Annotated in this window: 44 protein-coding genes and 2 rRNA genes (2 of these 46 only partly in view); 33 read left to right on the top strand and 13 right to left on the bottom strand. The window is 44.9% G+C overall.

Features of this window, described 5'->3' with window-relative positions:
- Together M3I01_RS15985 and rrf are read left to right on the top strand one after the other, a co-directional pair.
- Window positions 1-227, top strand: a 23S ribosomal RNA gene (locus M3I01_RS15985) (it extends 2,670 nt beyond the left edge of the window).
- Between the two features lie 217 nt (window positions 228-444).
- Window positions 445-559: ribosomal RNA gene (rrf, locus tag M3I01_RS15980) — 5S ribosomal RNA — on the top strand.
- A 329-nt stretch (window positions 560-888) separates the two neighbouring features.
- Here the strand turns inward: rrf and M3I01_RS15975 are convergent.
- Entirely contained in the window at window positions 889-1,848 is a 960-nt protein-coding gene (locus M3I01_RS15975; protein WP_255896925.1) for a class 1 fructose-bisphosphatase, read from the bottom strand.
- Between the two features lie 146 nt (window positions 1,849-1,994).
- Here M3I01_RS15975 and M3I01_RS15970 point away from each other — a divergent pair, with 146 nt between their 5' ends.
- Window positions 1,995-2,963, top strand: coding sequence for a zinc transporter ZntB (locus M3I01_RS15970; protein ID WP_275565187.1), 969 nt, complete (start codon window positions 1,995-1,997; stop codon window positions 2,961-2,963).
- Between the two features lie 56 nt (window positions 2,964-3,019).
- Here the strand turns inward: M3I01_RS15970 and rpiA are convergent, their stop codons facing one another.
- A complete protein-coding gene (rpiA, locus tag M3I01_RS15965; protein ID WP_255896922.1) occupies window positions 3,020-3,691 on the bottom strand; it encodes a ribose-5-phosphate isomerase RpiA in 672 nt (223 codons plus the stop codon).
- Between the two features lie 298 nt (window positions 3,692-3,989).
- Here rpiA and ilvA point away from each other — a divergent pair, with 298 nt between their 5' ends.
- The 4 genes from ilvA to M3I01_RS15945 all read left to right on the top strand — a co-directional run bounded on the left by ilvA (window position 3,990) and on the right by M3I01_RS15945 (window position 9,373).
- Window positions 3,990-5,495 (top strand): threonine ammonia-lyase, biosynthetic, encoded by a 1,506-nt coding sequence (gene ilvA, locus M3I01_RS15960; protein ID WP_255896920.1) that lies wholly within the window; start codon window positions 3,990-3,992, stop codon window positions 5,493-5,495.
- Between the two features lie 135 nt (window positions 5,496-5,630).
- Complete coding sequence (argS, locus tag M3I01_RS15955; RefSeq protein ID WP_255896919.1) at window positions 5,631-7,364, top strand: arginine--tRNA ligase; 1,734 nt, start codon at window positions 5,631-5,633, stop codon at window positions 7,362-7,364.
- Window positions 7,365-7,469: 105 nt separating this feature from the next.
- Window positions 7,470-8,450 carry an asparaginase gene (locus M3I01_RS15950; protein WP_255896918.1) on the top strand — a complete coding sequence of 327 codons (981 nt, stop codon included), beginning with the start codon at window positions 7,470-7,472 and terminating at the stop codon, window positions 8,448-8,450.
- Between the two features lie 53 nt (window positions 8,451-8,503).
- Window positions 8,504-9,373 (top strand): DMT family transporter, encoded by an 870-nt coding sequence (locus M3I01_RS15945; protein ID WP_255896917.1) that lies wholly within the window; start codon window positions 8,504-8,506, stop codon window positions 9,371-9,373.
- Between the two features lie 43 nt (window positions 9,374-9,416).
- On the opposite strand, the gene M3I01_RS15940 is transcribed toward M3I01_RS15945, so the two are convergent.
- The 6 genes from M3I01_RS15940 to M3I01_RS15915 form a co-directional block, all read right to left on the bottom strand.
- A complete protein-coding gene (locus M3I01_RS15940) occupies window positions 9,417-10,034 on the bottom strand; it encodes a ubiquinone biosynthesis accessory factor UbiJ (protein ID WP_255896916.1) in 618 nt (205 codons plus the stop codon).
- Between the two features lie 30 nt (window positions 10,035-10,064).
- Window positions 10,065-10,448: a gamma-butyrobetaine hydroxylase-like domain-containing protein gene (locus tag M3I01_RS15935; protein WP_255896914.1), complete on the bottom strand. Its 384-nt coding sequence runs from the start codon at window positions 10,446-10,448 to the stop codon at window positions 10,065-10,067.
- A gap of 59 nt (window positions 10,449-10,507) precedes the next feature.
- Window positions 10,508-11,830, bottom strand: a complete 1,323-nt coding sequence (hslU, locus tag M3I01_RS15930; protein ID WP_112135061.1) for an ATP-dependent protease ATPase subunit HslU — start codon at window positions 11,828-11,830, stop codon at window positions 10,508-10,510.
- 54 nt (window positions 11,831-11,884) lie between these two features.
- A complete protein-coding gene (gene hslV, locus M3I01_RS15925) occupies window positions 11,885-12,436 on the bottom strand; it encodes an ATP-dependent protease subunit HslV (RefSeq protein ID WP_255896913.1) in 552 nt (183 codons plus the stop codon).
- 119 nt (window positions 12,437-12,555) lie between these two features.
- The gene (locus tag M3I01_RS15920; protein WP_255896912.1) at window positions 12,556-13,173 is read right to left on the bottom strand and encodes an SPOR domain-containing protein; all 618 of its coding nucleotides are present in this window, start codon (window positions 13,171-13,173) and stop codon (window positions 12,556-12,558) included.
- Between the two features lie 66 nt (window positions 13,174-13,239).
- Entirely contained in the window at window positions 13,240-15,471 is a 2,232-nt protein-coding gene (locus M3I01_RS15915) for a primosomal protein N' (protein ID WP_255896911.1), read from the bottom strand.
- A 267-nt stretch (window positions 15,472-15,738) separates the two neighbouring features.
- On the opposite strand from M3I01_RS15915, the gene rpmE reads away from it, so the two are divergent.
- The 4 genes from rpmE (at window position 15,739) to M3I01_RS15895 (ending at window position 18,843) form a co-directional block, all read left to right on the top strand.
- A complete protein-coding gene (rpmE, locus tag M3I01_RS15910) occupies window positions 15,739-15,954 on the top strand; it encodes a 50S ribosomal protein L31 (protein ID WP_112135053.1) in 216 nt (71 codons plus the stop codon).
- An 8-nt stretch (window positions 15,955-15,962) separates the two neighbouring features.
- Window positions 15,963-16,745 (top strand): thermonuclease family protein, encoded by a 783-nt coding sequence (locus tag M3I01_RS15905; RefSeq protein WP_255896909.1) that lies wholly within the window; start codon window positions 15,963-15,965, stop codon window positions 16,743-16,745.
- A gap of 175 nt (window positions 16,746-16,920) precedes the next feature.
- Entirely contained in the window at window positions 16,921-18,189 is a 1,269-nt protein-coding gene (locus tag M3I01_RS15900) for a malic enzyme-like NAD(P)-binding protein (protein ID WP_255896908.1), read from the top strand.
- A gap of 93 nt (window positions 18,190-18,282) precedes the next feature.
- Window positions 18,283-18,843, top strand: a complete 561-nt coding sequence (locus M3I01_RS15895; protein ID WP_255896907.1) for an LOG family protein — start codon at window positions 18,283-18,285, stop codon at window positions 18,841-18,843.
- 58 nt (window positions 18,844-18,901) lie between these two features.
- Here M3I01_RS15895 and M3I01_RS15890 read toward each other — a convergent pair whose 3' ends face one another.
- Entirely contained in the window at window positions 18,902-21,346 is a 2,445-nt protein-coding gene (locus tag M3I01_RS15890) for a penicillin-binding protein 1A (RefSeq protein ID WP_275565186.1), read from the bottom strand.
- A gap of 156 nt (window positions 21,347-21,502) precedes the next feature.
- On the opposite strand from M3I01_RS15890, the gene M3I01_RS15885 reads away from it, so the two are divergent.
- From M3I01_RS15885 to M3I01_RS15845, 9 genes are all read left to right on the top strand, one after another.
- Window positions 21,503-22,480, top strand: coding sequence for a hypothetical protein (locus tag M3I01_RS15885; RefSeq protein ID WP_275565185.1), 978 nt, complete (start codon window positions 21,503-21,505; stop codon window positions 22,478-22,480).
- Complete coding sequence (locus M3I01_RS15880) at window positions 22,452-23,162, top strand: hypothetical protein (protein ID WP_255896902.1); 711 nt, start codon at window positions 22,452-22,454, stop codon at window positions 23,160-23,162. The genes M3I01_RS15885 and M3I01_RS15880 overlap by 29 nt, the downstream gene beginning before the upstream one ends.
- The gene (locus M3I01_RS15875) at window positions 23,155-24,333 is read left to right on the top strand and encodes a type II and III secretion system protein (RefSeq protein WP_255896901.1); all 1,179 of its coding nucleotides are present in this window, start codon (window positions 23,155-23,157) and stop codon (window positions 24,331-24,333) included. Before M3I01_RS15880 ends, M3I01_RS15875 begins: the two co-directional genes overlap by 8 nt.
- A 42-nt stretch (window positions 24,334-24,375) precedes the next feature.
- Window positions 24,376-24,924 carry a shikimate kinase gene (locus M3I01_RS15870; protein ID WP_255896900.1) on the top strand — a complete coding sequence of 183 codons (549 nt, stop codon included), beginning with the start codon at window positions 24,376-24,378 and terminating at the stop codon, window positions 24,922-24,924.
- Entirely contained in the window at window positions 24,924-26,030 is a 1,107-nt protein-coding gene (gene aroB, locus M3I01_RS15865) for a 3-dehydroquinate synthase (RefSeq protein WP_255896898.1), read from the top strand. The genes M3I01_RS15870 and aroB overlap by 1 nt, the downstream gene beginning before the upstream one ends.
- Window positions 26,031-26,063: 33 nt before the next feature.
- Window positions 26,064-27,596, top strand: coding sequence for an SPOR domain-containing protein (locus tag M3I01_RS15860; protein WP_275565184.1), 1,533 nt, complete (start codon window positions 26,064-26,066; stop codon window positions 27,594-27,596).
- Between the two features lie 417 nt (window positions 27,597-28,013).
- Window positions 28,014-32,465 (top strand): glutamate synthase large subunit, encoded by a 4,452-nt coding sequence (gene gltB / locus M3I01_RS15855; RefSeq protein WP_255896896.1) that lies wholly within the window; start codon window positions 28,014-28,016, stop codon window positions 32,463-32,465.
- A gap of 113 nt (window positions 32,466-32,578) precedes the next feature.
- Window positions 32,579-34,000, top strand: coding sequence for an FAD-dependent oxidoreductase (locus M3I01_RS15850; RefSeq protein WP_255896895.1), 1,422 nt, complete (start codon window positions 32,579-32,581; stop codon window positions 33,998-34,000).
- Between the two features lie 186 nt (window positions 34,001-34,186).
- A complete protein-coding gene (locus M3I01_RS15845) occupies window positions 34,187-34,363 on the top strand; it encodes a DUF6435 family protein (RefSeq protein WP_255896894.1) in 177 nt (58 codons plus the stop codon).
- 6 nt (window positions 34,364-34,369) lie between these two features.
- On the opposite strand, the gene M3I01_RS15840 is transcribed toward M3I01_RS15845, so the two are convergent.
- Together M3I01_RS15840 and M3I01_RS15835 are read right to left on the bottom strand one after the other, a co-directional pair.
- Complete coding sequence (locus tag M3I01_RS15840; protein WP_255896893.1) at window positions 34,370-36,730, bottom strand: EAL domain-containing protein; 2,361 nt, start codon at window positions 36,728-36,730, stop codon at window positions 34,370-34,372.
- Between the two features lie 219 nt (window positions 36,731-36,949).
- A complete protein-coding gene (locus M3I01_RS15835; RefSeq protein ID WP_255896892.1) occupies window positions 36,950-38,530 on the bottom strand; it encodes a cation:proton antiporter family protein in 1,581 nt (526 codons plus the stop codon).
- A gap of 178 nt (window positions 38,531-38,708) precedes the next feature.
- Here M3I01_RS15835 and M3I01_RS15830 point away from each other — a divergent pair, with 178 nt between their 5' ends.
- Together M3I01_RS15830 and M3I01_RS15825 are read left to right on the top strand one after the other, a co-directional pair.
- Window positions 38,709-39,953, top strand: a complete 1,245-nt coding sequence (locus tag M3I01_RS15830; RefSeq protein WP_255896890.1) for a multidrug effflux MFS transporter — start codon at window positions 38,709-38,711, stop codon at window positions 39,951-39,953.
- Window positions 39,954-40,052: 99 nt separating this feature from the next.
- Window positions 40,053-41,396, top strand: a complete 1,344-nt coding sequence (locus M3I01_RS15825) for an MATE family efflux transporter (RefSeq protein WP_255896889.1) — start codon at window positions 40,053-40,055, stop codon at window positions 41,394-41,396.
- 126 nt (window positions 41,397-41,522) lie between these two features.
- Here M3I01_RS15825 and M3I01_RS15820 read toward each other — a convergent pair whose 3' ends face one another.
- Window positions 41,523-41,975 carry a hypothetical protein gene (locus M3I01_RS15820; RefSeq protein ID WP_255896887.1) on the bottom strand — a complete coding sequence of 151 codons (453 nt, stop codon included), beginning with the start codon at window positions 41,973-41,975 and terminating at the stop codon, window positions 41,523-41,525.
- Between the two features lie 19 nt (window positions 41,976-41,994).
- Window positions 41,995-44,079, bottom strand: coding sequence for a TonB-dependent receptor (locus tag M3I01_RS15815; RefSeq protein WP_255896886.1), 2,085 nt, complete (start codon window positions 44,077-44,079; stop codon window positions 41,995-41,997).
- 176 nt (window positions 44,080-44,255) lie between these two features.
- Here M3I01_RS15815 and M3I01_RS15810 point away from each other — a divergent pair, with 176 nt between their 5' ends.
- From M3I01_RS15810 to M3I01_RS15760, 11 genes are all read left to right on the top strand, one after another.
- A complete protein-coding gene (locus M3I01_RS15810; RefSeq protein ID WP_255896885.1) occupies window positions 44,256-45,173 on the top strand; it encodes a heme/hemin ABC transporter substrate-binding protein in 918 nt (305 codons plus the stop codon).
- A 3-nt stretch (window positions 45,174-45,176) separates the two neighbouring features.
- Complete coding sequence (locus M3I01_RS15805) at window positions 45,177-46,235, top strand: FecCD family ABC transporter permease (RefSeq protein WP_255896884.1); 1,059 nt, start codon at window positions 45,177-45,179, stop codon at window positions 46,233-46,235.
- Between the two features lie 24 nt (window positions 46,236-46,259).
- Window positions 46,260-47,054 (top strand): heme ABC transporter ATP-binding protein, encoded by a 795-nt coding sequence (locus M3I01_RS15800; protein WP_255896883.1) that lies wholly within the window; start codon window positions 46,260-46,262, stop codon window positions 47,052-47,054.
- Between the two features lie 193 nt (window positions 47,055-47,247).
- Window positions 47,248-48,141: a helix-turn-helix domain-containing protein gene (locus M3I01_RS15795; protein WP_255896882.1), complete on the top strand. Its 894-nt coding sequence runs from the start codon at window positions 47,248-47,250 to the stop codon at window positions 48,139-48,141.
- 73 nt (window positions 48,142-48,214) lie between these two features.
- Window positions 48,215-49,198, top strand: coding sequence for an AraC family transcriptional regulator (locus tag M3I01_RS15790; protein WP_255896881.1), 984 nt, complete (start codon window positions 48,215-48,217; stop codon window positions 49,196-49,198).
- Window positions 49,199-49,270: 72 nt separating this feature from the next.
- Complete coding sequence (locus M3I01_RS15785; RefSeq protein WP_275565183.1) at window positions 49,271-49,855, top strand: LysE family translocator; 585 nt, start codon at window positions 49,271-49,273, stop codon at window positions 49,853-49,855.
- Between the two features lie 149 nt (window positions 49,856-50,004).
- On the top strand, window positions 50,005-51,615 hold the full coding sequence (locus M3I01_RS15780; protein WP_255896879.1) for a type I restriction-modification system subunit M: 1,611 nt from the start codon (window positions 50,005-50,007) through the stop codon (window positions 51,613-51,615).
- The gene (locus M3I01_RS15775; RefSeq protein ID WP_255896877.1) at window positions 51,612-52,796 is read left to right on the top strand and encodes a restriction endonuclease subunit S; all 1,185 of its coding nucleotides are present in this window, start codon (window positions 51,612-51,614) and stop codon (window positions 52,794-52,796) included. Before M3I01_RS15780 ends, M3I01_RS15775 begins: the two co-directional genes overlap by 4 nt.
- A 41-nt stretch (window positions 52,797-52,837) precedes the next feature.
- Entirely contained in the window at window positions 52,838-53,272 is a 435-nt protein-coding gene (locus M3I01_RS15770) for a nucleotidyltransferase substrate binding protein (RefSeq protein WP_255896876.1), read from the top strand.
- 17 nt (window positions 53,273-53,289) lie between these two features.
- On the top strand, window positions 53,290-54,261 hold the full coding sequence (gene rhuM, locus M3I01_RS15765) for a virulence protein RhuM/Fic/DOC family protein (RefSeq protein ID WP_255896875.1): 972 nt from the start codon (window positions 53,290-53,292) through the stop codon (window positions 54,259-54,261).
- A gap of 29 nt (window positions 54,262-54,290) precedes the next feature.
- Window positions 54,291-57,671 carry the 5' portion of a type I restriction endonuclease subunit R gene (locus tag M3I01_RS15760; protein ID WP_255896874.1) on the top strand. It continues 504 nt past the right edge of the window, so the window shows 3,381 of its 3,885 coding nt (coding positions 1-3,381); it begins with the start codon at window positions 54,291-54,293; the stop codon falls past the right edge of the window.

The raw sequence follows: 57,671 nt of genomic DNA, 5'->3' as shown, positions 1-57,671 counted from the left end.
GAACCTCTGGTGTTCCGGTTGTCACGCCAGTGGCATTGCCGGGTAGCTACGTTCGGACGGGATAACCGCTGAAAGCATCTAAGCGGGAAGCCTCCCTCAAGATAAGATCTCACTGGGACATAAGTCCCCTAAAGAGCCGTTCGAGACTAGGACGTTGATAGGTTGGGTGTGTAAGTGCTGTGAGGCATTGAGCTAACCAATACTAATTGCTCGTGAGGCTTGACCATATAACACCAAAGTGGTTTTAAAGAATAATACTTTAAAAACACAGACACAGATTACGATACACATCAGCAATGATGAACATCGGTTTAACCTTGATTATTGTTATTTCAAAAAAGAATTGTTAAAGATCCAAGCATGTCTTCGCGTGTTTTGGTGGGAAGAAACAGAGGATAGACATTATCATCTAAAGACACCACCGGAACGAACGCAGCAGAATTGCTTGACGATCATAGAGGCGTTGAACCACCTGATCCCATCCCGAACTCAGAAGTGAAAAGCGCCATCGCCGATGGTAGTGTGGGAGATCCCATGTGAGAGTAGGTCGTCGTCAAGCTTAAATTAAGAGAGCCCTGATAGCTAACGCTGTCAGGGCTTTTTTTTGGCTGAAATAAATGGTTAAGAAAAGTGATCAGGGAAGTCATCATTTACGATCAAGGCGCCATCTTACCTTCAAGAGTCTAGCGATGGTTTTGTACGCTAAATGCATCTGTAAACACGCCTGAATGGATTCAATGCTAGGTTTTGTACTTTCATGTCGCTTATAAAGCGAAAAGCTGAAGTCACAAGCGAGGCATCAGGTAATAAAAAAGGCCGCTAGGCGACCTTCTTGTTATTAACTCGTTATGTTATGCACTCAAGGTTAAATGTACCTTATCTTGGACGTTAATAACTCAGACACTTATCCACTTCATTGGCTGCACCCAGAATGACGGCAACACGTTGATGTATTGCTTCTGGTTGTATATCGAGTATACGTTGAGTGTGTGTATGCGCTTTACCGCCAGCCTGTTCTAGTAACATTGCCATAGGATTTGCTTCGTACATAAGGCGTAATTTACCTGCTTTAGAAGGATCTTTTTTATCCCAAGGGTAAATAAAGATGCCACCACGACAAAGGATACGATGAACGTCACCTACCATGGCTGCAACCCAACGCATATTGAAGTTTTTACCGCGATCACCTTCTTTTCCCTTCACTAGGTCATTCACATAGTGCTGCATACTTGGAGACCAGAAACGTTGGTTAGACATGTTGATGGCGAACTCTTGAGTTTCTTTAGCGACCTGAATTCTCTCATTCGTCAGTGTGAATACGTGTTTTGTGGGATCATAAGTAAACATGTTGACGCCATCGCCTGTGGTCAGAACCAGCATGGTAGAAGGTCCGTAAAGGACATAACCCGCGGCAACTTGCTCTTTTCCTGGAATGAGGAAGTCTTTTTCTGTTGCTGGCTTGTCTCCAGTTTGACGATAAATTGAAAAGATGGTGCCAACCATTGCATTAATGTCGATGTTCGACGAACCATCTAACGGATCGAATGCGATGAAATACTCTCCATCGGTGTTGGCTGGTACGATGTAGTCTTCTTCTTCTGATGCGATTGCTCTAACCGCAGGACAAGCAATCAAGGCGTCTTTCAGCATATTGTTAGAAATAACATCCAGTTTCTTTTGTTCTTCTCCTTGAACATTTTCATTACCAGCCATACCTAAAATACCCGCAAGAGAACCTTGTTTTAGCGCATCCGAAATGGCGATGCAGGTGTCCGTGGTTACCGTTAAAACTGTTTGTAATGTTTGCGGTGTTGAACTGGATGCTAAAACATTGAATAGATTTTGCATGGTCTGGCATTTCCTTATTATTTGAAGTTGTAGAAATTATGCCATTCTAGGCCCTGAGTGTCAGCCAAGGTGATGTTATGAGGACAAAAAAATAGGGAAAGTCAGCGTTTTCAGATAATCTACGCAAAATATTGAGGGAAATGACTATGTCTGAGTTTGTTGTACACAATTTAGAGCTTGATGGTGAAGGTGGAGCAACGTCATTACCTTCGTCAGACTTGCCTAAGACGCTACCCATTCAAGGTTGTCGATGGGTGCATATAGATTGCCGTGAAGAAAAAGGACGAAATTGGCTGTCGAGTTTAGAAGGCATTCCTGAAACCGTGGTGGAGGCTTTGTTTGCAGAAGAGACGCGACCTCGAACCATTAAAATGGGGAAAGGTTTGTTGCTGACGTTGCGGGGAGTCAATTTAAATCCAGAGTCGAATCCGTCCGATATGGTGTCTTTACGACTTTGGGTAACACCGAATTTTATTATCTCTAGTCGCCGTCGCAGATTGTTGTCTGTGCAAGACGTGGTGAGGGATCTTGTTAACAATGAAGGCCCGACGAGTACGGCAGATATAGTGGCGACATTAACCGAAACGCTGACAGGTCGAATGGCAAAGGTTATTACCGGCCTAGAAGATGAGCTTGCAGATTTGGAAGAGAGTATCGGCGAAGGTATTGAAGTGGGGCAGCGAGATTCTTTGGTTCAGCGTCGACTTGAAACGATCCGTCTAAGGCGCTTTTTAGTCCCTCAAAAAGAGGCTATAAATAAATTGTCTCAGGAGTCTTCATCATGGATGACGGTAGATCAATCCGCCCAAGTTCAAGAAGCAGCCAATGATATTACTCGCTATGTAGAAGGTTTAGAGTCACTGCGTGAGCGTTGTCTTCTTATGCAAGAGGAATTTGCCAATTTACAGGCGGAGAAAATGAACGCTCGAATGTATGTGCTTTCTATTTTGTCGGGCATTTTTATGCCACTTGGCTTTTTAACAGGATTGTTTGGCATCAATATCGGTGGCATGCCAGGTACTGATAGCAGCGCGGCATTTTGGTTGTTTTGTACGGTATTGGTGGTTTTAGGGGGGGGGCAGTTTATTCTGATGCGGCGCAGTCGCTGGTTTTAACGTGTCTAAATGATTCAAAGCCGCCACCTTAAATGAGCGGCTTTGAATGTATTTAACTATCGCTTTAGCGTTTTAATGCCGTCTTTGGTTGCTAGCAATAAAACATCTGCAGAGCGTTTTGCGAATAATCCATTTGTTACTACACCAACGATCCCATCAATGCTTTTCTCTAAAGCGATAGGGTCAAGAATGTCTAAATTGTAGACATCAAGTATGTAGTTGCCGTTATCAGTGACGACGCCTTCGCGATAAACTGGATCTCCGCCCAGTTTTACTAGTTCACGTGCCACATGCCCGCGAGCCATAGGAATGATTTCTACTGGTAATGGAAAGTCGCCTAACACCTTTACGAGTTTTGACTCGTCAGCAATACAAACAAATTCATCGCTGCATGCCGCGACGATTTTTTCACGGGTCAATGCCGCGCCACCGCCTTTGATGAGGTGCAAGTTGTCATTGGATTCATCTGCGCCGTCCACATAAACACGAATACTATCGACGCTGTTTAAATCATAGACTGGAATGCCGTGTTTTTTTAGGCGTGTTGCAGACGCTTCAGAACTTGCGACAGTCCCGTCAAAGATGCTTTTGTGCTTTGCCAATTCATCAATAAAAAGATTCGCCGTAGAACCTGTGCCAACACCGACAATTGTATCGGCCTCTAACATAGGGAGAATATAATCAACGGCGGCTTTGGCAACCGCTTGCTTTAATTCGTCTTGAGTCATAGTGATTGTCGCCTTTTATTATGGTTTTGCTAGGGGCTGTATTATGGGACTTATTTCTAATGATAAGCCTCCTCTGATGGTGTGGATATTATAAGCACTTCAAGTCTTGATTGTTACCCTATTGGATCATGCCCATGACGGATTTTATGCGATTTTTATGTGTCGATAGAGAGCATCGGTCTTTGCGTGAAGTGGGTTGAAAGGGTATATTTCCTATTCGTTTTTTTTGACTAGCAAAGTCAGCGTAGATGTTGTTAAGAATATCGCGTTGCCGATTTATATTCGTTTAGGAAGCACTATGCCCCATACCATGATCAAAAAAATTCTACAGGCGCGCGTTTATGACGTTGCCGTAGAAACACCATTGTCTCGTGCCAATCAGTTATCGACTCGATTAGGTAATGAGATTATTTTGAAACGAGAAGATTTACAGCCTGTTTTCTCTTTCAAAATTCGTGGGGCATACAATAAAATTTGTCAGTTAACACCAGAAGAACGTGCTCGGGGCGTGATTGCTGCTTCAGCGGGAAATCATGCTCAAGGTTTGGCGTTGGCGGCAAAAAAACTTGGCATCCAAGCAACGATTGTGATGCCTGCGACTACGCCAGAAGTGAAGGTCAACGCAGTTCGTAATCATGGTGCTGAAGTGGTTTTATTTGGTGATGCCTTTGATGAAGCGTCTGCAAAATCCCTTGAAATTATGGCGAAGACAGGTCAGGTCTATGTTCATCCATTTGATGATCTGGATACGATCGCAGGACAAGGCACAATCGGCATGGAAATCCTCCATCAACATGAAGGCAATATCGATGCTATTTTTATTCCCGTTGGTGGTGGTGGTTTAATCGCCGGTGTATCTGCCTACATTAAATACCTTCGTCCAGACATTAAGATTATCGGCGTTGAGCCCGTCGATGCAGCCTGTTTAAAGGTCGCCTTGGAAAACGGCAAACCGACTCGCTTGGCGCAAGTCGGTATATTTGCTGAAGGGGTCGCTGTAGCGGAAATTGGTAAACATACCTTTGCGATCGCCAAAAATACAGTTGATGAAGTGATTACCGTTACTACCGATGAAATGTGCGCGGCGATAAAAGACATCTACGATGATACTCGTGCGATTACTGAACCAGCAGGCGCGTGTGCTTTAGCGGGTTTAAAAAAATACATTGAGCGAGAAGATGCGAAAGGCCAAACATTGATTGCCATCAATAGTGGTGCGAACGTGAACTTTGATCGCCTTCGCCATGTATCTGAGCGGGCGGAACTAGGCGAAAAGCGTGAAGCGATTATTGCCGTAAAAATTCCAGAACATCCTGGTAGTTTTAAAGATTTTTGTCAGGCGTTGGTTGGTCGAAACATTACCGAATTTAACTATCGTTATGGTGATGATCAACAAGCGGCAATTTTTGTCGGCGTGGCGTTAGGCGGTAGCCCGCACAGTCGAAAAGAGTTGTTAGAAGATCTAAAAGACTACGAAATTACGGACTTAACCGATGACGAAACCTCGAAGGTTCATGTTCGTCATATGATTGGCGGGCATTTGCGCAGCGATAAGGGCGAATTGCTTTATAGCTTTGAGTTTCCAGAACGTCCTGGTGCGTTGTTGAAATTCTTAAATACGCTGGGTGGACAATGGAATATCTCCATGTTCCATTATCGTAATCACGGCGATGCCTACGGCCGAGTCTTAGTTGGTTTGCAGGCGGTTGGTGAGGAAGCGGATGTGACGCATTTCTTAGATGAACTTGGTTATCCTTATCAGGACGAAAATAACAACGAAGCTTGCAAGCTGTTCTTTCGCTAAAAGTACGAAAGTCAGTTATCATTAGCGCAACTATTTTCTTGAATTCAGCCCTCTGATTGTTACCGATCAGAGGGCTGTGTGATTCTGACATGACGCCATCATTGGCGGCCTGTTTACTGTTTAAAGGTCTTCTTAGTGAATATTCAAACTCTTCTTAATCTACGTATTCAGGCGGCGATGGTTGCCGCTGGTGCGTCTGATACAGCGCCAGCGTTAGTGCGTCAATCGGCGAAAGCCCTCTTCGGTGATTACCAAGCCAATGGCATTATGGGCGCCGCGAAAGCGCTTAAAATGAACCCGCGTGATTTTGCTCACGCGGCGTTGGATAAATTGGACTTATCAGACCTTGCCGATAAAGTGGAAATCGCCGGTCCGGGCTTTATTAACATTTTTTTGAAAGATGTTTTTTTGAGTAAAGAATTGGTGACATTACGCACCAGCGAGCGTCTTGATGTAAACCCAGTTGAGGCACCAGAAACGGTTGTTGTGGATTATTCAGCACCAAACCTTGCTAAAGAAATGCACGTTGGTCATTTGCGCTCAACGGTTATTGGTGATGCCGTTGTCCGCACGCTGGAGTTCTTGGGTCATCATGTTGTCCGTCAAAACCACGTAGGCGATTGGGGTACTCAATTCGGTATGTTGTTGGCGTACATGGAACGTTTGCGTGCTGAGAACACCAAAATCAGCATGGCGCTTGCGGATCTTGAAACCTTCTATCGTGCGGCTAAAACTTGCTTTGATGAAGATGAGGTCTTCGCGGCTCGTGCTCGTGAATTGGTCGTTGCTTTGCAGTCTGGTGATGAAGAATGCTTGGCGCTTTGGGATGAATTTATCAATATCTCTATGACTCACTGTGAAGAAACTTACAAAATGTTAGGTGTTTCTTTAGAGCGTCAGCACGTGATGCCAGAAAGTGCCTATAACGATGATCTACAGAACGTTATCAATGAGTTAAAAGATCAAGGTTTGCTGCAAGAATCCAATGGTGCACAGTGTGTTTTCATGGAAGAGTTCGCCAACAAAGAAGGCGAGATTACACCAATTATCGTACAAAAAACGGGTGGTGGTTTCTTGTATGCCACAACGGATTTAGCGGCGGTGCGTTTTCGTCAACATACACTGAACGCAGATCGTGTGTTGTACTTTGTGGACGCGCGTCAGTCGTTGCACTTCCAACAAATTTTCACCTTGTCTCGAAAAGCAGGCTTTGTAAAACCAGAAACGCAACTGGAACACATGCCTTTTGGCACCGTGATGGGAAGTGATGGAAGACCTTTTAAAACGCGTTCCGGTGGCGTGGCGAAATTGTCAGACTTGTTGGAAGAAGCGCAAGAACGTGCTTATCAATTGGTGGCTGACAAAAATCCAGACATGAGCGAAGAGGAATTGCGTAATATTGGTCGCGTTGTCGGCATTGCATCGGTTAAGTACGCCGATTTGTCAAAAAATCGTACCAGCGATTACGTGTTCAATTGGGATACTATGCTGAGCTTTGAAGGCAACACTGCGCCTTACTTGTTATACGCTTATTCTCGCGTAGCAAGTATTGTTAAGCGTTCTGAGATCGATAGCGCAAGTTTAACGGGCAACATCGCGATTGAAGCGCCACAAGAGCGTGCTTTAGCGATGAAGCTATGTCAGTTTGAAGAAGCCATTCAACAAGTTGCTAACGACGGTATGCCGCATTTTTTATGTGCTTACTTATACGACTTGGCGGGCACTTTCATGAGTTTTTACGAGGCTTGTCCTATTTTGAATGCCGAAGATGACGTGAAAAACAGTCGTCTACAATTGGCATTGAATACGGCGTCAACCTTAAAACAAGGTTTGTCTTTGTTAGGGATTGAAACCTTAGAGCGCATGTAATGTTAGCTTGAATGTTGTTTAATTAATAAACGAAAGGCGCTTTCTTCTCGGAACAGCGCCTTTTTAATAGATAAAAAAACGCGTTAAAAGAGGCGAAAGAATGGCATGAAAATTTATATCGCTTACACCGGTGGCACGATTGGTATGGTACCGTCAGAGAATGGACTTGTGCCTGATGAAGCCTTTGCAGAGCAGCTGGCTCAACAGTTGGGTGCTTCCAACGAGATTACTCATGACTTTGTCATCCAACGTTATGAGCATTTAATTGATTCATCGAATGCGACACCGAAAGATTGGCAGACGATTGCTAGCGACATACAAAGCAAATGGCAGGCGTTTGATGCGTTCATTGTGTTACATGGAACGGACACCATGGCTTATACCGCGGCGGCCTTATTTTTGATGTTTGCCTATAGTGATAAGCCGATTATTGTCACTGGTTCGCAAGTGCCTATGTACAAAGTTCGAAGCGACGCCATGATCAATGTCATGGGCGCTATTTCTGCCTGTGAAGCATCAGCTTGTGAAAAAGCCGTGAACGGCGTGTTTCTATTCTTTGCCGGTCGATTGATAGAAGGCGATCGAGCTCACAAAGCGCACACCAGTGATTGGCAAGCCTTTAATTCGCCACACCAACCAGAGCGTGGCGTGCTAGGCATTGACTGGCGCTGGCGTAATGTTGATCTGACGCATCAAGGGATAACGATTCAAATTCCAGAGATGAAAGAAAGTGCGGTCACCATATTGCCTGTATTTCCTGGTGTGCAAGCGGAGCATTGGCAAGGATTATTAAACAAAAATGTCAAAGGCGCGGTGTTATTGAGTTATGGTGCGGGCAACGCACCAGACAAAAACACGGCGCTTCTGGCGCTTTTAAACGCCGCCACAAGCCGAGACGTAGTGATTGTGAATGTTAGCCAGTGTGGCGCAGGAAGAGTAGCTGCAGGTGCTTATGCGGCGGGTTCGGCATTGGTTCAAGCAGGCGTTATTTCAGGTGAAGACATGACCTATGAAGCGGCGTTTGTGAAATTGCATTTTCTGATTGGACTAGGGTTAAGTGCTGAGGCAATAAAAGCTATTTTTTGAGTTACTTCAGTTCGATGTGACGTTTTCTGTTCTTACTTAAAAAGGGAATTTAAATGGCGTTTTTGTATGTGCTTTTAGTGGTCATTTGGTCGACGGGATTTATTACCGGAAAGCTCATCGTCGGCCTTATTGACCCTAACGTGTACTTGGGTATTCGCTTCTTTTGCGCTGGTTTGCTTTTTCTCGCCATTGCCTTGGTGCAGCGTCGATATTTTCCTCCGTGGAAAGAACTGCCAAAACACATTATCGCTGGTATGTTGATGAATGGCTTCTATCTGGGTTTCGCTTATGTTGCCATCGCCAAAGGTCTGCCTGCAGGTATCATGGCTCTGATTGGTGCCTTACAACCGGCTTTAGTCACTTTGCTTGCCTTCTTAATAATAAAAGAAAAAACGTCGTTAAAAGGCATTGTCGGCATGCTGATTGGCATGGTCGGTTTAATGTTGGTAGTGAGCCCCGCCTTAGAGCTGGATATGAATCACGGCGGTGTGTCCTTATTTACCTTTGCTTTGGCTTGCTCAGCCATATTAGCCTTATCGCTTGGGGTGACCTATCAAAAAATGTCGATATCAACCTCGGACATTTTTAGCTCGATGGCAATACAAAACCTTGCTGCTAGCGTGGTGTCTTTTGGGTTTGTACTGATCTTAGGCGAAAGCCTCTTTAAGCTGCAGCTAGAATCTATCCTACTTATGTTCTGGGGTGTGATCGTGTTATCAGGTGGCGGCGTCTTTTTAATGGTGTGGTTGCTGAGAAAAGTCAAAGCTTCGCAAGTGTCTACCGTCTTATTGCTAGCGCCACCTTTGGCGGCGATAGAAAGCTATTTCTTATTCACAGAGTCCATGACAACGATTCAGATCGTCGGCTTTGTGGTGACGATCACTGGGGTGTATTTGAGTAGAGCGAAAACCAATAAAGGATAATTAAACCACACTGGCAGAAAATAACGATGATGTAAAATAATGGTTACTTTCTAGCAAGTAAATTCAATCTTGCTTCTACTCGGTCAATCAATGTACCAAAACGTTCGAGTTCATCGACGTGGTGATTGAATTCAATTTTACTGGGCAGAAGTTGACTGTTGGTTTGTAAGTGGTGGACCAGTTGTATTCTGGTATTGGTGGTAAATTCTTTGCTCCAAGACCATTGCATGCGTAGCAGGCGAGCCAAAGCAGAAGCCGGTAAGTCACCGATGTAATTCGCCAGTAATCCTTCCCAATCGAATTCAAAATTTTCCATGACCTTATGCAAGGTCATCAAGGCTTGTGCGTTGCCTTGTATGCGTAGGTCGCCATCAAAAAAACCATCACCTTCAAGCAATTTTCGATACGCGTTACTTGGGCCTTGAACAAGGGTATCAAGGCGTGGGTCCAACTCTATTTCGTCTAAACTTTCTGGACGATGCAGCATGACGCCTTGCTCGAGAATATGAACCTGTAATATAAACGAGAAGTCTTCTACGAAGAGAAAGACTTGTTGCCCCGCTAATTTATTCAGGCGATGTTGAGAAGGCAGATCCTGCTTAAGCGCGAGGTTGATAGCATTTTCAATAGCGCTGATGGCGGATAAGCTGAGTGAACCCATAGAAATCTTCCCGGTGATTAATAATAAAAGCTAAAGCTGATGGATTTGTATCACCGAAGTGTCACGTGTCTGGCCTTCTTTTTCAAGGCGATCTAGGTACATTTTCCAGAGTTCGTCATGATTTTGGCCAATATTATAGAGATAGTCCCAAGAGTAAAGACCGGTGTCGTGGCCATCGTCAAAGGATATTTTAAGTGCATAGTTCCCCGCGCCTTCGACGTTATTAATGGCGACGTCTTTTTTGCCAAATTGCAGAATCGGCATTTGCATACCGTGTCCGCGAACTTCGGCGGAAGGAGAGTGAATTCGTAAATACTCAGCGCTTAGACGGAACGCTTGACCATCGGCGAACGTTAGCGCCAACTCACGAGATTGCTTATGGTAGTGAATTTTTGTCGGCGCAGGCGTTGCCATGGTGCAGGTTTCCTTTTCTTAAAATTTAGTCGCCTTTAGAGAAGGCGACACGTTACTTATTATAAAATATATTGGCTCAAATCTTCATTCTTAGCGATTTCGCCCAGTTGCTCATCAACATACGCAGCGGTTATTTCGATGGTTTGATTGTCAGGCATGTCGCTGGCCGAGTAGGACACTTCTTCTAGTAAACGTTCCAGCACAGTGTGCAAGCGACGCGCACCAATGTTCTCTGTGCGTTCGTTCACCTGGAAAGCGATTTCAGCAATCCGCTGAATGCCTTCTTCAGTAAAGTTCAGATTGATATTTTCTGTCTTCGCCAGTGCAACATACTGTTTGGTGAGAGACGCGCTTGGTTCAACCAAAATGCGTTTGAAATCGTCTACCGTCAAGGCATCTAGCTCCACACGAATGGGTAAACGACCTTGCAGCTCAGGTATCAAATCCGATGGTTTGGACAGATGAAACGCACCAGAAGCAATGAATAAAATGTGATCCGTTTTGATCATGCCGTATTTTGTGCTGACGGTACAGCCTTCAATCAAAGGCAATAAATCACGTTGAACGCCTTCACGCGATACTTCACCGCCTGAGCGTTCTGAGCTTTTTGCGACCTTGTCTATTTCGTCTAAGAAAACGATGCCGTTTTGTTCTACCGCGTACACCGCGCGAGCTTTCAATTCCTCTTCATTGACCAGCTTAGCGGCTTCTTCATCACGGACTTGGCGTAAGGCTTCTTTTACTTTCAATTTGCGCTTTTTGGTTTTTTGCGACCCAAAACTAGAAAACATGTTTTGTAACTGGCTGGTCATTTCTTCCATGCCCGGTGGTGTCATAATTTCGACACCGACTGGCGAGTCAGCGACGTCGATGTCGATTTCTTTGTCGTCCAATTGACCTTCGCGTAATTTTTTACGAAAAGTTTGACGCGTGCTGCTGTCTTCTAACTCTGGGTCTGCGCCACGTGCTGGCGGTAATAAAACGTCAAGGATACGATCTTCGGCCGCATCTTCGGCTTTATGGCGCAGTTTTTCAGTTTCTTGCTCGCGAAGCATTTTGATGGCCATTTCGACCAAGTCACGAATAATGGATTCTACATCGCGACCGACATAACCCACTTCGGTGAATTTTGTGGCTTCAATTTTGATGAATGGCGCGTTGGATAGCTTGGCTAAACGGCGAGCGATTTCGGTTTTACCCACGCCCGTTGGCCCTATCATTAGGATGTTTTTAGGCGTGATTTCGGCACGCATTTCTTCAGGAAGTTGCATGCGACGCCAGCGATTACGCAGCGCAATGGCCACGGCTCGTTTTGCTTTTTGTTGGCCAATAATGTGTTTGTCTAAGGCGTTAACCGTCTCTCTTGGGGTCATGCTGCTCATTATCAATTCTCTTCTATTCTTGAGTGATGTAGTAGATCGTGTGTCGGTCTTTTGTTAGGCAGACTGGTCTTCAATTTGTTGATCAATCACGATTTCTTCAATGGTTAAACTGTGATTGGTGAAGACGCAAATATCTGCGGCAATGTTGAGACTTTTTTCAACGATTTCTTTGGCCGATAGATCTGTGTTGTCGATCAGAGCGCGAGCGGCCGCTTCTGCGAAGTTACCACCAGAGCCGATTGCAAGTGCGCCGTGTTGAGGCTCAACGACATCACCTGTACCTGTGATGATTAAGGTACTGTCTTTGTTAGCGACAATAAGCATGGCTTCTAATTTGCGTAGAGCTCGGTCGGAACGCCAGTCTTTAGCAAGGTCAACCGCGGCACGAACAAGATGTCCTTGGTGTTTTTCGAGCTGGCCTTCGAATCGCTCGAATAGGGTGAAAGCATCGGCTGTGCCGCCGGCGAAGCCCGCAATCACTTCTCCACGATATAAGCGACGCACTTTGCGAGCGTTGCCTTTCATCACGGTGTTGCCTAAAGAAACTTGTCCATCGCCGCCTACGACGACTTGGTTGCCTTTACGTACAGTAAGAATCGTTGTCATGGTCTACTCCAGTTGCGATTCTAATAAAATGGGGGCGAGCAAGAAGATTTCAAGCGAGGATTGCATACAAGAGACGCTTTCACTTTATGTATGCAATATGGACGGATATCTGAAGGGGATTATTGCTCTTTTTTGACTTTATAAGAGTAGGGCGATATTTCCATCGAAACGAGTTTGTCTTCTGCTCGGTTCATTTTGGAACGAGATTCATAAGGGCCAAGAGTGACACGGTACCAAGGTTGCTCGCCTTTGCCGATGGTCTTGCGAACATTGGCTTCGACTAAGCCCGATATGATGAGCCTCGCTCTCATACGGTCGGCGTCTTCTGGACTGCGAAAAGAAGCCGCTTGCAGCATGTAATAAAAATCTTGTTCGCCGCGAGGCGTTGACTGGTAGGCGTCGACATGACTGGTATCGACTTCGCTGTCCTGCAGTATTTGATAAAATTCAAACGTATCTTTTTTAGGCGCGGGTTTTATTTTTACTTCTTCGGGCGCGATTTTAATTTCTTTCGGCTGCGGTTTTATGATGGTTTTGATTTTTTCGACTGGCTTAGGTTTGGGTGTTGACGCGACTTGGTTGAGTTGCGTTAATCCATAAATAAAGGCCACAAGAATAGCGGGGACTAAAAGCCATAACCACCAAGCGGTTTTGCGCTTCGGCGGAGGAGGTGAACGTCGAGTCGCGCCTTTTCTTGGACGACTTCCTTTTGCTGCTATTTGTATGGGATTAAACATAATTAGGGCTTTTGGCTTTTTTAAATATTAGGCGTCAATTACGACGCGCTCATTATGCTTGCTAGATCAGTAAGTTTCCAGTGGATCGACGTCGATTGCGAAACGAATTTTATGCTGCCTTGAGGATTGCTCTAACCAATCTGTCATCATTTGGGTCGCTTGATGTAAAGGCGCACGATGAGCCGATTTGATGGAAATAAGTGCTCGGTGCTGGCCTGCTTTACGAACAATGATTGCCGCGTAAGGGCCAACCAGATAGACGTCCTTTGCAAAGAGGGGTTCAAGGTCATTGCGCATCGCAGACAAAAGCTGCATGGCTTCTTGTTCATTGCCGGATTCAGCTCGCACAATAACTTGGTGATAAAAGGGCGGTAACGAGAGTGATTTTCGCTCTGCTAATCCATCAATGGCAAAGTGTTCGTAACCCAAGTTGCACAAACATTCAATTGCAGCATGATCGGGATGATAGGTTTGCAGCAAAACATGCCCCGGTTTTTTTGCGCGACCAGCACGACCAGCGACTTGTGTTACGAGTTGAGCGGTGCGTTCCATACCTCTAAAGTCTGAGGAAAACAGCCCTGCATCGGCATCCATAATGACCACCAAGGTGACGTTTGGGAAGTGGTGGCCTTTCGCCAACATTTGTGTGCCGATCAGAATAGCTTGGTCATGCTCATGGATTTTTTGGGTCAGTTTTGCCATCGCGGACTTGCGCTGAGTGCTGTCTCGGTCAATTCGCAAAATAGGTACGTCTTTAAAAAGGGTACTGAGTTGTGTTTCAACTTGCTCGGTGCCTTCGCCCACTGTAAACAGCTCTTCTGACTGGCATTCTGGGCATGTGTGCAGCAAGGCTTTTTGCGTATCACAGTGATGGCAATGCAGTTTGTTGGCGCGTTTGTGAACGGTGAGATTGACATCACAGTGATCGCAGGCCGCAATCCAACCGCATTGATGGCACATTAACGTCGGCGCGTAACCGCGGCGGTTTAAGAATATCAATACTTGTTCTTTGCGATCTAAGCATAGCTTGATACTAGCAAGGGCGTGTTCGCTAAAGCCGTGAATTAGGGTTTTTCCTCGAAGATCCACTCGCTCCATTTCTGGAATGTGCGCATTGCCCGCTCGCTTACGAAGCTTAAGCCAAGTGAATTTCTTTTGAAGCGCATTGGTTAGGCTTTCGTAGGACGGTGTGGCCGATGCTAATAAAACAGGAATGTCTAAGCTTTGCGCGCGTTTAATCGCGAGATCCCGAGCGTGATAGCGAAAGCCTTCGTGTTGTTTGTAAGAGGTGTCGTGTTCCTCGTCTATTACGATGAGTCCAAGATTTGGTGCAGGAATAAACGCCGCAGAACGCGTGCCGATGATGATTTTTGCATGACCGCTGGCGGCCAATAACCAAGCATCTAGGCGCTCTCGATCACTCATGTTGGAGTGCATCAGTACAATGTCGGTATTGAAGCGTATTTCAAAGCGCTTCAATGTTTGAGGTGTCAGACCAATTTCTGGCACCATCACGAGAATTTGCTTTCCCTCTTCTATTAGGCGTTCCATGACCCGTAAAAACACTTCGGTTTTGCCGCTGCCCGTTACGCCATCTAATAATGCAACATTAAAATGATGACGCGAGTCTAATAACTCTTCTGTGGCAATCGCTTGTTCTGGGTTTAGCGTAGGAGGTACTTGAGTTTGGTGGGCGTGTTTTTCACCTCCTTTGTTAAAGGAGCGGGGCTCTCGTCGTAATAGGCCTTTTTCTTCTAAGCTTTTCCCGGCAGCAGGGGCAAGATCTAGAACCGATGCCGCGTGTTGGCTCAAGCCGTGGGGGTGTTGTTGAACGGCTTTAAGAAAGTCTTGCTGTCGAGGCGCTCGGCTGAGTTGGTCAAGAGGGAGTTTTTGCCCTTCTGGCGTCGTCAGCCACCAATTTTCTGTGCGGAACTCAGCGTTCTCGCCTTTTCGTAGCAGTACCGGTAAGGCATGAAAAATAACATCCCCAATAGGGTGATGATAATAACGCGCGGCCCACTCGCACAATGCCATGAGTTCTTTTGTGATGACGGGGCTTTCATCATGCAACGATGTGAGTGGTTTGACTTGCGTTGGATCCCAGTCGCTGGTTTCACTCAAGGCGACAATAACGCCAAGGCGACTGCTTTTACCGAAAGGTACTTTGATCCGCATGCCAGGCTTTAACTCGTGTCTTAATGCGATGGCTTTCGGTACTTTGTAGTCAAACAAAGTGCGCATTGGCACTGGTAAAGCGACTTTGATAAAAGGGTAAGGAGTAAGAAGCGCCTCGGACATGCGTTAGGTTAGACCTTGTTTAGTAAAGTAAAAATAGAGTATATCGACGAAGAATTAAGTGTACGCCAGAGTAGTGGTTCGGTGCGAGAGACAATTTTATAAGAAAAGCATGATAAAAGGGTTGCTGATTAGGCAATAGACACCTAAAATACGCGATTCTTGGCACCACTGTACAATGTCTGTACAACGAAACGTGCGGTGCTTGGCGCGGCAATAGCCCATCTATATCGACCAAGTGGCGGCACACCAAACTTTAAGGTAAATACGATGAAAAATGATATCCACCCAACTTACTCTGCGCTTGTTGCTACTTGTACTTGTGGTAACACTCTGAATCTTAATTCAACTGCTGGTAAAGACATGCACCTTGATGTATGCAGCAACTGCCACCCATTCTACACAGGTCAACAAAAAATGTTGGACTCTGGTGGTCGTGTTGATCGCTTTAATAAGCGTTTCGGAGCACGTCGTACCGCTAAGTAATTGGTGGAATGACAGTGATTGCATTAAAAAAGCGCCAAGTTTTCTTGGCGCTTTTTTTGTTTTTGTCGGTTACTGTTCAAGCGAGTGAACAGTGTGAAGCAACAGGCGAACTCGAAAAAGCGCGAATCAAGAGAGTGGTGGATGGCGACACCATACATCTTAGTGATGGTCGAAAAGTTCGGTTAGTTGGAATTGACACGCCAGAGCTCGACCATAAAAAGGGTCAACATGAGACCTATGCCGTGGAAGCGACAGACTTTTTACGTTCCCGTCTTGATCGCTTTGTGTACATTCAAAAAGCAAAAGATGAGCGTGATAGATACGGTCGTTATTTGTACTACCTTTTCGATAAAGATCGTATTTCATTAACGAGTCAGTTACTATCCGAAGGACTTGGTTATCGTATTGCTGTCCCTCCAAATCTGGCATATCAAGCATGTTTTGAGGCCGCTGAGAACTCAGCTCGCAATGCGCATAAGGGATTATGGCAGCAAACTTTGCAATGGCAGCCAAAAGCTGGATTTGCACTTTCTCGTGTCACCATCACTTCAATTACTCAGAACCGAGGCGGCTGGTGGCTAGAAACCAATCGTGATCTAGTGATCAATTTGCCACCCAACGTAACCGATTATTGGCCTGCCCAAAAAGTGTTTTATCTTGAAGGTAAGGAAATAGAGGTGCGAGGTTGGCAGCATCAAAGGAAAAGTCGACATTCAGAGTTTAAGTCTTGGGTTCTGTCTGTAAGGCATCCCAATGATTTGCTTGAAATTAAAGCGTCTACCAATCGTTGATTGATAAAATATTCCTATGGTTTTGCTCTTTTAAGTAATGAGTAGATCGACTATCCTGATAAAACAGCTAAAAAATATAAGGTGCTACTTTCGATGCTTTTTAAAGTTTTGGGACAAGGCACCATTTGACTACGATAAAACTAATTAATTACACCAAATAGACGGAAACATCATAATGGCAGAAGATATTAAGCAAGCTGCACTGGATTACCATGAATATCCAGTACCTGGAAAAATGAGCTCTACTATTACTAAGCCAACGGCAACGGCACGTGACCTTGCTTTAGCATACAGCCCTGGTGTGGCTGAGCCTTGTCGCGAAATCGCAAAAGATCCAGAAGCCGCTTACCGTTACACGGGGAAAGGTAACCTAGTGGCTGTTATTTCTGATGGCACGGCGATTCTTGGATTGGGTAACCTAGGCCCATTAGCAAGCAAGCCAGTAATGGAAGGTAAAGGTTTATTGTTCAAGCGCTTTGCTGGCATTAATTCTGTTGATGTGGAAGTTGAATCTGAAAGCCCACAAGCCTTCATCGATACGGTTGCCCGTATTGCAAACACCTACGGTGGTATCAACTTAGAAGACATTAAAGCGCCAGAGTGTTTTGAGATTGAGCGACAGTTGATCGAGCGTTGTTCTATCCCTGTTTTCCATGATGACCAACATGGTACTGCAATCGTAACGGCGGCTGGTCTATTGAATGCGCTTGAGCTTCAAGGTAAAGATATTGCTGACGCGAAAATTGTTTGCCTAGGTGCAGGTGCAGCGGCAACGGCTTGTATGAAGCTGATTATTGCTTGTGGCGCACAGCGTGACAACATTTTCGTTCTTGACCGTAAGGGTGTTATTCATTCTGGTCGTGATGATTTGAATCAGTTTAAAGCGATGTTTGCCATTGATACTGATAAACGTACTTTGGATGATGCGATTGATGGTGCTGATGTTTTTATCGGTGTATCAGGACCTGATCTTTTCTCTGCTGATCAGTTGGCTAAAATGGCGCCAAATCCAATCGTGTTTGCTTGTTCAAACCCTGATCCAGAAATCAATCCTGAATTGGCTCGTGCGACACGTGATGACTTGATCATGGCAACAGGCCGTTCTGATTACCCTAACCAAGTAAACAACGTACTTGGCTTTCCTTTCATCTTCCGTGGTGCTTTAGACGTTCGCGCGACTAAGATCAACGAAGAGATGAAAGTAGCAGCGGTTCATGCATTGAAAGACCTTGCAAAAGAAGAAGCGCCAGCCGATGTGGTTGAAGCGTACGGCGGTTTAGCATTAAGTTTCGGCAAAGAGTACATCTTGCCAAAACCAATGGACGCACGTTTGCTAAACGTGGTTTCAGCGGCGGTTGCTAAAGCAGCGGTTGATTCTGGCGTTGCTATGCTTCCATACCCAGATTTTTACCCGCTTGAGAGTCTTGAACACTTCGGTGCTTAAGTAACATGCGTATGGTTGAAAAAGGCGATTCCTGAATAAGGTGTCGCCTTTTTTTATGAGTATTTTTATCATTCGTTAATAGGGAGTATTAGCATGAAAGTCGCAATATATTGTGGTTCCTCAGGAGGCAATTCACCTGATTACGTGAAGGGCGTGGAAGCCTTGGGCGTATATCTTGCTAAGCAAGGCATTGATGTTGTGTATGGTGGTGGTAACGTCGGTTTAATGGGTGTTATTGCTAATGCGGCATTACAAGCTGGTGGAAGAGTGATTGGCGTCATTCCTGCTCATCTTAAGTTAAAAGAAATTGCCCACCTAGGTTTAACCGAGCTTCATGAGGTTGCTAATATGCATGAGCGCAAGGCTAAGATGGCGGAATTAGCGAATGCTTTTGTGGCACTGCCTGGCGGCGTAGGAACGTTGGAAGAAATGTTTGAAATATGGACATGGGGTCAGTTAGGTTTACATAATAAACCTTGTGCTTTTTATAATATAAATGGTTTTTACGATCCGCTGTTCGCTATGGTGGATAGCATGCATAAAGCAGGATTTGTGAAGCAGTCTTATATAGATATGATCATTAAAGCGGAGGCCCCCGAGACATTAGTATCAGCGTTTAAGACGTATAAAGCCCCGCTGCCTAAATGGTGTTAGAGACTTGAAAAGCGTCAGGATGTAGACTGACGCTTTTTACAAATCGTATGCTATAAGATCAAAAGAGGTTTTCGAGTGCGTTGTTTTCTTGTTTTTCTTCTTGAGACTCATTGCCGTTATTATTGTTTAATGATGGCAAATTAAGATCACGTTGTGGTGGCACGTGATCCTTTCTGAATATCTCAAAAATAGCATTTGATTGCCCCGGTAACGCACGTTCTCCTGTTTTAGGGTCGATTCGTACGGTAACTAAGGAAGACGGTTTTGGTATAAAATCAGGCGTTGTGTCTTTTAACGCGTCACGCATGTAATCAATCCATGGTGGTAGTGAGACTGACCCACCCCATTCGCCACGACCCAGAGGGGATGAATTATCAAAGCCACTCCAAACCGAGGTTACTAGGTTGCCATTAAAGCCAGAAAACCAAGCATCGCGGCCATCATTGGTCGTCCCAGTTTTTCCTGCAATGTCATCGCGCTGAAGTACTCTGGCACGTCGTCCAGTACCGTATTTAATAACGTCACGCATCATGTCATAGACGATATAGTTTACTTCTGGGTCCAGTACTTGCGGAGCGACAGGCAAACTACGGATGCCCTTTGGTGTATCAAATAGGCCCATTTGAGGTTCGCCATCGGTGGTTTTTTCAAGCAGGGTGCAGGTTAAGCACACTGTGATCGGGTTGGCTTGGAATAAGGTCTGATTGTTCCTGTCTATAACAGTATTTATTAGGTACGGCTGTACTTGATATCCACCATTAGAAAACACTGCGAAGCCCGTTGCTATTTGCAAAGGGGATAAGTTCGCACTGCCTAAAGACAAAGATAAGTTGTGTGGAAGTTCATTCGGATCAAATCCAAAGCGACGTAAGAAATCGAGTGTTGGGCGAACCCCTAGCTCGTCCAGTAAGCGAACAGACACAATGTTTTGTGAGCGATAAAGCGCTTGGCGCAATCGTGTAGGCCCGTAAAACTTACCGCCGTCATTGGTTGGACGCCATGCCGAAGCGAGGTTTGTATCATTAAAAACTACAGGTGCGTCATTGATAATGCTGGCTGCGGTATAGCCTCTATCCAATGCACTGGCGTAAATAAAGGGTTTAAAGTTAGACCCCGGCTGGCGCTTAGATTGAGTGATTCGGTTAAATTTATTTTCATAAAAATTAAAACCACCTACTAGCGCCTGAATCGCACCGTCTTTGCTGTTGAGTGAAATTAATGCCGTTTGTACTTCTGGTTTTTGTGCTAACAACCATTCAAGATTATTGTCTGGGCGTAAGCGCACAATATCTCCAGGGACAAGGACGTCTGCGACAGTCGTGGGCGATGGCCCCTGTGAATCTTCGCTAAGGTAGGGTCTTGCCCATTTTATTGCATCCCAGGACAAGGTGGCACGTTTGCCGTTTGCCAAGCGCACATCAGCCGTGGTCTCTTGAGTTGAGATTACAAGCGCAGTTTGCCAATCTTTGAATCCATCAATATCTTGTAAGGCTTTTTCTTGCTCTTCTAGTGGCGCGTCAATCAGGTCGACGCGCGTTTCAATAGACCCTCGGTAACCGTGACGCATGTCGTAATTTAATACACCATCGAACACGGCGGCGTTGGCGGCTTTTTGTCTGCCTGCGTTGATTGTCGTGTAGACGGTCATGCCAGTGCTATAAAGGTCATATCCAAAGGTGCTATAAAGTTCTGAGCGAACCATTTCAGCGATGTAGCCAGCTTCTATGTCAGGCATGATACCGTGGTTTTTTGCGGTAATGGGAGCTTCAACTGCCGTTTGATAAGCGTTTTTATCGATCATACCGAGTGACAGCATACGTTGTAGAATCCAGTTTCGACGGATCAGCGCGCGAGAAGGGTTCACTACAGGATTAAAGCGAGAGGGTGCTTTTGGCAGGCCGGCGATCATGGCCAGTTGAGCAAGGTCTAGCTCGTTTAGGTTTTTGCCGTAATAAACTTGTGCCGCGGCTTCGAATCCATAAGCACGATTCCCCAAATAGATTTTGTTGACATAAAGCTCAAGAATTTCGTGTTTACTGAGTTCGCGCTCCATCTTTAAGGCAATAAAAATTTCAGTAAACTTCCGAATATACGTTTGTTCGAATGACAAGAAATAGTTTCTGGCAACCTGCATGGTGATCGTACTACCACCACCTTGTTTTTGTCCGGTGGTGATCAATTGCATCACCGCTCGCCCTAAGCCGAGAATATCGACGCCTGGATGATGATAAAAATTGGTGTCTTCTGCAGCCAAAATAGCCTGTTCTAGACCTTGAGGAATTTCAGAGTAATTAATAGGGGTACGGCGTTGTTCACCAAACTCACCAATGAGTTGGTTATCCGCAGTGTAGATACGTAATGGAATGCGTAACTCAATGTCTTTTAGTTCAGCAACAGTAGGAATGCGATCTTTGACTGTATAATAAACAGCATACGTAATTCCAATTGCGCATAAGGCTCCAAAAAGCCCGAGGAAAAAGAGTATCTTGAATGTCTTAGCCATATAAGCCTAATTAATACTGGATGGAAAAATGGCATTATACCTAAGATGATCAAAGAATAGGCGGTTAACTTTGCATCAAATCGTGTTATCTTGTGAAAAATTGGCGCGCAAGCCAAACTGAAAACCATACTCTATTGCTTACTATTTCAAGGATGAATGATGAAGCTAATGCCTACCTATTTTGTGGCTGTCTATTCGGCTCAAAAATGTCTATATTTCGACTCTACCGAGGCTGTCAGGTTTGCTGACTTTATGCCTGTAAACGACGATACGATCCCTGATTCTCATCAATTAAGGTCTATTCAGCAAACCTTGTCGCTTGAGAGTGTGCCCACTACGTCACGAATTATTGTCTTAGTACCAGATAGTTGGCTGTCCGTATCGCAACATAGAATCGATCATCCTATCTCTTCTTCTCTATTGCCCTTGGCGGCGTTGAGCTACGCTGTAGAAACGACATTTTCCCCGCCTGAAAATGTGATGTTTAGTTATGTGCAAGATACTTTACCAGCCAAACATACTCAACTTACCGTGTTCGCTTGTTCAAACGAGTGGGCACAGCAACTCCTTGAGCCTTTTCAGTTGCTCGCTAAATCGTGCTATATGATTCCGCAGGGGCAGTGGGTTGATAAGAAATCACGACCTTACTCTTGGCTTCTGTGCACTCAACGTGCGCTGTCGCTTTATCAACCAGATAAAGAAAAACGAAAAAAGGCCAAACGTCTTTGGGGTTATTTACTGCTGCTGAGTTTGTTGATTCATAGCCTTGCTTCTGTCTATTTTTGGACGTTACAGAAGCACTCAGAAAAGGCGCTTATAACGTATCAAAAAACACGCTCAGCCCAGTCTGATTGGATGATGGCTCAAGAAGAGGGCAATATATTTTTTGAGTCCGTACTGGGTCTGGTTCAGGCGTTGCCTATGTCGGCTCGACTTGGACAGTTAGAGGGTAGCGCGTCATTTGCATCTTTCAAAATGGTACTGCCTAAGCAAGAGCTTGATCTATTGTTGGGTCGTTGGAAAGAGCAGCGCCCAAGTTGGCGGTGGGAGATAGAACAGAGTCCCTATTACTCGTCGTTGACTATGAATCAAGAGGAGGTGGTAGGTGTCTCTATTTCCGTATTTGAAAATTAAGCTATCTTATCTTTCTACCATCAAGGGCTCGGTTGTGTTGCTTTTGGTGATGTTGCAGCTTGCCGCATGGTACCCTTTTTTATCCCAAATACAGGACGATATGAATCGCCACATTAGACAAAAAGATCGAGCAAATCACGAGTGGGAGCGGGTTAAGCAACAGGCAATAAAGCTGCATACGATTCGTTTTATTGATGAACCTTGGGCTCGACATCATGTCGTTGCTACTCAGACAAATATTCCGACAAAATGGTCATTAGAAGGCATCGCTTCGGTGGCGGAATGGCAGGGATTACTTGAAAAAATTGAAGTACAGTTCGCTGTAGGCTTACTCTCTGTCTATTGGCAAAGAGAGGATGATGGGCAATGGCTTGGACGATTTTTGTTTAATATTAATGTGCCTAAGGCAAATCGGGAATACCATAATTGGCTGCCATTCAAGTTGCGAGCTTATCGTTTTGAGAGAAAGGATTGGCACCTTCTGTCCACGGTGCGAACGGACGAAAGTGCATCGGCTTTAGTAACATACAAAAAGAGCCGTTATTGGGTTCGTAAAGGCAGTTGGTTGCCTGAGGCCGGATTATCTGTAAATGCGGTGTCTTTCGATCACGTTATCTTGGTCGCCAAGGATGGGTCGAAACAGTCATTGATTATTCGAGAAGCGGGTGGTCAGGATGATTAAATCTCTGGTTCACTGGTTTTTAGTATTGGCTTTTTTTGTACCTCGTTCTGTATGGGCGATGGACGTGTATTTTGAATCGCGTTCTTTGCAAGAAATATTGCCATGGTTGGCGTCTCAAATGAACGAAAGTGTCGTAATTAGCCCAGAAATAAACGACATATTAACACTATCAATAAAAGACGCCAGTTGGAAAGATGTGATGGAGGCGGTAGCAAAACAACCTCATCTTCGACTTGAATGGCAAGGGCGTGTCGCAATCCTAATGCCAGCGGTTCCTGCAGCGAAAGGCACAGAGAAGGCTTCAGCTTCTTGTCAGCGATTCTACTGGATGTTAAAACACACAAAAGCAGAAACCGTTGGTGCACACTTACAGACCTTATACCCCTCACTGTCCCTCATTGTTGATAATCGAACCAACTCCATTGTTGCTTATTCTTGTGAGCCATTCGAAGGGATTCAAGAAACCTTAGCGTGGTTAGATACGCCACTTAGGCAAATTGAAATCAGTGCTCAGATAGCGCAGGTTAGCCGTACCGCACAATCACAATTTGGCGTTAACTGGCATACCAAACTGTCAGATGGAATTCGTTCATCCATAGGCGGTGCTGTTGATTTAGGTGCGTTAACGCCGACCGCGAGCTTGAATTTTTCTAATTTGAGTGGTTCCGGTTTGTTGGCATTCACTTTGGATATGATGGAAAGTGAAGGCATGGCCAATGTTGTTTCTAAGCCAAAAATAGTGACCTCTGAAGGCCAGCCTGCTCGAATTGAATCGGGTACGGAAGTACCTTATCAAACGGTGAGCGATGACAAAGTCAGTGTTGAGTTTCGTCAGGCCTCGCTGTTGTTGGAAGTAACGCCATTTGTGAAAGACGGTGAGCACATTTTGCTGTCGCTTAATATTCATCAAGACTCGGTTGGCGATTTGGTGAATGGTATTCCTAGTCTAAATACGAATCGCTTAAAAACTCAGGTGGTGGTGAAAAATCAAGAAACGCTTGTTTTAGGTGGGATTTTTCGCGAAGAACGCTTTGAAACTGAGAGCCGAGTCCCTTTCTTTAGTGACATTCCCTTGTTGGGTGAGTTGTTTAAAAGACGTTCAGAACAGCAAGAAAAGGTTGAATTACTTGTATTTATTACGCCAAAGCTGCTACAAATGTCAGATAACTAGGCCGCAGTCTAAATCTGCTTAATTCCGACGTAATTGAATACAATGATAAAAGCCCCCAATATTATTTTAGTAGGCCCAATGGGCGCAGGAAAAACGACGATAGGCCGTTTGATTTCTCAATCAATGGGCAAAGAGTTCTATGATCTAGATAAAGTCATAGAAGACAATGCTGGTGCTGATATCCCTTGGATCTTTGAAAGAGAAGGAGAAGAGGGTTTTCGTAGACGTGAAACTCAAGCATTGTCAGCTATCGTACAATCGGATACAGGTGATTGTGTGTTCGCCACCGGTGGCGGTATCGTGATGCGAGAAGAAAATAGAGATATTCTTCGAGACAACGCATTAGTCGTTTATTTATATGCATCGGTTGCTCAGCAACTGTATCGCACGTCCAAAAGCAACCATCGCCCTCTGTTACAAACGGGCGATCCCAAAGCGATTTTGAAAAAGCTATTTGAAGTACGTGACCCTCTTTACAGAGAAGTGGCGACTTTAATCATAGAAACCGATGCTCGTCATCCTAGGTCTGTCGCCAATAGGGTGTTAGATGCGATTCGGCGTCATCTTAAAATGGAGATTACTGTATCCTAATGCGCACGTTAACCGTTGATCTTGGCGACCGCAGCTATCCTATTTTTATTGGTAGTGGTATTCGTCAGCAGAAAGCTCTTTTTGATGATGCTATTCATGGCAAGCAAGTCATGATAGTGACCAATGAAACCATCGCGCCTCTGTATCTTGATTCTATGATTGCCATGTTGTCTGTGGATTATCACGTGGATACGTGTGTGTTGCCCGATGGTGAAGTGTTCAAAACACTGGATACATACGGCATGATCATGACTGCGCTGTTGGAATCAAAACACAATCGCACGACAACCGTAATCGCCTTAGGCGGCGGAGTGGTTGGTGATATGGCGGGCTTTGCTGCTGCAACGTATCAACGAGGAGTGCCTTTTATTCAAGTTCCGACGACCTTGTTATCACAAGTGGATTCTTCTGTTGGCGGAAAAACGGGTGTTAATCACCCGCTTGGTAAAAATATGATCGGTGCGTTTTATCAGCCGCAAGCCGTTATTATTGATACCGAAACGCTATTGAGTCTGCCTCAGCGTGAGTTGTCTGCTGGCATGGCGGAAGTCATTAAATATGGCTTGATTTGTGATGTGCCGTTTTTTGATTGGCTAGAGCAAGAAATGCCGGAGTTGATGGCGTTAGACAATGACAAAATTAGCGACGCTATTTATCGATCTTGTTTGGCTAAAGCCAATGTGGTTTCCCAAGACGAGAGAGAAGGCGGTATTCGTGCTATCTTAAATTTAGGGCATACGTTTGGCCACGCGATTGAAACGGAAATGGGATACGGCAACTGGTTGCACGGCGAAGCCGTCGCTGCGGGCAGTGTATTGGCGATTGACCTTTCCTGGCGCATGGGGAATTTAACGGAACAAGATGTCAGTCGTTCTGTGGCACTTTTTCAAGCGGCCAAATTACCGGTATTGCCGCCTGAAAATATGACGGTTGATGGTTTTATCGAGCGTATGGCGTTGGATAAAAAAGTACTAGATGGCAGTTTACGTTTGGTTTTACTGGGCGCGCTGGGTCAGGCTATCGTGACATCGGACTTTCCGATGGAAGACTTCAATGCCTGCCTTTTGGACGCGCTTGAAGCGAGTAAGCAAGCGAATCTTACTTAATTATGTTGGTTACTTATTGTTGAAGGACGAAGTATGTCGAAGCCAGACTTTCAGTTTGACCTAGAGGATGCGCTCAATCAGCCCTCAAAAGCGACGCTGAGGGACCCTTTTGGCTCGAAAGACGCTTCTGTCTATTTCGCCTCTGAAGAAGGTAATCAACAGCTTGCTCTGCTTGAGCATTTAAGCCGTTATAGTAGCTTGCTCTCTGTGGTTCAAGGACCGCAAGGCAGTGGTAAAAGTCGTTTTTTGATGGAATTTGCTCGACATCAAGACGATACGACGGTCGTCAGTCACGTCAAAGGCACTATGCTAATGACAGCCGGTCAATTACTGCAAGCCATCTACGCAGGTTACGCCAGTCATTTTTCTCAACCTCCAAATGAAACGACATTCGGCCCTTTGCTGAAATTTTCTCATGACTTAGATGAGAAAGGGCAGGCGGCATTGATCTTGATCGATAATGCTCAAGAGTTAAACACCGATGCGGTGAGTATGTTGTTGGACATGATGTCCTTGGCAACCGACAATCAAACTGTCCCTCATGTTGTTCTATTCAGCGAATACCCTTTATCTCGCAATCTGGATGCTTATCAGCGCTCTCGCTATGAGCAGCTAAGCCATTCGTTTACCTTGGCACCTTATTCATTGGAGCAAACGCGAGCGTATTTATTGCATCGTGTTCGTGCTGTAGGCGGCGGGATCAATTTGCCGTTTAATGACAAGCAGGTAAAGCAGATCTACCAAGAGTCCGCTGGTTATCCTGGACGTATTAACCAAATGGCTCAGACCATGATGGGCAATGGCAATAAACCCGAAAAGTCGGGCATGCGCTTTAATCTTGCGATGGGATTTCCTTTGGCTCACATGGCATTACTGTCAGTGGTGATGCTAGGTATTTTAGTGGCGGTGTTATTCTCTGATAAACAGTCGGATAAGCCTTCGTCCTCCACAGGTTCAGCAGATAGAACCAGTAATGTGATTCCTTTGAGCTCACGACAAGGTCAGTCTTCTGCGGAGACCATTGCTCGAATCGATGCGATGCAACGTAAAATTGGGAAAGATGGTGATATTGTCTTACCGCCGATTCCTATGAGTACGTCATTGCCCGCTATTAGTAAGTCTAATGTGCCGTCTATGGTGGCGCCGACTATCTCTACAGCGCCTATTCGTTCTGAAGCGCCTTTGGCACAAGCGGCTCCTGTGGTCGACGAGCCTGTGACGCCGCCGAAAAATGAGCGGGCAAACTTGAAAGTTTCGCAAGACCCATTTGATAAGACAGAATGGTGGTTATCGCAAAACCCTAACCGTTACACGCTACAACTTTTAGGCACTTATAATAAACCAACCGTGCAGGATTTCATTCGTGATCAAGGTGGCGTCGATGCGTTTGGTTATTTCAAATCCAAACATAATGCCAAAGATTGGTTTGTGGTCGTTTACGGCACCTATCGTAATCGCAGTGAAGCCATAGCGGCCTCAGAGACTCTTCCCAAAGACATTCGAGACCTTAATCCTTGGGCACGCAGTGCTCGTGGCATTCAGGACGATATTAAAAAAGCTCAATGATGCCGAGTTTTCTATTGCTCTAGAACGTATAAAGCCTCACAAAAACGTCGTTTTGTGAGGCTTTTGTATAGAGAATCTTTAAATTAAGTAAAAATCACTGTAATTCTCTGAAAAACATGAATGAACAGTGGAATTTTCTGTTTGGAAAAACTCCAGCCATAGATAATTCTCTAAGTCCCTGTTATTTGCCGCTAAACCCCCTGTAAAAACCGCCAAAATAACATAAAGTCGCTTGGCATCAATTTGAGTAGTGTCCTTGGGCAGGGTAGTATGATCGTCCATTTTGGTGGTGTTTTGGGTAGATGATAGTCATTCTCGAAGCGAATTCTTTTACGAATTTGCTTTTTAGCCCAGCCACCTGATAGTCAAATTTTTTCTCTAATTATTATTTTATGTTTCAACTGTGGGAGTTGGTGTATGAATGCAGGCCTTTATCGTCCTGGCGAGTTCAAAGACAACTGTGGCTTTGGCTTAATTGCTCATATGGAAGGCAACACAAGTCATGAGCTGCTAAAAACTGCGATTCAATCTTTGACATGTATGACACACCGCGGTGGTATTGCCGCCGATGGAAAAACCGGTGACGGCTGTGGTCTTTTAATACAGAAACCTGATGCTTTTTTGCGTAACGAAGCCATTACTTTGTTTAGTCACACCTTGTCTGACCTGTACGGTATTGGCATGGTGTTTTTAGATCAGGATGAAGCGCTTGCGACGGAGCAGCGTGACGAATTAACTAGACAGCTTAAAGAACAAGACTTGAATGTTGTCGGCTGGCGAGAAGTGCCTACCGATGCGTCTTGTCTTGGTCGTATTGCTGAAGAATGTTTACCGCGCATTGAGCAAGTTTTTATCGACAGCAATCGTATGGATGCTCGTACTTTCTCGACGCGCTTGTTTGTTGCGCGTCGTCAGACCGAAATGGCGCTCGCGCAATACGAAAATTTCTACGTCTGTTCCTTGTCAGATAAAGTGCTGTCTTACAAAGGTCTGATGATGCCAGCGGATTTGCCATCTTTCTATAAAGATCTAGGCAATGAAAAACTGCAAACGGCGATTTGTGTGTTTCATCAACGTTTCTCTACTAATACGTTGCCAAAGTGGCCACTTGCCCAGCCATTCCGTATGTTGGCGCACAATGGTGAAATCAACACAATAGAAGGTAACCGCAACTGGGCTTTAGCCCGTGCGAACAAGCTGCGTTCGCCGTTGATTCCAGAACTTCAAGATCTTCAACCCTTGGTTAACTTAACTGGCTCCGATTCGTCCTCAATGGACAACATGTTGGAAGTGCTTGTGACGGGTGGTATGGATATTTTTCGTGCGGCGCGTTTGATCATTCCACCAGCGTGGCAAAACGTTGAAAACATGGACCCAGAGTTGCGTGCTTTTTACGAATACAATTCTATGCATATGGAACCATGGGATGGCCCAGCGGGTTTGGTCATGACAGACGGACGTCATGCGATTTGTATGCTGGATCGTAATGGTTTGCGTCCTTCTCGTTGGGTAGTAACAAAGAACGGTTTCATTACGCTTGCGTCTGAAATTGGTACTTACGATTACAAAGCAGAAGATGTCGTTGCGAAAGGTCGTGTGGGTCCTGGGCAAATGCTGGTGATCGATACACAAACTGGCAAGATGCTTCACTCTCAAGATATTGATAATCGTCTTAAGTCTCTTCATCCGTATAAAAAGTGGCTGAAGCAAGAAGCGATTCGAATTGAATCTTTGTTAGAGGAATCGACTCAAGAGTTTGTGCCGTTTACAAAAGATGAGATGTTGGTTTATCAGAAGATGTTCCAAGTGTCTTTTGAAGAACGTGAGCAAATTTTCCGCCCATTAGCAGAAAGCGGCCATGAAGCTGTCGGTTCTATGGGTGATGATACGCCAATGGCGGTTATGTCGAGCCAGACTCGTCCATTGACGGATTATTTTCGTCAGAAGTTTGCGCAAGTTACCAATCCGCCAATCGATCCATTGCGGGAATCGATCGTCATGTCTTTGGAAACGTGCATTGGTGTCGAGCGTAACTTGTTTGAAGAAACGCCAAAGCATGCTAATCGTATCATTATGTCTTCGCCAGTATTGTCACCACGTAAATACAGTCGTTTATTGGCGTTGAATGATCACCGCTTTCGGTTGGTGCGTCTGGATACCAATTACAACCCAGAAGAGATATCTCTTGAGCAAGCGGTTAAAAACTTGCAAGTGAAGGCCGAAGAAGAAGTTAAAAACGGTGCGGTTATTCTCGTACTGAGCGACCGTGATATTGCGAAAGGCCATTTGCCGATTCCTGCACCGATGTCAGTGGGCGCGGTTCACCACCATTTAACGAAGGTTGGTTTACGTTGCGATTCTAACATTATTGCTGACACCGGTTTCGCTCGTGATCCTCATCAGTTTGCTGTATTGCTAGGCTTTGGCGCGACAGCCGTTTATCCGTATCTGTCTTTCCGTTTGATCAATGACATGATCGATAAGGGCGAAGTACTGGGTGACCCGATTGCTTGTCATGCGAAATATCGTAAAGGCATTAACAAAGGCTTAATGAAGATCCTTTCAAAAATGGGGATCTCGACCATGGCGTCTTACCGTGGTGCGCAATTATTTGAAGCGATTGGTTTGGACACCGCCATTGTCGAGCTTTGTTTCAAAGGCGTTGCCAGCCGAATTAAAGGCGCGAAGTTTGAAGACTTCCAGCGTGAGCAAACAACCATTGCGGGCAATGCTTGGAAGCTGCGTAAACCGATCCAGCAGGGCGGCTATTTAAAATACGTCCATGATGCGGAATATCATGCGTTCAATCCTGACGTCGTGCGTAATCTGCAACTGGCCGTGGGCACGGGCAAGTTTGAAGACTTCACTAAATACACCGATTTGGTCAATCATCGTCCGGCATCTATGCTGCGCGATTTGTTCGCCTTGTCTGATAAAGCCAAAGCCATTTCTGTAGACGATGTAGAATCGATTGAAAGCATCCTTCCACGTTTTGACTCTGCGGGTATGTCATTAGGGGCTTTGTCTCCAGAAGCACATGAATCCTTGGCGCAAGCGATGAACGAACTAGGTTGTCGTTCAAACTCAGGTGAAGGCGGTGAAGACCCAGCTCGTCACGGAACGGAACGTCGCTCTAAGATCAAACAAATTGCTTCGGGTCGCTTTGGCGTCACACCGGAATACCTAGTTAATGCTGAAGTGCTACAGATAAAAGTAGCGCAAGGTGCGAAACCGGGTGAAGGTGGTCAGCTTCCAGGTGGTAAAGTAAATGACCTGATTGCACGCTTGCGTTATGCGGTACCGGGTGTGACCTTAATTTCACCACCACCGCATCACGATATTTATTCGATTGAAGATTTGGCTCAGCTGATTTTCGACTTGAAGCAAGTTAACCCAGAAGCGTTGGTATCTGTGAAGCTCGTGTCAGAACCGGGAGTGGGTACGATTGCAGCGGGTGTGGCAAAAGCCTACGCGGATTTGATCACTATTTCTGGTTACGACGGTGGTACTGCGGCGTCACCGATTACCTCGATTCGTCATGCGGGTTCACCGTGGGAATTGGGCTTGGCGGAGGCGCAGCAAGCACTTCGTTCTAACGATCTTCGAGGCAAAATTCGTCTGCAAACCGATGGCGGCCTAAAAACTGGCCTCGATGTGGTAAAAGCGGCCATTCTTGGTGCGGAAAGCTTTGGTTTTGGTACGACGCCGATGATTGCCATGGGGTGTAAGTTCCTACGCATTTGTCACCTCAACAACTGTGCAACCGGTGTGGCCACTCAGGATCAAGGTTTGCGAGATGATCACTTTATTGGCACGGTCGACATGATCAAGAATTTCTTCTTGTTTATGGCGCAAGATACGCGCCTATGGTTGGCGAAGTTGGGTGTTTCTCGTCTACAGGATTTAATTGGACGTACGGATTTATTAGCCTTGCTTCCCGGCGAAACGGAAAAGCAACGTAATTTGGATCTATCGCCAATTTTGAATAATGATTTGATCCCAGCGGATAAGCCTCAATATTGTGATTTGCCGTTTAATCCTCCCCATGACAAAGGCCTATTGGCGCTGAAAATGTGGGACACGATGAAAGACGTCATTGAAGAAAAAGAAGGTGGCGAGTTCGAGTTCGTTGTGACCAACTGTGATCGTTCTATTGGAGCACGTTTGTCTGGTGAAATTGCAAAACGTTACGGCAACCAAGGTATGTCTGACATGCCGATTACATTGAAATTAACCGGTACAGCGGGTCAAAGCTTTGGTGTATGGAATGCGGGCGGCTTGAACATGTACTTAGATGGCGACGCGAATGACTACGTAGGTAAAGGTATGACGGGCGGTAAGCTAGTCATACGTCCACCTCGCGGCTCATCTTTTAAGTCACAGATTTCAGCCATCATTGGCAACACTTGTTTGTACGGTGCGACAGGCGGCAAATTGTTTGCTGCTGGTACGGCTGGCGAACGATTCGCCGTGCGTAACTCTGGTACACATACCGTAATTGAAGGCGCTGGTGACCACTGCTGTGAATACATGACTGGCGGTATGGTAACGGTACTGGGTAATACTGGTTATAACTTTGGTGCGGGTATGACAGGCGGCTTTGCTTATGTGCTCGATTTAGACCGTACCTTCGTGGATAAATACAACCATGAGTTGGTGGAAATTCACCGCATTGGGACGGAATTAACGGAAGAATATCGCTCACACCTTCGCTCTGTGATCGAAGAATACGTCCGCGAAACCGACAGCGAATGGGGCCATGAAATCTTAGAAAACTTCTATGACTACATTGGCAAGTTCTGGCTAGTAAAACCAAAAGCAGCGAGTTTAGGCGCGCTCTTGGCAAATACTCGTCAACGTCCGGAATAAAACACGCTGTTATGACGCTTTGTTTGCAGTAAACAAAGCGTCGTGAACGAATCAGTCTGACCCATTTGAGAGAAGTGCCGCTTGTTTGCAAGCGGCCGAGGAGATAGCAGCTTATGTCTGAGCGCTTGAACAACGCATTTCAATTCGTCGAAGTGGACCGTAAGGATCCTAAGAAAAAGCCTTTAATTACTCGTAAGGCGCAATTCGTCGAAATTTATAAACCGTTTGAAGAGGCCGGTGCAAAAGATCAATCGCACCGCTGTCTAGAATGTGGCAACCCTTATTGTGAGTGGAAATGTCCTGTCCATAACTACATTCCAAACTGGCTGAGATTAGTCAGTGAAGGCAGTATTTTGGAAGCGGCTGAGTTGTGTCATCAAACCAACTCTTTGCCAGAAGTGTGTGGTCGTGTTTGCCCACAAGATCGTCTGTGTGAAGGCGCTTGTACACTGGGTGAAGGTGGTTTTGGTGCGGTCACTATTGGTTCTGTTGAAAAATACATTACGGATACGGCTTTTGCTTTAGGCTGGCGCCCTGATATGTCTAACGTTGTGCCGGTTAATAAAACCGTTGCTATTGTCGGTGCAGGTCCTGCAGGGCTAGCTTGCGCAGATGTCTTGGTGCGTAACGGTATTAAGCCTGTCGTATTTGATAAGTACCCAGAGATTGGTGGCTTGCTGACGTTTGGTATTCCAGAATTCAAGCTGGAAAAAAGTGTCATGACGCGCCGTCGTGAAATCTTTGAAGAAATGGGCGTTGAGTTTGTACTTGGAACGTCTGTTGGTGACGATGTGCCATTTGAACATGTATTAGAAGAGTACGATGCGGTTTTCTTAGGCATGGGTACCTACAAATACATGAAAGGCGGTTTTCCAGGTGAAGATCTACCGGGTGTTTACGATGCTTTAGATTATCTGGTCTCTAACGTGAATCACTGTTTAGACTTCGAAGAAGATGAAGCCGATTATATCAATCTAAAAGGCAAGCAAGTGGTCGTTTTAGGTGGTGGTGATACCGCGATGGACTGTAACCGTACTGCCATTCGTCAAGGTGCGAAAAGCGTGTCTTGTGCGTATCGTCGTGACCAAGAAAACATGCCAGGCTCTCGTAAAGAAGTGCAAAACGCCAAAGAAGAAGGCGTGCAGTTCCTCTTTAACCGTCAGCCAGTAGAAATAATTGGTGATGGTAAAGTCGAAGGCATTAAAGTGGTTGAAACACAAATGGGCGAACCGGATGAAAACGGTCGCCGTACGGCTGAAATTGTTGAAGGCAGTGAACAGATTATTCCTGCAGACACGGTGTTGATCGCGTTTGGTTTCCAAGCCAGTCCAGCGCCTTGGTTCGAAAAATTTGGTATCGAAGTTGATGCTCGTGGCCGTGTTATTGCACCTAAGAAAGGCAAGTACATGTTCCAAACCACCAATGAAAAAATCTTTGCTGGTGGCGATATGGTTCGAGGCTCTGACTTAGTGGTAACAGCGATTGATGAAGGCCGTAAAGCCGCAGAAGGCATCATGGATTTCTTAGACGTTTAAGCACACGTCTTTATGCCTTAAACAGAATGGAAAACGTCAGTTTGGATAGCTAAACTGACGTTTTTTTATGTATTTTCAATAGGGTTTTATACTGATGAAAGTAGATGAATTATTAATCCCGTCTATTAGTCATCCGAACTGGGCTCGCGGACGTATTAGGTAGAACACCCAATTCAAAGGATTATTATGTTTTCATTTCTTAAGTCTGACCCTCTCAAAAAACTCAATAAAGAATATGGTGAATTACTCGAAAAAGCTATGCAAGCGCAACGCGGTGGTGACATCAGACTCTATTCAGAATTGACTGAACAAGCCGAAGCGGTGAAAGTAAAAATAGACGCTGCGCAAAAGCCGACTGTTTGAGAACGGCTACGAAGTTTTTTCACCTTCAATAAAAGCGGTAATGTCTTCGGCGGGCATAGGGCGGGCGTACCAATAGCCTTGCCCTGAATTGACGCCTAAATCAGACAGGAGCTTGTATTGCCCGTTGCGCTCAATGCCTTCTGCTATTGTATTCAATTGAAGAGCCTCCGCCAGCTGCGTAATGGTTCGGATGATGGCGCAGGCTTTGTCGTCCGTATCGGATAAATTTATGAAAGATTGGTCTATCTTGATCTTGTCTAGCGGTAAGTTCTGTAGGTAAGACAAAGAAGAAAATCCCGTCCCAAAGTCATCCAACGCGATTTTGACGCCGATCTCTTTTAACCCCATAAGGAAGTTAAACGCAGGCGTTTTGTCTGTCATTAGCACAGATTCAGTAATTTCAATTTCCAAACGTTCTGGTGGCAACTGAGTACGCTGCAAGACCGCTTTCACCTCCGACAAAAAGTCACTTCGCTCTATTTGAATCGCAGAGACATTCACTGCCACATATGTGTCAGAAGGCCATTTAGTCGCTTCCAAACAAGCTTGCTCTAACACCCAAGAACCGAGCGGTAGAATCAAGCCACTTTCTTCGGCAATGGGAATGAAATCGAGAGGCGGTATCATGCCTCGCTTAGGGTGCTTCCATCGTACTAGTGCTTCAAAGCCAATGAGCTTTTCAGTATTTAAGTCGAGTTGGGGTTGGTAGTGCAAAACAAATTCATTATTGAAAATGGACTGTCTCATTTCGCCTAATATCTGGCCTTTATGGTTGGCGGCTTCTTCCATCGTGGGATCAAAAAAACGAACCGTATCGCGACCGGCTTCTTTGGCGGCGTAAAGTGCGAGATCGCTGGCTCTTAAAAGCGAATCAATGTGAGTGATGGCTTGGCTGGTAAACGCGATACCCATGCTGGCGTGTATTTCAATGAGGTTTTCACCGTACTGCCATGGTTGAGAAATGGCTTTTTGGAGCTGGCTGCTTAACATGGCTATGTCAGTGTATTGAGCAGGATGCGGCACAATGATGGCGAATTCATCACCGCCCAATCTGGCAAGAATGGCTTTGTCTGGCGTATTGTCATGCAGTCTTTTGCTGGCTTCTATCAGCAATGCATCGCCAGCGGCATGGCCAAAAGAATCATTAATCAATTTGAAGTTATCCAAATCCAATAACAACAATGCACAAGACTCGCCTGTTTCGTATGTTTTTGGGAACAACGCCGCGAGCTGTTCATTAAAAAAGAGGCGATTCCCGATCTGCGTTAACGTATCGGTATTCGCTTGTTTTATCATTTCTCGTTCACGTAAAACACTGTTAGTAATATCGGAAGCAACACCACGCCAGCCATTAAATTTTTGAGCTTTATCCATGAGTTTTTTGGCAGAAAAGGACCACCATCGAGTCTCACAATCAAGATTGACTGGCACGACAACGTTACTAAAATTGCTGCTGGATGCCAGTGCTTCAGAAAGTGTTTTCAGTTGGTCGAGGGCGTGTTTCTCGTCTTTTGCGAGCAAGTTTTCGATGATGTCAATGTAAGGGGATGCTAGCAGCTTTTCCACATCGGATTGCGCTGCTTCAATCAGCTTTTGAGACAAGTGGCGTAAATGGCCTTTTTTATTGGTTTCCCATAACCAGTCGGTGGCTTTCTCTTCAAAGTCATGGAGCAACAAACTGACCGTTTGATGTTGGTTTTCAATTTCTGTTTCGGCAATTAAGGCTTTTAAATACTGTCGCGAAAAAATAATGATGGCGGAACATAAAAATGCGCAATAGAAAGCTACTAACGCCGCCAATAAAAAATAAGTATCACCAAATAAATAGGTCAGGCCGAATATTAGCCCGGCACTCATACTTATCGTCCAAACCAAACCGACTAATGGAATACTGGCAAAAAGCCATCCGCCGCTAGACAGAAACGCCGATACAATGGCAAAGAGAAAAATGCGTTCATGATCGGAAAAGAGGCTGAATAAATGGATGGTAATGATGGCGTAAAATATGCCAGCAAGGCCAATGCTAAAGGCCAACATGTAGACCGTGAATTTGGTGGCATGATGAACGCTAGGGCGAGCAATATACAGCCACCAAACTATTAATTCGGATAAGGCGATGAGGGCCAGTATGCTTGTCCATATGACTAATAGTCCATTATTGCCTTGGTTCCAGGCAAAATACCACCCGCAAAATGCCGCAAAAAACGTGGCAAGGCTGACGAGCGGCAATAATCGAGCGATCGTACAGAATTGATGATAGCGATAACTGTCGGCGTGTTCGCTAGGAATCGTCACCTGTCGAAAAAAAGCAGAAAATGCCTGAGACAAGCACTTTATAGGATGGTCATTTGTAGGCTGGGATGACACGCTGACTCCTTATACTTCCATGCAGTATATGCTTACTTATATCATCTGAGATAAGTTCAATTATTAGCATTATAGCGCTCAATAGGGTTGAAAAGCGTACGATATTTGTTGGTTTATGTGAGTGTTTATTTACAGACTTCGGGAGGTTCGCTCAGCATAAAGTGGGATTATCATGCTGAGCGAACTAAAGATGAGTGTTCTTTGGTGAGCGTTGGCGCTTTAACTCGCTGTATTTTGAGCCCGAATCAGCGCCAAGCTTTCTTCCGCGAAACCGGTACCGGCTTCAGTGTAAAAGTTGAAGACATTGTCTATGCCTGAGGCAAGCAAGATGTCTCTTTCATCTTGGTAGCGGGCGATGGCGGCGATTTGACCTGTGTAATTGGCTTTACGCAGTTGTATGGCGACATTGGTGGTGTCTTCAGCCGCAGGTAAAGCCAGCAAAACCAAGTTGATGCTCGACGTGTCTAATCGTTCCCATAAGTCTGCGTCTTCCCCGTCACCGTAAAAGACGCTTTCTTGAGCGGTTTGCATTTGGTTGATACGGTTCCTATCGGCGTCCATACCTGCGACTGTTTCCCCTACTAGGCCTTTTAAAGACTCGAACGCTCCACGTCCGACTCGCCCTAATCCAACGACCAATACATCGGTATTTGTGGGTTGAACGAAAATATCCTCTGACAAGCAATCTGTGCTTTCAAAACGACGAATGACTTCTTTGTTTCTGCGATACAAACGGTGAACGTTGCGGTATAGCACACTAGTGATCACGAAGGAGAAAGACACGGCCAACGCCAGCACCACTAGCCATTCTTTTTCTAGCCAACCATTTGCGACACTAAGCGCCACAACAATGAGGCCAAACTCGCTGTAGTTGGAAAGAATCATCGATGATAAAAAAGAGGTTCTGCCGCGCAGTTTTAGTTTGGTTAACAACGCAAAGAAGAGTGCGAATTTTACCAAAATCACTAGGGTAAGTATGAGGCTCATACCAATCATGCTTAAAGTGGGCAAAGCGGTAAAACCAATAGATAAGAAGAAGCCGATTAGAAACAAGTCTTTGAAATTCATCAGGGATTTGTTCATTTCTGCCGCTTTGGAATGAGAGGCGAGCAATATGCCAAAAATTAACGCGCCCAAGTCACCTTTTACACCCACCAAATAAAACAGTTCATAGCCGCCTAATGCGAGGAAAAGCCCTGTTAACGGTAACATTTCTCCGTGGCCTGCCTTATCGACAATCTTGTTGATGATTGGACGAATGAACAACAGACCGAATAAACCTAAAGCCCAAAGAGACGGAATTTTCCCTGTGGCAGCGACAAGAAATACGACCGCCACAATATCCTGCATCACCAAAATACCTAATGATAACTGCCCGTGGCGGGTTTTTAGTTCGCTACTCTCTTCAAGTAATTTCATCACACAAACGGTACTGGAGAAGCTCAATGCGAAACCAAGCAGGGCCGCTGTTTTAAAATCCAATAGGCCAAAATACGGCAGACTCAGCGTACCAAGTAATAGTGCAATGCCAGCAAAAATGATGGTACTCATTCCCATATGACCTAGCGTAGAGGCCCATACTTCGCGTTTGAGTAAATCTTTTACATGCAGTTTTAATCCTATGCTAAACAGCATTAAGGTAATGCCAATATTAGCGAGAGAATCTAGCGTTTTACTCGGCTCTAAACCTACATAATTTAGTAAAAAACCTGCTAATAAAAAGCCGATCAATGGCGGTAGATTTATCATTTTGACAGCGAGTCCGCAGGCAAATGCGAATAAAATCCAAATAAATTCCATGTAATCCTTCTCAGTAAATAGGGTTGATATAGGGGGAAGATAATCATACGGAATTTTCGCATGTCGCGCAGTACGCAATGCTGCTATTTAGTATTCTTGTTGGCATCGTATTCTTCCAGAACAAATTAGAAGAGGCGAGTATACTAAGTGTTTATTTTTCTAATAGGTAAGAAAAAGGATGTCACTTTTAAGTTTACAGTGGGCTGCAGAAAAGCAGATAAAGCGGTTACCCGAAAAAGAGTTTATTGCGCTGTTTGCTTTGATGATGTCGTTGACGGCGTTGAGTATGGATTCTATGTTGCCGGCATTCCCAAATATCGCAACGTCTTTGGGCATCGAGGATTATCAAAAAACACAATGGATCGTGTCGGCGATGATCTTTGGCATGATGTTCGGCGAGATAATTTTCGGGCCTTTGTCGGACGCAATCGGTCGGAAAAAATGCATTCTGTTCGGTATTGGTATTTATATTGGCGGTTCGGTTATTGCGTTGTCTGCGTCGTCGATTGAAGTGTTTTTACTCGGTCGTGTGATTCAAGGTTTTGGCGTGTCGGGGCCAAAAATTGCGTCACGGGCGTTGGTTCGAGATCTTTATAAAGGCGCGGCTATGGCGCGCATTATGTCGTTTGTGATGATGGTGTTTATTTTGGTACCGCTGCTGGCGCCGTCGATCGGTCAATTAGTGATGCAGGTTGCGGATTGGCGTTGGATTTTTGCCTTGTTGGTTTTTCAAGCGTCGGTGGCGGGTGGGTGGCTGTTGCTACGTCAGCCCGAAACCTTGACGAAAGAGAATCGTATTCCGCTCAATCGAAAACGCCTCATTGTCGACGTGCGCATTATTTTGAGTCGTCGCGATGTGATGGCGTTTACGGTGTTGTTGGGCTGTATTTTTGGCGGTTTGATGCTGCACATTAGTACGGCACAATCGATATTTCAGGATGTGTATCAAACAGGTGATCGTTTTCCGTTATATTTTGCATTACTGGCGATTGGATCGTCTGTGATTAATTTCTCAAACGGTAAAATTGTCCAGCGTGTTGGCATGTTACGCTGTGTGATTGCGGCGTTAAGCGTGTTGTTGGCAGCGTCTTTTGTGTTGTTGATGTCTACATTGTATTTTGATGGTGTGCCGCCTTTCGTGCTCTTCATGGGCTTGGGCATGATTATGTTTTCTTGCTTCGGCATGGTGTTCGGTAATGTGAATGCCATGGCGATGGAGCCATTGGGAAAAATGGCGGGTCTTGGGACGTCGGTGATTTCGTCGCTATCGAGCTTTCTAGCGATTCTATTTTCGACAATAGTGGGCCAGTTTTATCATTTCACCGTGACGCCATTGGCAAGCGGTTTTGTGATTTTCTCCATCATGGCTTTAGTGATGCTTAGATATGGGCACAAGTACAGTCAGCGTTACGTAGAAGAATAAGACTTTTCATCGCATAGTTTGTTTGGTGGGGCGAGTGTCATCATGTTGTCAGTAAAGTAGGTTAGAATATGCGTTCAGTTTTTTAGTATGAGCGCTTCTATGACCTCCCAAACCTCTTCTCCAGCCTCGTTAGGCAAACAACTTTTTTCGATGACGTGGCCTATGATGTTTGGGATCTTGTCGTTAATGAGCTTTCAGCTTGTCGACAGTGCTTTCATTGGTCAATTAGGCATCTTGCCTTTGGCGGCGCAGGGTTTCACTTTGCCGATTCAGATGGTTGTGATTGGCCTGCAAGTGGGGCTTGGCATTGCAACGACGGCGATTATTTCTCGCGCTTTGGGTGCTGGTAATACGCGTTATGCTAAGCAGCTTGGCGGTTTGGTGATGACCATGGGCAGCGTGGGCATTGCGTTTTTCTGTGTGCTGATTTGGTTTTTGCGCCATCCTATTTTGGCATTATTGAGTGCGCCAGATTCCGTGTTTCCTGTTATCGATTCTTACTGGCCGCATTGGTTATTGAGTGCGTGGGTTGGCGCGTTAATTTATTTTTACTACAGCATCTGCCGCTCCCACGGGAACACGCTGTTGCCCGGCATCATGATGATTGTTACCAGCGTGTTGAACTTGATATTGGACCCTATTTTTATTTTCACCCTTGATCTTGGTTTGAATGGTGCCGCTATGGCCACCACGGTAGCATTCAGCATTGGAGTGCTGATTGTTGCGCCGCTGGTTGCGCGCAAACATTGGATAACCTTTGATCGGAAAGATTTGGATGTGGCTAAAAGCTTGGCATCCATTGGTCATATCATGGGACCTGCGATGGTCAGTCAGTTGTTACCGCCTGTGTCTTCTATGTTGGCGACGAAACTGATAGCAGGGTTTGGAACGGCGGCAGTGGCGTCTTGGGCGCTGGGTTCACGATTTGAATTTTTCTCTATTGTTGCCGTGTTGGCGCTGACTATGTCTATGCCGCCAATGATTGGACGCTTGTTAGGCGAGAAGAAAATCGACGACATTCGCGTTGTTGTGTCGATCTCTTGTCGCTTTATTCTCATCTTCCAGTTACTTGTCGCGCTGGCGACTTTTTTTGCATCTGGTGCGTTGGCGCGTTTGATGACCAGTGAAGCCGCCGTGTCGGACATTCTTAATTGGCATTTGACTTTGGTGCCGATTAGCCTTGGCGCGTTGGGCATTTGCATGTTGATGGTGTCGGTATCAAATGCCTTGGGCAAGTCTTATACGGCATTGAGCATTTCTGCGTTGCGCCTGTTTGCCTTTTTCTTGCCTTGCTTGTGGATTGGATCAGAAATCGCAGGCTTAAAAGGCATTTTCGTAGGTGTGTTAATCGGTAATGTACTGGCTGGGTTGTGCGCGTGGCGGATGTACTTGCGTGCTTTGGCGAAGGTTGAAATGTCGATTCAAACTGAAAAGGGCGAATAGCCACGTCTGGTAAGATCAGAGCACTAAAATTTGGCTCAATTTAATCCGCTTCAATCGACAAGTTGAAAAGAATCCCCTATGAGTGGCGTAACCTCTGATAGGGGATTTTTTGTGGATAATGTTTATCTAAAATTGGTCTAGTGCGTGTTTTACCGCCTCTTTCCAGTTTTGTTTAAGATCCGGTAAGTCCTTGATCTCAGTTGAACTATCAAGCCAATCCAATGCGTCTTCAATTGAAGGGAATATTCCTCCTGGAATACCAAAAACCGCTGTCACATCCATTTTCTTCATTCGTGGATATTGATCGGGAGGCACAACAATCATCATGCTTTTCACGAGCGTGCGAAACTTGCTGTCGGCCCCTTTTGACATCCATTCCAGTGTCGCTTTACCGACGCCAGACGCTTGTTCAAGAGAGGCTTTATCGACATAGAATCGAATAACATGAAAGGGTTCGTTTCTTTCAAACCATGCGTTCCAACCTTCTAAAGAAGCCATATGCTGTTCGAATGTCAGCTTTTCTTGTGCGATGGTAAGCGCCAATGGCCAGTGTTTATTGTCGTGTATTAAATAGCCCATTTCGGTTTCCGTCACAGCATTAAAGTTGATACTGAATGCCAACTAAGAAGGTTCTCGGTTGGAGCAGTACTGCTGAATCTGCAGAGGCAGACCCCGCGTCTGAGCGCTGAAACACGACGGCGTCTTCATCGAACAAATTATCAATGCTAGCAAACCATTCAGCGTTACCTATTTTGTAAGACGCTTTTGCGTTTGTCACAATATACGCGTCATTTTCAGATTCAGGCTGGTTGGCCAAGTACGTAAAATAGCTGTCGGTGTAACGGACGTTTAAACTGGCTTGCCAAGCGTCTCTGTGCCAATCCAAATTGAGGCTCGATGTGACGGTCGGAGAGGTAACAAGATCATTGCCTTCTAGGCTCGTGTCATCGGAGAACTTCGCGACGTTAGTGTTTAACAGGGCGACGGTGCCTGATAATGTGAGTTGATCCGAAACGAGTACGGTTAAGCCTTGTTCTAGGCCCCAAGTATTTACTTTGTCCGCATTGACAATAGAGTACGCGCCATCGTTACCCCAATCGCCGGTCGTACTGTAGGCAAGTTGAAGGTTTTTATAGCGAGAATGGAAAAGGTTTTGCGTACTGCTCACGCGTCCTTCTAAGAAGGTTTGTCGTCCATAAACTTCATAAGTCCACGACATTTCTTCTTCGTATTCGTAGTCATTGACAGCAAATGTACTGCTATCTAGTGTCCAGCCAGCGCCACCAGCGTTATAGCCTTTGGATATTTGTGCACCCCAACTGATGTTGTCTGATTGGTGCCAGTTGATGCCCACTTTAGGTAATAATTCTGAATAGCTTTTGTCGTGGTTAAAATCATCCGCTGTTACGCCACCACTGTAAGCGCCACCATTACGTTTTCTGGATTCGTGCTCATAACGTAATCCCATTGACAGAGCGACATCATCTGTCAGCGAAAGAGAACCTTCAGTGTAAGCGCTTAACGTGTCCGTTTCGTCTTCATAATGCAGATCGCCAACGCTAAAAAGTTCTGAAAATTGCTCTTCGCGTGCACGATAATAATAAAGTCCAGCTACGGCATTCCATTTGTCATCATCGTAGTAAATTTGAGGTTCTAATACGTATTCACGGGTATCAATCGTCGTGTTCGTGCTGTTCACTACAGTAGTGCGGGTAAAGTCTACGTCGGTTGTGGATGCGTTTAATTTAAACTGAAATGCGGAGTTAAGGTCTTGAGAGTAATCCACGGAAGCCGTGTTGGTCACTGGGTTGTGTTGAGGTTGTTTTACCGCGTTGGACACCTTGTTTTTATAGGGTTCTGAGATCACTTCGTTAGCTGGGCCAGAATAATCAGAATGCGATAAGCCTATGAGTAATCTCGCGTTGTTTTCTGAATCAGGTTCAACAAGAAGCTTCCCTCTAATATTCACGCTTTCATAAAGGCCTGGATCGCCTACGCCGTCATAAGACTTGTATTCAACCGAAGATTTTTTTTCCGTCCAATCGGCTGCAAGACGAAATGCCACTGAATCTTTTGTGATAGGTCTGTTTACCACTGCTGAAAGTTGCTGAGTATGATGGTTGCCTGTCGCAGCTCGTAAAATGGTTTCGTCTTCGAATACTGGCTCATTCGTTTTGATATTTACGGTCCCTGCCATGGCGTTTCGACCCACCAGCGTGCTTTGTGGGCCACGCAATACTTCAACGGTATTTACATCAAATAAACTAATGTCGCTATAGGCCACTTCATTAAAAGACATTGGTCTATTGTCTACTTCGTAGCTTAGTCTAGATCGACCTCCAGCAAAAAGCGCAATGGCATTTTGAGCGGCACCAGTGCCGTCTATCCCTCGAACTGTCGGTGCGGTACCTGTGGCATCCATAACCGATACATTGGATGTTGTTTCTAAAATGTGTCTGACGGTGGTTATGCCAGCTCGGCTTTTAATGGTGTCTTCATCAAATATTTCGGCGCTTTCGGCACTTTCTTGTACCGACTGATCAAGTAACCCAGCAGTCACAATAACGGTATCCAGAAGAAATGTTTTATCGGATACCGCGTCTTGACTTTCTGCAGCTTTTGTCATTTCGGCAACCAGTACGAGCGGCACAAATAGTGTTGAGAGTATCGTATTTTTGAGCATTAATTGAGTTCCCAATATTAATGATAATAGTTATCATTAATATTATTACGATAACAGCCTCTAAACTACTCCAGAAGCGTCTAGAACACTCCAATAGCGGGACTAATATTTCAATTACATTGACATGAAAATACTAATGCTTATCATTTTTATTATTTACATGCTGTGGATTGAATATGACGAAATATCGATTATTGTTTTTAAGTTGTCTGATGGCTTTGAATGGCTCCGCCATAATGGCAATACCTCCAGAGCGAATTGCGGTGGCGGGTGGTTCTATAACCGAAATTATTTATCGTCTTGGTGAGCAAGATCGTATTGTTGGTGTGGACTCCACTAGTATTTTCCCAGAAGAAGCCAAAGGTTTTCCAAGCTTGGGTTATGTTCGAAATATTGCTGTTGAAGGTGTGCTTTCTTTAACCCCAGACTTACTGTTAGGCGAGGAAGATACCGGCCCTATTAAAGCCCTTAAGCAAATAGCCTCGGTCGGGGTAAAAACTGACATAATAGAAAAAGATAACACTCTCTTGGCCTTGCAAGAAAAAATAATGCGTGTCGCATCCTTGTTGGGTGTTGAAGATAAGGGAACCTTACTTTTAGAAGACATTCAAATCGATCTTGATGCACTTTCTTACGCCAAACAACACCTTCCAGATTCGGCGAAAACATCACCGCCTAAAGTCTTGTTTTTTCTTACATTAGAAAACGGTTCGCCTATTGCTTCTGGCACGGGCACCCCCGCTCATACCGTTGTTGAAGAGGCTGGCGCAATCAACCTATTGGCGGATTATGAGGGGTGGATAAAACTTTCCCCAGAGTCTGCATTGGCATTAGACCCCGATGTCATTATTGTCATGAATCGACGTCAAGATGTGTTTAAACAAATAGAAGACCTGCCTCACTTCAAATATATGAAAGCCGTGAAGAATAAAGCGGTTTATATCATTGATGGCATTTATCTCCTTGGTTTTGGTCCCCGTACACCGCAAGCGATTGTTGAATTAGGCACCATGATCCATAAAGATTTTCCTTTGCCAGTAGGCTATGAGCTTCGCTATCCGCGTGATGACTTACCTTCTATGGCAGAGCTCTAAGCGATGCAAGAAATAATATCGCTTCATCAGAAACGCGGTAAGCGCCAACGTATGGCGATCCCATTGACGTTGGGGTTACTGTTTTGTTCTGCTTTCTTAGCTTTGGTTGTGGGCGCTGTACCCTTATCGGAAAGTGACCTTTTAACTTATGTTAGTCATGGTTTCGCACAGACGCACAGTTCATTAAGCACACGGGTTTTGTTTGAAATTCGATTACCTAGGACGGTGTTGTCTCTTTTTGTCGGTGGCGCACTGGGGTTATGTGGTGCGGCCATGCAAGCGCTTTTCAGAAATCCACTCGCCGATCCTAGTTTAATTGGGGTTGCGGGTGGCGGTGCCTTGGGAGCCGTGGCCGTTATTGTACTGGGTCACTCGATGTTTCCTCAGGCAATGACAGTGTTTGGGATGTATGCGCTACCAATAGGTGCGATGCTTGGCTGCCTGGGTGTTTGCGCCATTATCTACCGGTTAAGCAATCGCCAAGGTCAGTTCACTATCATTACCTTATTGTTATCAGGCATTGCCGTAAATGCGATTGTTGGCTCTCTCATTGGTATTTTGACATTGGTGAGCAGCGACAGTGAGTTAAGAGAACTGACTTTTTGGACAATGGGGAACTTAGGCGGCAACAGCTGGGCATTAACCTTGCCTGTGTTGATGTTCATCTTCATTAGTCTGATAGGACTTAGCCGGCTCGCCAAACCCTTAAACCTGTATTTGCTTGGTGAAGCGCAAGCCCAACATCTAGGCGTATCAGTGTCGCATTTAAAGAAAAAAGTCTTTATTTATACCGCAATGGCAGTCGGTGCTGCGGTGTCTATTAGTGGAACGATTGGATTTGTGGGTTTTGTCGTTCCTCATTTAGTCAGGATTCTTATTGGTCCAGATCATCGTTTTCTTTTTCCTGTCAGCATGTTGTTTGGAGCCAGTTTTTTAACCATCACAGACATTATCGCCCGTATTGTTATTGTGCCGGCTGAGCTCCCTATTGGCTTGGTGACGAGTGCACTAGGCGGCCCCTTCTTTTTATTTGTTTTATACCGACAAACAGGTCGATATTAATATTAAGGCCACAGGAAGCGCTTTATGGCGATTGAAATACAAGCACTATCTATTTCTATTGATAGAAAAACTTTACTAGATTCCATTGATCTCACCATTAAATCCAATGAATTAAGCATATTGATTGGGCCTAATGGTGCGGGGAAATCCACCTTATTGAAGGCATGTTCCGGTGACATGGTTCCCAGTGGGGGTGACATCTCTATTAACAAAAAATCCATTGCTGCTTTCACGCCGCTCGAATTGGCGAAAACACGAGCCGTGATGACTCAGTCTTATCAAATGGGGTTTAGTTTCACTGTGATGGAGGTTGTATCTATGGGCTGTTTTAACTACGAAGAAGCAATATCCCAAACCCAGAAGCAAGATATTATCCACGATGTGATGCGTTTTATGGAAATAGAACACCTTGCTAAACGCAGCTTTATGACGTTGTCAGGTGGAGAGCAACAACGTACCCAACTGGCCAGAGTGCTCGCGCAGTTATGGTTTCCCTATGAGCAAAAAGAAGCCCGTTATTTATTTCTTGATGAACCGACCTCAAGCTTGGATGTATTCCATCAATATCATGTGCTGTCCCTGGCCAAAGAGCTGACAAAGCGTAATATTGGGGTATTGGCGGTGATCCATGACTTGTCTTTAGCGGCCAGTTTTGCCGATCAATTAGTCCTATTAAATAACGGAAAAATGGTCACAAAAGGCCGGCCTGAAAGTGTTTTACAACGATCACACCTTGAAAGTGTATACGGCATAAAAGCAGAATATTACCATCATTCATTGTCCGTCAAACCTTCTGTCATACTCGACCAACATCAATAAAAACGTCAGCTTATTTCATATGAGCAATGAATGCTGGCACTAATAAAATACGGACTAAAAAAGCGAGAGTATTGACGCTATAAGTTCTTTTTTGATAGCGATTCTCATTTGTGTTATTTTGCTATGAAAAGATAACTTTTTTCATAGCGGCGAGAAATCTCTTAGAAATGGGATTGCTTTTAGGGTGTTATAAATGACAAATCAATTGAATGGTCATATTTCTCAAGCTGAACTCAACGGTTTGAATAGCCGAATGTCTGATTTAGGCATTATTCCTACTCTCTCTATTTCAGATAAAAAAGGCGAATGCCTATTAGCGCATGCTGACTTTATGGCATTTGAAGGCAACTTTTCAGCAAAGCCTTCACCTTTTCTAATGCTTAACCTTTGTACCGGCCATATTGGTCGCATGAAACGGGAAGGTGAAGGGCCATCACTGGAAGGTGTCTTACGTCCCGGAACGGTTGCCATGGCATTACCGGGAACTATTGCATCAGGCTACTGGCCTCAAACCCAGATGTTAGGAATAGCGATTAAACTTGATGCTTTTACTTTAGATAATGCGGGAGGTTTTTATGTGGAAAACCTTATTCCTGCCGCGTCTTCGCTTCATAATGATCCACTATTAACGGCGGTTATGACCGCATTATGGCGAGATGCAGAAGTTCATGGCTTATCGGGCGCGTTTTTTGAACAAGGAATTTATACGTTACTAAATAGACTGGTAGGCTATGAACCGAAAAACTTACAAAAGGCCATCGTGTACCCGCTAAATGGTCGGCGCTTACAACGGACTTTAGATTTTATGGAAAGCCGTCTTGGCGGTGATGTTAGTGTGGCTGAACTAGCGGATTTAACGGGTCAAGATGTTCGTTCATTTACTCGCTCATTTCAGGCATCAACGGGCTTTTCTCCTTATGCTTACTTTACCTTTCGTCGTATGGAATACGCCAAACGCCTATTAGTAGATAAGTCTATTATGATCACCGATATTGCATTGCAAGTGGGTTACGCTAACCCGAGTAAATTTTCTGCAGCATTTAGACGTATTGTAGGTGTGACGCCTAACGTATGGCGTAAACAATAAGCCAATCAACTTGCTTCCCAAATGACTGAATGAAATCGTTGAGTCGCTTTCATCCGAACGGATTAGATTGTTTTTGGATAAAGCTTTACTGTTTTTCATTTCTTTCTTACACCGTTTTGAGTGCTTTATTTTTCACCGAACGAATGACATTGCGCAATATCGTCCAATCTTTTTTGTTTGTTATTGGTTAGTCTATCGTTATGGATTGGGTTTGTTTCGAGAGGTTGTGATGTCAACAGAAAATCGTTTCCAGTTTGCGAAAAGTGCGGGCGTTAATGAGATGATGTTGCTTGAGGCATCGATGAACGATTTCACCTACGACACGCACGCGCATGAGGAGTTTTCTTTTGGTGTGACCTTGTCTGGTCGTCAGGACTTCTTCGCGTTAGGCGAACATCACAAAAGCCATTCTGGCAATGTGATTGTGTTTAATCCTGAAGACGCGCATGACGGTCACTCAGGTGGTGACGACACACTGCATTACAAAATGCTCTATGTTCATCCAGATCAATTGTCTCCCATGTTGGAAAGCGCGGGCGTTCGCCGTGCAAAAAATTTTCGAATTGAACAAATGGTTCAAAACGATCCAGTGTTAAAAGCGCATATTTTATGTTTGGCTCAGCTGGTTGAAGACCCAGCAACGTCAGCGTTGGAGTATTCTTCCGCGTTATTTGAATTTGCTGAGTATCTTGCTCGCCAAAAAGGCATTCAGATTGAATCTAAACTGCGTTCTAAAGACCCCGTTTTTGAACGTGTCCGAGAGTATTTACATGCGCACGTTGGCGAAGACGTTTCGCTCGATGCTTTAAGCCAAGTGGCGCATATGTCGAAGTATCACTTGTTGCGCTGCTTTCGGGATTATTTTGGCATGACGCCACATCAATACTGGCAAAATTACCGTATTAATCGCGCCAAACAGGCGATAGAGCGTGGCATGCCATTGGCGGATGTGGCGTTTATGTTTGGCTTTACGGATCTGAGTTATTTTAACCGCCGTTTCAAGCCAGTTTTCGGCGTGACGCCGTATCAATTTAGACGACATTTGCTGCGCACCTAGCGGCACCTCACTTTCACGTTCATTCTTTTCTTTGTTTTTAATGCTTATCAAATCATCTTTTGAGGAACACTCATGCTCGAAATTCTCGTTTATGCCTTTGGCGTTATGTACAGCCCGGGTCCTGCCAATATGTTGGCGCTGTTTGCGGGCGTTAACGGACAAGGCTGGCGCGCTTTTTTGTACTGCGTTGGTGTCGGCGTCGCCATGTTTATTCTGTTTTTACTGATTGGTTATCTTGGTGGTGGAATTATCCCACAACAATATCAATCGGTTGTTGGCATTTTGGGTGGTATTTACATCGCGTATCTTGGCGTAAAAATTATGAAGGCGAGTTTTCAACAGACAAAAATCAAGGCGGACGTGTCGACGATCAGTTTTAAAACGGGGCTAATTTTACAGCTTTGTAATCCCAAATCCTTGGTGGCGATTGTGCCTATCGTGACGGTGCAATTTCCACGCTTTCATATTGAAGGTGTTCAAATCGCATTATGGTCTTTGGTTCTGGCGATCATGGCGTGTGGTTCACCGAGTGTGTATTTGTTTGCGGGAGCACGGTTAAAAAAAGCGGCAATGAATCCTACCGTGATGGCATGGGTGAATCGAATCATGGCGTTGCTGCTATTTTTCGTCGCCTATCGGTTTGTGTTTGCGGCGTGATTCTATGCTTGTCATTTTAATCTTGTCCGTCGTTTAGTATTGCCGATAGCCACAGAGCATTAATCCACCTAAAATAACCGCCATTCACATGCCTTGTTTTCTGTATGAAGACGACCAAGGTATCTCCGTATTACAAGGAATGGCTTTTCATGACCGACGACCAAAAAAAGAAACTCGAACAGAAACTTTGGAGCATTGCCAACGAGCTACGTGGCAAGATGAACGCCGACGAGTTCCGCGATTACTGCTTGGGTTTTATCTTCTACAAATACCTGTCTGAACGCCTGAGCGACTTCGCCGATACGATTCTGCATAACGATGACCCTAGCCTGAGCTACGCCACCTTGGATGAGCAACATGAAGACGGGCAAGAAATGCTGGACGCCTTACAAGAAGATGCCCTTGAAGAACTCGGCTACTTTTTAAAACCGTCGGAACTGTTCAGTAACCTAGCGCAACGCGGTGCTCACAAAGACACAGACAGCGAAGATAAAGACGCTGACATAGTCATTGATCGCTTTATCCTAGGCGATTTGCAAGAAGTGCTGAACAACATCGAACGCTCCACCATGGGCACCGAGAGTGAAGACGACTTCGATCACTTATTTGAAGAATTAGACCTTAACTCCAGCAAGCTTGGCCGCGATCCTGATGCGCGCAATGTGTTGATTGCCAAGATCATGTTGCATCTCGACAGCATAGACTTTGCCATTCACGACAGCGAAAGCGATGTGCTGGGCGATGCTTATGAATATTTGATCGGCCAGTTTGCCGCGGGCGCAGGCAAAAAAGCCGGCGAGTTTTATACGCCGCAAGCTGTCTCTACCGTGTTGGCAAAACTGGTCACCCACAGAAAAAGCCGCTTAAAAAGCGTCTATGACCCAACTTGTGGGTCAGGCTCCTTATTGCTGCGTGTCGCCAAAGAAGTGGGCAAAGAAAACATCGGCCATTTTTACGGCCAAGAAATGAACCGCACTACCTTCAACCTTGCGCGCATGAACATGATTCTTCACGGCGTGCATTACCGTGATTTCGATCTAAAACAAGACGATACCCTAGAAAACCCACAACACTTGGAACAGCGCTTTGACGCCATTGTCGCCAACCCGCCGTTTTCTGCTCAGTGGAGCGCGAAGAAGATATTCGAAAGCGATGACCGTTTTGCCCAATACGGCAAGTTGGCCCCTGGCTCGAAAGCCGACTTCGCCTTTGTACAACATATGTTGTATCAGCTGGACGATAACGGCACTTTGGCGGTGGTTTTACCCCATGGTGTGTTATTCCGTGGCGCGGCAGAAGGGCATATTCGTCGTTATTTGATTGAAGAGCGCAACTGGCTGGACGCGGTGATTGGCTTACCCGCTAACATCTTCTTTGGCACCAGTATCCCGACTTGTATCTTGGTGTTCAAAAAATGCCGTGAAAACCCAGACAACGTTTTATTTATCGACGCCAGCCAAGGTTTCGACAAAGCGAAAAACCAAAATCTGCTCAAGCCTGAGCACATTGAAGACATCATTGCTGCTTACGAAAACCGCCTAGAAATCGACAAATACGCCCACGTCGCGCCAATGGCTGAAATTGCCGATAACGACTACAACCTCAACATTCCTCGTTATGTGGACACCTTTGAAGAAGAAGCACCCATTGACCTTGCCGCTATCACCCAAGAACTAAAACAGTTAGACAACGACATGGCCGAGTTGGACAAGACCATACAAGGGTTTTGCGACGAACTAGGCATTGAGGCGCCCTTATGAAAACAGCACAAAACACCGTGCCAGAACTGAGATTTCCAGAGTTTGAGGGAGAGTGGAAATTAAAAAGAGGCAACGACTTATTTCTAAACAGTAGAATAAAAGGTGAAGATGGATTGCCTATTTATTCTGTCACCCTAAATGACGGTTTGGTTCCGAGAGCATCGTTAGATAAAAAAATGGAAAACGATGCGGCAAGCGGTGATAACCTGAGAGCCCAAGCAGGCGATCTTGTCTATAACATGATGAGGATGTGGCAAGGCGCACTTGGTTTAGCTCATGAAGAATGCATGATAAGTCCGGCTTATGTTGTGTTGTCAGGAAAAGCAAAAACTGACACAAAGTTCTTTGAGTACAACTTGAAACGACCAAGGTCGATATACGATTTATGGGCTTATTCTTACGGTCTAACCAATGACCGACTTAGACTGTATTCAAAAGACTTTCTACGCATTAAATTTCGTGTGCCTGAAGAAAAATTGGAGCAACAAAAAATCGCGTCTTTTCTCTCCAGCATCGACGACAAGTTGACCAAGCTGCGCCGCAAACGTGAGCTGCTCAACGACTTCAAACGCGGCTTGATGCAACAACTATTTTCCCAAGCGGTTCGCTTTAAACAGGATGATGGCAGCGAGTTTCCTGAGTGGGAATATGAAGAATTTAGGTTACTAGTAGACAGAGTAAGTAAATCTTATAACTCTTCTATTGAGACGGTTAACTATCCAGCTATTGAGCTTGAAAGTTTAGATCAAGGATCAGGTAAAATTCTTAATATTTTTAACTCTTTAGATCAAAAAAGTACAAAAACTCTATTTAATCAAGGCGATGTGCTTTTTGGAAAGTTACGTCCTTATTTAAAAAAGTTTGCTAGGCCAAATTTTGATGGTGTTTGCTCATCTGAAATTTGGGTCTTGCGTGGTAAAAAGATAACAAATGATTTTCTGTTTTTTGTTGTGCAAACAAGTCGCTTTCAGAAGGTTGTCAATATTCAATCTGGTTCAAAGATGCCGAGGGCGGATTGGAACTCGGTTGCTGATGCTGTTTTTCTATATCCTTGTCTAGAAGAACAGCAGAAAATCGCCGATTGCCTATCGTCCTTTGATGCCAAGATAGACGCGGTGGTGAAGCAGATACAACAGCTAGACACCTTTAAAAAAGGCCTGCTGCAAAAAATGTTTGTGTAGACGAGCAATCTATATGGTTTGAATGTAAAAGAGGGAAGAGCATGAGTGATAATGGATTAAGAAAAAGCATGGCGCGTTTTTCGAAGGGTTTTGATCAATTGTCCGGTGCTTTTCAACATCTAGATTATCGGTATCCAAACGAGCTGGAACAGTTTGGCTTAATTCGCTTATTCAAAGGCTGCTTTGATAGCGCTTGGCGTTGTTTACGGACCTTCTTTTATGATCAAGGATATGTTCATGTGGAAGGCAGCCGTGATGCTGTACGTTTGGCCTTTCGACTGGGTGTGATTGGTAGTGACTCATCAAAGATTGGTGAAGTTTGGATGGACATGATCAAAAAACGCGAACAGGTCGAACTTGCCAATGACGATCTCGTTAGAACGAACATTCTTACAGCCCTGATGGATGATTATTATGATGCTTTCACGGAATTGAAAGCATTTTTCCATCAAGAAACATCATTAAAAGATGAGTAATAACAAGGAGGTAATGCATGAACAATGACATCGTAATTTATGAAAATGCTCAGCAACAGATAGAGGTATTGGTGGATGGACACAATGATACCGTTTGGTTAAGTCAGACGCATTTAGTCAATTTATTTGAACGTGATCAATCTGTTATTTCTAGACATCTGCGTAATGTATTTAAAGAGGGAGAACTGGATTCAGAGACTAATATGCAAAAAATGCATACTGCAAATTCAGATAAGCCTGTCGTGTTTTATTCTTTGGATGTCATTATTTCTGTTGGTTACCGAGTTAAGTCTCCTCAAGGTATTCGATTTAGAAAATGGGCAACACAGCGTTTAAAAGAGCATTTGGTGCAAGGTTATACCATTAACCAGCAACGCTTTGAGCAAAATGCGCAAGAGTTACAGCAGGCTATTGCGCTGATTCAGAAAACCGCTAAATCGCCCGATTTGACCGCCGAAGCGGGCAGTGGATTGGTCGATATTGTCAGCCGATATACACAAACTTTTTTATGGTTGCAGCGCTATGACGAAGGCTTGTTGAATGAGCCAGAAGGTCAAGTCGGTGGTACTTTGCCTTCCGCGAAAGAGGCCATGGCGGCCTTGTTAGCGTTAAAAAAATCTTTGATAGAGCGAGGTGAAGCGACTGAGTTATTTGCTCGTCCGCGTGGCGAAGGTTTGTCTGCTTTATTGGGGAACCTTGATGTAACCGTTTTTGGCGATCCTGCTTACCCAACGATAGAAAGTAAAGCCGCGCATTTGTTGTATTTTGTGGTGAAAAATCACCCTTTTGCGGATGGCAATAAACGCAGCGGCGCGTATTTATTCGTGGATTTTTTGCATCGTAATAATCGGCTTCTTGATACTGAAGGGGTTCCTTGCATCAATGACACGGGCTTGGCGGCATTAACCTTATTAGTGGCAGAGTCTAAACCAGATCAAAAAGAAACGCTGATTCGCTTAATCATGAACATGCTAACTCGTAGCAGTTAGCTTTAAAAACAACACAACGGAAGGGCTTTATGACTCTGGATGACTCTTTGACATTAATGAGATACGGATTAACACAAGACGATTTGCAACGAATCCGAGCAATTTTTTCCCGTTTTCCAGAGTTAGCGTTAGTGAGCTTATTGCGAAGAGAAAGTGATAATGCACCGTTAAGACTTTCTCTTACTGCCAAAGAGGGAGCCAAGGATAATTCCCAATTACTTTATAAAGTCATTGGCGCGTTGGAAATGCTCGATTTGGGTTACGGCTTTGATGTATCGCTCAACGGTGATAATCAAATCCATGATGATGTGATGGAAATCTACAGCGCATCAAAAAATGCCGTCATTGAACAAGAAGTCGAAAAGCAAGCTCATCAGGTGGAAATAGAAGAAGCTCATGGTCATGCGCCAAACGACGACTATGACCCTGCCTATACCCAGTCCGAAGCGGAATTAGAAGAAAGCCTAATTTCTCGTTTAACAGGGTTAGGTTACGAGCGGGTGACTATCCGCAGTGCTGAGGACTTACGAGCTAATCTAAAGCGCCAGTTAGAAATCCACAACAAGGTGGTGTTAACCGACACTGAATTTACCGCTGTGGTGAATCACTTAAACAAGGGCAATGTATTTGCCCGTGCCGACACTTTGCGTGGGCGTTTCCATCTCCCCCGTGAGAATGGCAAAGATGTGTATTTACAATTTTTAAATACGGATTTTTGGTGTCAAAACGAATACCAAGTGACCAACCAAGTGCGCCAAAAAGGCGGACGGGTGAACCGCTACGACGTAACGTTATTGGTCAATGGCTTGCCACTGGTGCAAATAGAACTAAAACGCCGTGGTGTGGAGTTGAAGGAGGCCTTTCATCAGATTAATCGTTATCAGCGGGATACCTTTTGGTCAGAAGATGGTTTGTTCAACTATGTGCAGTTGTTTGTTATTTCCAATGGCGTGAACACCAAGTATTTTTCCAATAACCGTGATTTGTCGGATTATAAACAGACTTTTTTCTGGACGGATGAGAAGAACAATTTGGTGACTCAGTTGGATGCTTTTGCTGATACCTTTTTAGAAAAATGCCATGTATCGAAAATGATTTGCCGTTACATGGTGTTGCATCAGTCCAGTAAGTTGTTGATGGTATTACGCCCGTATCAGGTGTATGCGGTAGAAAATATCCTTCGTAAAGTCACGCATTTTAATCCAAACCGTGAAGACAACAATGGTTATGTTTGGCACACCACAGGGTCAGGAAAAACCTTAACTAGTTACAAAGCGGCGCAAATCATGTGTCGTTTAGGAGGGAAAGGTAAGGTTGATAAGGTGTTGTTTGTGGTGGACCGTGCGGATCTGGATTATCAAACGAGTAAGGAATTTAATCATTTTAGTGAGGGTTGCGTAGACAGCACCGACAATACTCGTGAACTGGTAAAACAATTAACAGGCGATACAAAACTCATTGTCACCACCATTCAAAAACTCAATACGGCGGTATCGAAAGGCCGCCATGAAACTGCCATGCAAACTCTGCAAGGTAAGCGTGTGGTGCTAATTTTTGATGAATGTCACCGTTCTCAGTTTGGTGAATCTCATGCCAGAATTAAGGCGTTTTTTGGCAAAACAGCGCAATTGTTTGGTTTTACGGGTACGCCTATTTTGTCTGATAACCATGTTAAGTATCAGACAACAGAGAGTTTATTTGGCAAACATTTACACAAGTACTTGATTACCAATGCCATTGCCGATGACAACGTATTGAAGTTCTCGGTGGAGTATTGGGGGCAGTTACGTACTTCTGACAATACCTTGGTAGACGAAAGCACCTTGTCGAAAGCCGATTGGGAGAAAACCGCGCGCATTGAGAGTGTGGTGGATTGGATAATTGAAAACCACGACCGTAAAACTCATCAGCGTAAGTTTTCTTCCATGTTGTGTGTCGGCAGTAAAGCCGCTCTGATTAAATATTACGACCTGTTCCAGCAAAAACGCTTGGCAGGTGAGCATGATTTGCGGGTGGTAACCATATTTTCTTTTGCTGACAACGAAGCGGAAGAAGAAGATGAAAAAGAAGGCGATGTGGGTGACCCTAATCTTGAAGTGCCAGCGGATACCCGTGTTCACCGTGTGAGCCGTGACAAGCTGGCGTCTTATGTGCAAGATTATAATTCCCTGTATAAAACCAGTCATACGATCAAAGACAGCAAGGCGTTTTATCGGTATTACAACGACATTGCCAAACGCATGAAAGAGCGTGAAAAAGATGGTTTCAAAGACGCAGACCGTGCCGATGTATTGCTGGTAGTGAACATGTTTCTCACCGGGTTTGACGCCAAAAAACTCAACACTCTGTATGTGGATAAAAATCTGAAGAATCACGGTTTGATTCAGGCGTTTTCTCGTACAAATCGTATCTTTGGTGAATTGAAATCTCAAGGCAATGTGGTGTGCTTCCGCAATCTTAAAGACAACGTAGACACCGCTATCAAGATGTATTGTAACCCCAATACCAGCGATCAGGTGTTGCTGGAAGATTATGCTTTTTATGTGGGTGAGTTTAACCAAGGGGTGGTGGATTTGCATCGCTTGGTGGCTTCCCCTGATGAGGTTAACAGCTTGGTCAGTGAAGACGCACAGTTAGCTTTTGTGCGATCTTTTCGTTACTTAATGCGTAATATCAACAAATTGAAGTCCTTTACCGAGTTTGATTGGGCGCAGCTGGAAATGGATGCACAAACCTTTAGCGACTTTTCCAGTAAGTATCAGGATCTTTTTGATCGCCAGCGTCAACCTCAGGACGAAAAAGTCAGTGTGCTGGATGGCGTGGATTTTGAACTGGAATTGATCCAGCGGGACGAGGTAAACGTGGCGTATATTTTACGTTTGCTAGGGGACATTCAAGCAGAAGAGCAAGCCCATGGCCCAACTGAAGCCACCCGCCAACAAACTGAAGAGATCATGAAAATGTTGGGCAACGAGGTACAGTTACGCAGCAAGCGGGGGTTGATTGAAAAATTCGTTAATGAATACATGCCTAACCTTGCGCCGGAGCAGGATTTGAACGATACCTTTGCTGGTTTTTGGCAACAGCAAAAACGCCAAGCGGTGCATGCTTTGTGTGAAACAGAACACATGGATAAAACCGCATTTTATGGTTTGATCGACGAATACGCCTTTACTGGTAAGTTGCCTTTGCGAGATCAGGTGTTTGCCTTGTTGGATTACAAGCCCAAGTTGCTGGAGCGTAAAAAAGTCTTTGAACGCATCATGGGTGAGTTCAATGACATTATTGAAACCTATGAAGAAAACACTGGGTTGATTGAAGGTGTGAGCGAGCCGAGTGTGGATTACGATGTAACTACCTTGGCAAGTCTTGCCCATTCCGTTGGGGACCGCTCTTTATACTTTAGCGAC

Source organism: Marinomonas maritima (genome assembly GCF_024435075.2).
GTDB classification, from domain to species: domain Bacteria; phylum Pseudomonadota; class Gammaproteobacteria; order Pseudomonadales; family Marinomonadaceae; genus Marinomonas; species Marinomonas maritima.
Note: the sequence above shows the minus strand (reverse complement) of the source record. Positions and strands in the feature narration are given on the sequence as shown.

Bases quoted from the DNA above. Each gene is read 5' to 3' on its own strand.
- M3I01_RS15975 (WP_255896925.1), bottom strand. From the start codon at position 1,848: ATGCAAAATCTATTCAATGTTTTAGCATCCAGTTCAACACCGCAAACA.
- M3I01_RS15970 (WP_275565187.1), top strand. From the start codon at position 1,995: ATGTCTGAGTTTGTTGTACACAATTTAGAGCTTGATGGTGAAGGTGGA.
- rpiA (WP_255896922.1), bottom strand. From the start codon at position 3,691: ATGACTCAAGACGAATTAAAGCAAGCGGTTGCCAAAGCCGCCGTTGAT.
- ilvA (WP_255896920.1), top strand. From the start codon at position 3,990: ATGCCCCATACCATGATCAAAAAAATTCTACAGGCGCGCGTTTATGAC.
- M3I01_RS15950 (WP_255896918.1), top strand. From the start codon at position 7,470: ATGAAAATTTATATCGCTTACACCGGTGGCACGATTGGTATGGTACCG.
- M3I01_RS15945 (WP_255896917.1), top strand. From the start codon at position 8,504: ATGGCGTTTTTGTATGTGCTTTTAGTGGTCATTTGGTCGACGGGATTT.
- M3I01_RS15940 (WP_255896916.1), bottom strand. From the start codon at position 10,034: ATGGGTTCACTCAGCTTATCCGCCATCAGCGCTATTGAAAATGCTATC.
- M3I01_RS15935 (WP_255896914.1), bottom strand. From the start codon at position 10,448: ATGGCAACGCCTGCGCCGACAAAAATTCACTACCATAAGCAATCTCGT.
- hslU (WP_112135061.1), bottom strand. From the start codon at position 11,830: ATGAGCAGCATGACCCCAAGAGAGACGGTTAACGCCTTAGACAAACAC.
- hslV (WP_255896913.1), bottom strand. From the start codon at position 12,436: ATGACAACGATTCTTACTGTACGTAAAGGCAACCAAGTCGTCGTAGGC.
- M3I01_RS15920 (WP_255896912.1), bottom strand. From the start codon at position 13,173: ATGTTTAATCCCATACAAATAGCAGCAAAAGGAAGTCGTCCAAGAAAA.
- M3I01_RS15915 (WP_255896911.1), bottom strand. From the start codon at position 15,471: ATGTCCGAGGCGCTTCTTACTCCTTACCCTTTTATCAAAGTCGCTTTA.
- rpmE (WP_112135053.1), top strand. From the start codon at position 15,739: ATGAAAAATGATATCCACCCAACTTACTCTGCGCTTGTTGCTACTTGT.
- M3I01_RS15905 (WP_255896909.1), top strand. From the start codon at position 15,963: ATGACAGTGATTGCATTAAAAAAGCGCCAAGTTTTCTTGGCGCTTTTT.
- M3I01_RS15900 (WP_255896908.1), top strand. From the start codon at position 16,921: ATGGCAGAAGATATTAAGCAAGCTGCACTGGATTACCATGAATATCCA.
- M3I01_RS15895 (WP_255896907.1), top strand. From the start codon at position 18,283: ATGAAAGTCGCAATATATTGTGGTTCCTCAGGAGGCAATTCACCTGAT.
- M3I01_RS15890 (WP_275565186.1), bottom strand. From the start codon at position 21,346: ATGGCTAAGACATTCAAGATACTCTTTTTCCTCGGGCTTTTTGGAGCC.
- M3I01_RS15885 (WP_275565185.1), top strand. From the start codon at position 21,503: ATGATGAAGCTAATGCCTACCTATTTTGTGGCTGTCTATTCGGCTCAA.
- M3I01_RS15875 (WP_255896901.1), top strand. From the start codon at position 23,155: ATGATTAAATCTCTGGTTCACTGGTTTTTAGTATTGGCTTTTTTTGTA.
- M3I01_RS15870 (WP_255896900.1), top strand. From the start codon at position 24,376: ATGATAAAAGCCCCCAATATTATTTTAGTAGGCCCAATGGGCGCAGGA.
- aroB (WP_255896898.1), top strand. From the start codon at position 24,924: ATGCGCACGTTAACCGTTGATCTTGGCGACCGCAGCTATCCTATTTTT.
- M3I01_RS15860 (WP_275565184.1), top strand. From the start codon at position 26,064: ATGTCGAAGCCAGACTTTCAGTTTGACCTAGAGGATGCGCTCAATCAG.
- gltB (WP_255896896.1), top strand. From the start codon at position 28,014: ATGAATGCAGGCCTTTATCGTCCTGGCGAGTTCAAAGACAACTGTGGC.
- M3I01_RS15850 (WP_255896895.1), top strand. From the start codon at position 32,579: ATGTCTGAGCGCTTGAACAACGCATTTCAATTCGTCGAAGTGGACCGT.
- M3I01_RS15845 (WP_255896894.1), top strand. From the start codon at position 34,187: ATGTTTTCATTTCTTAAGTCTGACCCTCTCAAAAAACTCAATAAAGAA.
- M3I01_RS15835 (WP_255896892.1), bottom strand. From the start codon at position 38,530: ATGGAATTTATTTGGATTTTATTCGCATTTGCCTGCGGACTCGCTGTC.
- M3I01_RS15830 (WP_255896890.1), top strand. From the start codon at position 38,709: ATGTCACTTTTAAGTTTACAGTGGGCTGCAGAAAAGCAGATAAAGCGG.
- M3I01_RS15825 (WP_255896889.1), top strand. From the start codon at position 40,053: ATGACCTCCCAAACCTCTTCTCCAGCCTCGTTAGGCAAACAACTTTTT.
- M3I01_RS15820 (WP_255896887.1), bottom strand. From the start codon at position 41,975: ATGGGCTATTTAATACACGACAATAAACACTGGCCATTGGCGCTTACC.
- M3I01_RS15815 (WP_255896886.1), bottom strand. From the start codon at position 44,079: ATGCTCAAAAATACGATACTCTCAACACTATTTGTGCCGCTCGTACTG.
- M3I01_RS15810 (WP_255896885.1), top strand. From the start codon at position 44,256: ATGACGAAATATCGATTATTGTTTTTAAGTTGTCTGATGGCTTTGAAT.
- M3I01_RS15805 (WP_255896884.1), top strand. From the start codon at position 45,177: ATGCAAGAAATAATATCGCTTCATCAGAAACGCGGTAAGCGCCAACGT.
- M3I01_RS15800 (WP_255896883.1), top strand. From the start codon at position 46,260: ATGGCGATTGAAATACAAGCACTATCTATTTCTATTGATAGAAAAACT.
- M3I01_RS15795 (WP_255896882.1), top strand. From the start codon at position 47,248: ATGACAAATCAATTGAATGGTCATATTTCTCAAGCTGAACTCAACGGT.
- M3I01_RS15785 (WP_275565183.1), top strand. From the start codon at position 49,271: ATGCTCGAAATTCTCGTTTATGCCTTTGGCGTTATGTACAGCCCGGGT.
- M3I01_RS15780 (WP_255896879.1), top strand. From the start codon at position 50,005: ATGACCGACGACCAAAAAAAGAAACTCGAACAGAAACTTTGGAGCATT.
- M3I01_RS15775 (WP_255896877.1), top strand. From the start codon at position 51,612: ATGAAAACAGCACAAAACACCGTGCCAGAACTGAGATTTCCAGAGTTT.
- M3I01_RS15770 (WP_255896876.1), top strand. From the start codon at position 52,838: ATGAGTGATAATGGATTAAGAAAAAGCATGGCGCGTTTTTCGAAGGGT.
- rhuM (WP_255896875.1), top strand. From the start codon at position 53,290: ATGAACAATGACATCGTAATTTATGAAAATGCTCAGCAACAGATAGAG.